This window comes from Chryseobacterium sp. 27AL (assembly GCF_057815395.1).
Window position 1 is genome coordinate 57,672 of the sequence record NZ_JBYRIW010000009.1, and the last position, 57,671, is coordinate 115,342.

At 36.9% G+C, this 57,671-nt stretch carries 53 protein-coding genes (1 of these 53 only partly in view); 27 read left to right on the plus strand and 26 right to left on the minus strand.

Features of this window, described 5'->3' with window-relative positions; genetic code table 11:
• From mnmE to AC3WV0_RS13180, 3 genes are all read right to left on the minus strand, one after another.
• Nucleotides 1–1,174, minus strand: partial view of a tRNA uridine-5-carboxymethylaminomethyl(34) synthesis GTPase MnmE gene (gene mnmE / locus AC3WV0_RS13170; RefSeq protein WP_488846569.1) — the 5' portion only. The gene continues 212 nt to the left of window position 1, outside the view; the window shows 1,174 of its 1,386 coding nt (coding positions 1–1,174); the start codon lies at nucleotides 1,172–1,174; its stop codon lies beyond the left edge, outside the window.
• 576 nt (nucleotides 1,175–1,750) lie between these two features.
• On the minus strand, nucleotides 1,751–3,520 hold the full coding sequence (locus AC3WV0_RS13175) for an aminopeptidase P family protein (protein WP_488846570.1): 1,770 nt from the start codon (nucleotides 3,518–3,520) through the stop codon (nucleotides 1,751–1,753).
• A gap of 158 nt (nucleotides 3,521–3,678) precedes the next feature.
• Entirely contained in the window at nucleotides 3,679–4,035 is a 357-nt protein-coding gene (locus tag AC3WV0_RS13180; protein ID WP_488846571.1) for a winged helix-turn-helix transcriptional regulator, read from the minus strand.
• Between the two features lie 162 nt (nucleotides 4,036–4,197).
• Between AC3WV0_RS13180 and AC3WV0_RS13185 the strand changes: the two genes are divergently transcribed.
• The 8 genes from AC3WV0_RS13185 to AC3WV0_RS13220 all read left to right on the plus strand — a co-directional run bounded on the left by AC3WV0_RS13185 (nucleotide 4,198) and on the right by AC3WV0_RS13220 (nucleotide 10,923).
• Entirely contained in the window at nucleotides 4,198–4,932 is a 735-nt protein-coding gene (locus tag AC3WV0_RS13185; RefSeq protein ID WP_488846572.1) for an SDR family NAD(P)-dependent oxidoreductase, read from the plus strand.
• 158 nt (nucleotides 4,933–5,090) lie between these two features.
• On the plus strand, nucleotides 5,091–5,528 hold the full coding sequence (locus AC3WV0_RS13190; protein WP_488846573.1) for a DUF6526 family protein: 438 nt from the start codon (nucleotides 5,091–5,093) through the stop codon (nucleotides 5,526–5,528).
• A 28-nt stretch (nucleotides 5,529–5,556) separates the two neighbouring features.
• Nucleotides 5,557–5,724, plus strand: a complete 168-nt coding sequence (locus AC3WV0_RS13195) for a hypothetical protein (RefSeq protein ID WP_029296925.1) — start codon at nucleotides 5,557–5,559, stop codon at nucleotides 5,722–5,724.
• A gap of 9 nt (nucleotides 5,725–5,733) precedes the next feature.
• On the plus strand, nucleotides 5,734–6,837 hold the full coding sequence (locus AC3WV0_RS13200; protein ID WP_488846574.1) for a DNA topoisomerase IB: 1,104 nt from the start codon (nucleotides 5,734–5,736) through the stop codon (nucleotides 6,835–6,837).
• A gap of 369 nt (nucleotides 6,838–7,206) precedes the next feature.
• A complete protein-coding gene (pruA, locus tag AC3WV0_RS13205) occupies nucleotides 7,207–8,832 on the plus strand; it encodes an L-glutamate gamma-semialdehyde dehydrogenase (protein WP_488846575.1) in 1,626 nt (541 codons plus the stop codon).
• 205 nt (nucleotides 8,833–9,037) lie between these two features.
• The gene (locus AC3WV0_RS13210) at nucleotides 9,038–9,238 is read left to right on the plus strand and encodes a cytochrome C551 (RefSeq protein ID WP_488846576.1); all 201 of its coding nucleotides are present in this window, start codon (nucleotides 9,038–9,040) and stop codon (nucleotides 9,236–9,238) included.
• Between the two features lie 137 nt (nucleotides 9,239–9,375).
• Nucleotides 9,376–9,579, plus strand: a complete 204-nt coding sequence (locus AC3WV0_RS13215) for a hypothetical protein (protein WP_488846577.1) — start codon at nucleotides 9,376–9,378, stop codon at nucleotides 9,577–9,579.
• Between the two features lie 183 nt (nucleotides 9,580–9,762).
• Entirely contained in the window at nucleotides 9,763–10,923 is a 1,161-nt protein-coding gene (locus AC3WV0_RS13220; protein ID WP_488846578.1) for a thioredoxin family protein, read from the plus strand.
• Nucleotides 10,924–11,002: 79 nt separating this feature from the next.
• Here the strand turns inward: AC3WV0_RS13220 and AC3WV0_RS13225 are convergent, their stop codons facing one another.
• Complete coding sequence (locus tag AC3WV0_RS13225) at nucleotides 11,003–12,025, minus strand: 3-oxoacyl-ACP synthase III family protein (RefSeq protein WP_488846579.1); 1,023 nt, start codon at nucleotides 12,023–12,025, stop codon at nucleotides 11,003–11,005.
• Nucleotides 12,026–12,098: 73 nt separating this feature from the next.
• Between AC3WV0_RS13225 and AC3WV0_RS13230 the strand changes: the two genes are divergently transcribed.
• The 3 genes from AC3WV0_RS13230 to AC3WV0_RS13240 all read left to right on the plus strand — a co-directional run bounded on the left by AC3WV0_RS13230 (nucleotide 12,099) and on the right by AC3WV0_RS13240 (nucleotide 15,104).
• Nucleotides 12,099–12,998, plus strand: coding sequence for a magnesium transporter CorA family protein (locus AC3WV0_RS13230; protein WP_488846580.1), 900 nt, complete (start codon nucleotides 12,099–12,101; stop codon nucleotides 12,996–12,998).
• 126 nt (nucleotides 12,999–13,124) lie between these two features.
• Nucleotides 13,125–14,711: a patatin-like phospholipase family protein gene (locus AC3WV0_RS13235; RefSeq protein WP_488846581.1), complete on the plus strand. Its 1,587-nt coding sequence runs from the start codon at nucleotides 13,125–13,127 to the stop codon at nucleotides 14,709–14,711.
• Between the two features lie 18 nt (nucleotides 14,712–14,729).
• Complete coding sequence (locus AC3WV0_RS13240) at nucleotides 14,730–15,104, plus strand: glyoxalase (protein WP_488846582.1); 375 nt, start codon at nucleotides 14,730–14,732, stop codon at nucleotides 15,102–15,104.
• A 275-nt stretch (nucleotides 15,105–15,379) separates the two neighbouring features.
• Here AC3WV0_RS13240 and AC3WV0_RS13245 read toward each other — a convergent pair whose 3' ends face one another.
• The 8 genes from AC3WV0_RS13245 to AC3WV0_RS13280 all read right to left on the minus strand — a co-directional run bounded on the left by AC3WV0_RS13245 (nucleotide 15,380) and on the right by AC3WV0_RS13280 (nucleotide 23,318).
• Nucleotides 15,380–15,931, minus strand: a complete 552-nt coding sequence (locus AC3WV0_RS13245) for a DNA-3-methyladenine glycosylase I (protein WP_488846583.1) — start codon at nucleotides 15,929–15,931, stop codon at nucleotides 15,380–15,382.
• 106 nt (nucleotides 15,932–16,037) lie between these two features.
• Nucleotides 16,038–16,247: a nucleoside triphosphate pyrophosphohydrolase family protein gene (locus tag AC3WV0_RS13250; protein ID WP_488846584.1), complete on the minus strand. Its 210-nt coding sequence runs from the start codon at nucleotides 16,245–16,247 to the stop codon at nucleotides 16,038–16,040.
• Between the two features lie 425 nt (nucleotides 16,248–16,672).
• Nucleotides 16,673–18,250, minus strand: coding sequence for a DHA2 family efflux MFS transporter permease subunit (locus AC3WV0_RS13255; protein ID WP_488846585.1), 1,578 nt, complete (start codon nucleotides 18,248–18,250; stop codon nucleotides 16,673–16,675).
• 211 nt (nucleotides 18,251–18,461) lie between these two features.
• Nucleotides 18,462–18,662, minus strand: coding sequence for a hypothetical protein (locus AC3WV0_RS13260; protein ID WP_488846586.1), 201 nt, complete (start codon nucleotides 18,660–18,662; stop codon nucleotides 18,462–18,464).
• 185 nt (nucleotides 18,663–18,847) lie between these two features.
• Nucleotides 18,848–19,951, minus strand: a complete 1,104-nt coding sequence (locus tag AC3WV0_RS13265) for an HlyD family secretion protein (protein ID WP_488846587.1) — start codon at nucleotides 19,949–19,951, stop codon at nucleotides 18,848–18,850.
• Between the two features lie 19 nt (nucleotides 19,952–19,970).
• A complete protein-coding gene (locus tag AC3WV0_RS13270) occupies nucleotides 19,971–21,284 on the minus strand; it encodes a TolC family protein (protein ID WP_488846588.1) in 1,314 nt (437 codons plus the stop codon).
• Nucleotides 21,268–21,894 carry a TetR/AcrR family transcriptional regulator gene (locus AC3WV0_RS13275; RefSeq protein ID WP_488846589.1) on the minus strand — a complete coding sequence of 209 codons (627 nt, stop codon included), beginning with the start codon at nucleotides 21,892–21,894 and terminating at the stop codon, nucleotides 21,268–21,270. The genes AC3WV0_RS13270 and AC3WV0_RS13275 overlap by 17 nt, the downstream gene beginning before the upstream one ends.
• A gap of 305 nt (nucleotides 21,895–22,199) precedes the next feature.
• On the minus strand, nucleotides 22,200–23,318 hold the full coding sequence (locus AC3WV0_RS13280) for a DNA polymerase III subunit (RefSeq protein WP_488846590.1): 1,119 nt from the start codon (nucleotides 23,316–23,318) through the stop codon (nucleotides 22,200–22,202).
• A gap of 247 nt (nucleotides 23,319–23,565) precedes the next feature.
• On the opposite strand from AC3WV0_RS13280, the gene bamG reads away from it, so the two are divergent.
• The 3 genes from bamG to AC3WV0_RS13295 are packed head-to-tail and all read left to right on the plus strand — an operon-like array spanning nucleotide 23,566 to nucleotide 26,496.
• Nucleotides 23,566–24,852 (plus strand): BamG family beta-barrel-assembly machinery protein, encoded by a 1,287-nt coding sequence (bamG, locus tag AC3WV0_RS13285; protein WP_488846591.1) that lies wholly within the window; start codon nucleotides 23,566–23,568, stop codon nucleotides 24,850–24,852.
• 2 nt (nucleotides 24,853–24,854) lie between these two features.
• Complete coding sequence (locus AC3WV0_RS13290; protein WP_488846592.1) at nucleotides 24,855–25,448, plus strand: LPS export ABC transporter periplasmic protein LptC; 594 nt, start codon at nucleotides 24,855–24,857, stop codon at nucleotides 25,446–25,448.
• Between the two features lie 4 nt (nucleotides 25,449–25,452).
• Nucleotides 25,453–26,496: an anhydro-N-acetylmuramic acid kinase gene (locus tag AC3WV0_RS13295; RefSeq protein WP_488846637.1), complete on the plus strand. Its 1,044-nt coding sequence runs from the start codon at nucleotides 25,453–25,455 to the stop codon at nucleotides 26,494–26,496.
• 28 nt (nucleotides 26,497–26,524) lie between these two features.
• Here AC3WV0_RS13295 and AC3WV0_RS13300 read toward each other — a convergent pair whose 3' ends face one another.
• Nucleotides 26,525–26,914: an orotate phosphoribosyltransferase gene (locus tag AC3WV0_RS13300; RefSeq protein WP_089860676.1), complete on the minus strand. Its 390-nt coding sequence runs from the start codon at nucleotides 26,912–26,914 to the stop codon at nucleotides 26,525–26,527.
• Between the two features lie 39 nt (nucleotides 26,915–26,953).
• Here AC3WV0_RS13300 and AC3WV0_RS13305 point away from each other — a divergent pair, with 39 nt between their 5' ends.
• Nucleotides 26,954–27,565, plus strand: a complete 612-nt coding sequence (locus AC3WV0_RS13305; protein WP_488846593.1) for an NUDIX hydrolase — start codon at nucleotides 26,954–26,956, stop codon at nucleotides 27,563–27,565.
• Here the strand turns inward: AC3WV0_RS13305 and AC3WV0_RS13310 are convergent.
• Both AC3WV0_RS13310 and gldJ read right to left on the minus strand, forming a co-directional pair.
• On the minus strand, nucleotides 27,558–28,829 hold the full coding sequence (locus AC3WV0_RS13310) for a UDP-N-acetylmuramoyl-tripeptide--D-alanyl-D-alanine ligase (protein ID WP_488846594.1): 1,272 nt from the start codon (nucleotides 28,827–28,829) through the stop codon (nucleotides 27,558–27,560). The genes AC3WV0_RS13305 and AC3WV0_RS13310 overlap by 8 nt on opposite strands.
• A 63-nt stretch (nucleotides 28,830–28,892) precedes the next feature.
• Nucleotides 28,893–30,488 carry a gliding motility lipoprotein GldJ gene (gldJ, locus tag AC3WV0_RS13315; RefSeq protein ID WP_488846595.1) on the minus strand — a complete coding sequence of 532 codons (1,596 nt, stop codon included), beginning with the start codon at nucleotides 30,486–30,488 and terminating at the stop codon, nucleotides 28,893–28,895.
• A gap of 164 nt (nucleotides 30,489–30,652) precedes the next feature.
• On the opposite strand from gldJ, the gene porU reads away from it, so the two are divergent.
• The 3 genes from porU (at nucleotide 30,653) to AC3WV0_RS13330 (ending at nucleotide 38,446) form a co-directional block, all read left to right on the plus strand.
• Nucleotides 30,653–34,552, plus strand: coding sequence for a type IX secretion system sortase PorU (gene porU / locus AC3WV0_RS13320; RefSeq protein ID WP_488846596.1), 3,900 nt, complete (start codon nucleotides 30,653–30,655; stop codon nucleotides 34,550–34,552).
• A 59-nt stretch (nucleotides 34,553–34,611) separates the two neighbouring features.
• Nucleotides 34,612–35,775: a type IX secretion system outer membrane channel protein PorV gene (gene porV, locus AC3WV0_RS13325; protein WP_488846597.1), complete on the plus strand. Its 1,164-nt coding sequence runs from the start codon at nucleotides 34,612–34,614 to the stop codon at nucleotides 35,773–35,775.
• 388 nt (nucleotides 35,776–36,163) lie between these two features.
• On the plus strand, nucleotides 36,164–38,446 hold the full coding sequence (locus AC3WV0_RS13330; RefSeq protein ID WP_488846598.1) for an FUSC family protein: 2,283 nt from the start codon (nucleotides 36,164–36,166) through the stop codon (nucleotides 38,444–38,446).
• Here AC3WV0_RS13330 and AC3WV0_RS13335 read toward each other — a convergent pair.
• Genes AC3WV0_RS13335 through AC3WV0_RS13350 form a run of 4 tightly spaced genes read right to left on the minus strand, consistent with a single transcriptional unit; the run spans nucleotide 38,427 to nucleotide 41,948 of the window.
• On the minus strand, nucleotides 38,427–39,041 hold the full coding sequence (locus tag AC3WV0_RS13335) for a 4'-phosphopantetheinyl transferase family protein (RefSeq protein WP_488846599.1): 615 nt from the start codon (nucleotides 39,039–39,041) through the stop codon (nucleotides 38,427–38,429). The genes AC3WV0_RS13330 and AC3WV0_RS13335 overlap by 20 nt on opposite strands.
• A gap of 52 nt (nucleotides 39,042–39,093) precedes the next feature.
• Nucleotides 39,094–40,437 carry a HAMP domain-containing sensor histidine kinase gene (locus tag AC3WV0_RS13340; RefSeq protein ID WP_488846600.1) on the minus strand — a complete coding sequence of 448 codons (1,344 nt, stop codon included), beginning with the start codon at nucleotides 40,435–40,437 and terminating at the stop codon, nucleotides 39,094–39,096.
• Between the two features lie 16 nt (nucleotides 40,438–40,453).
• The gene (locus AC3WV0_RS13345; RefSeq protein WP_488846601.1) at nucleotides 40,454–41,128 is read right to left on the minus strand and encodes a response regulator transcription factor; all 675 of its coding nucleotides are present in this window, start codon (nucleotides 41,126–41,128) and stop codon (nucleotides 40,454–40,456) included.
• Entirely contained in the window at nucleotides 41,118–41,948 is an 831-nt protein-coding gene (locus tag AC3WV0_RS13350) for a glycosyltransferase family 2 protein (RefSeq protein WP_488846602.1), read from the minus strand. The genes AC3WV0_RS13345 and AC3WV0_RS13350 overlap by 11 nt, the downstream gene beginning before the upstream one ends.
• A gap of 605 nt (nucleotides 41,949–42,553) precedes the next feature.
• On the opposite strand from AC3WV0_RS13350, the gene ahcY reads away from it, so the two are divergent.
• A complete protein-coding gene (gene ahcY / locus AC3WV0_RS13355) occupies nucleotides 42,554–43,867 on the plus strand; it encodes an adenosylhomocysteinase (protein ID WP_488846603.1) in 1,314 nt (437 codons plus the stop codon).
• A 233-nt stretch (nucleotides 43,868–44,100) separates the two neighbouring features.
• A complete protein-coding gene (locus AC3WV0_RS13360; RefSeq protein WP_488846604.1) occupies nucleotides 44,101–45,858 on the plus strand; it encodes a BspA family leucine-rich repeat surface protein in 1,758 nt (585 codons plus the stop codon).
• Nucleotides 45,859–45,911: 53 nt separating this feature from the next.
• On the opposite strand, the gene purE is transcribed toward AC3WV0_RS13360, so the two are convergent.
• Complete coding sequence (gene purE, locus AC3WV0_RS13365; protein WP_066435084.1) at nucleotides 45,912–46,415, minus strand: 5-(carboxyamino)imidazole ribonucleotide mutase; 504 nt, start codon at nucleotides 46,413–46,415, stop codon at nucleotides 45,912–45,914.
• Nucleotides 46,416–46,558: 143 nt separating this feature from the next.
• Between purE and AC3WV0_RS13370 the strand changes: the two genes are divergently transcribed.
• From AC3WV0_RS13370 to AC3WV0_RS13385, 4 genes are all read left to right on the plus strand, one after another.
• Entirely contained in the window at nucleotides 46,559–47,464 is a 906-nt protein-coding gene (locus tag AC3WV0_RS13370) for a DMT family transporter (RefSeq protein ID WP_488846605.1), read from the plus strand.
• A 31-nt stretch (nucleotides 47,465–47,495) separates the two neighbouring features.
• Nucleotides 47,496–47,642 carry a hypothetical protein gene (locus AC3WV0_RS13375; protein WP_488846606.1) on the plus strand — a complete coding sequence of 49 codons (147 nt, stop codon included), beginning with the start codon at nucleotides 47,496–47,498 and terminating at the stop codon, nucleotides 47,640–47,642.
• Between the two features lie 232 nt (nucleotides 47,643–47,874).
• Nucleotides 47,875–48,441, plus strand: coding sequence for a hypothetical protein (locus AC3WV0_RS13380; RefSeq protein ID WP_488846607.1), 567 nt, complete (start codon nucleotides 47,875–47,877; stop codon nucleotides 48,439–48,441).
• Nucleotides 48,442–48,448: 7 nt separating this feature from the next.
• Nucleotides 48,449–50,572: a cation:proton antiporter gene (locus AC3WV0_RS13385; RefSeq protein ID WP_488846608.1), complete on the plus strand. Its 2,124-nt coding sequence runs from the start codon at nucleotides 48,449–48,451 to the stop codon at nucleotides 50,570–50,572.
• Between the two features lie 44 nt (nucleotides 50,573–50,616).
• Here the strand turns inward: AC3WV0_RS13385 and AC3WV0_RS13390 are convergent, their stop codons facing one another.
• Complete coding sequence (locus tag AC3WV0_RS13390; protein WP_488846609.1) at nucleotides 50,617–51,729, minus strand: 5-(carboxyamino)imidazole ribonucleotide synthase; 1,113 nt, start codon at nucleotides 51,727–51,729, stop codon at nucleotides 50,617–50,619.
• Nucleotides 51,730–51,845: 116 nt separating this feature from the next.
• Nucleotides 51,846–52,397, minus strand: a complete 552-nt coding sequence (locus AC3WV0_RS13395; protein ID WP_488846610.1) for a DUF1543 domain-containing protein — start codon at nucleotides 52,395–52,397, stop codon at nucleotides 51,846–51,848.
• Nucleotides 52,398–52,481: 84 nt separating this feature from the next.
• Here AC3WV0_RS13395 and AC3WV0_RS13400 point away from each other — a divergent pair, with 84 nt between their 5' ends.
• Nucleotides 52,482–53,312 carry a sulfite exporter TauE/SafE family protein gene (locus tag AC3WV0_RS13400; protein WP_488846611.1) on the plus strand — a complete coding sequence of 277 codons (831 nt, stop codon included), beginning with the start codon at nucleotides 52,482–52,484 and terminating at the stop codon, nucleotides 53,310–53,312.
• Nucleotides 53,312–53,695 (plus strand): DUF1634 domain-containing protein, encoded by a 384-nt coding sequence (locus tag AC3WV0_RS13405; protein WP_090001924.1) that lies wholly within the window; start codon nucleotides 53,312–53,314, stop codon nucleotides 53,693–53,695. The genes AC3WV0_RS13400 and AC3WV0_RS13405 overlap by 1 nt, the downstream gene beginning before the upstream one ends.
• A gap of 2 nt (nucleotides 53,696–53,697) precedes the next feature.
• Here the strand turns inward: AC3WV0_RS13405 and bla are convergent, their stop codons facing one another.
• The 4 genes from bla to AC3WV0_RS13425 are packed head-to-tail and all read right to left on the minus strand — an operon-like array spanning nucleotide 53,698 to nucleotide 56,334.
• The gene (gene bla, locus AC3WV0_RS13410; RefSeq protein ID WP_488846612.1) at nucleotides 53,698–54,558 is read right to left on the minus strand and encodes a subclass B3 metallo-beta-lactamase; all 861 of its coding nucleotides are present in this window, start codon (nucleotides 54,556–54,558) and stop codon (nucleotides 53,698–53,700) included.
• 27 nt (nucleotides 54,559–54,585) lie between these two features.
• Nucleotides 54,586–54,963, minus strand: a complete 378-nt coding sequence (gloA2, locus tag AC3WV0_RS13415) for an SMU1112c/YaeR family gloxylase I-like metalloprotein (RefSeq protein ID WP_488846613.1) — start codon at nucleotides 54,961–54,963, stop codon at nucleotides 54,586–54,588.
• 1 nt (nucleotide 54,964) lies between these two features.
• A complete protein-coding gene (locus tag AC3WV0_RS13420; protein ID WP_488846614.1) occupies nucleotides 54,965–55,897 on the minus strand; it encodes a hypothetical protein in 933 nt (310 codons plus the stop codon).
• The gene (locus tag AC3WV0_RS13425) at nucleotides 55,897–56,334 is read right to left on the minus strand and encodes a nuclear transport factor 2 family protein (protein ID WP_488846615.1); all 438 of its coding nucleotides are present in this window, start codon (nucleotides 56,332–56,334) and stop codon (nucleotides 55,897–55,899) included. The genes AC3WV0_RS13420 and AC3WV0_RS13425 overlap by 1 nt, the downstream gene beginning before the upstream one ends.
• 113 nt (nucleotides 56,335–56,447) lie before the next feature.
• Between AC3WV0_RS13425 and AC3WV0_RS13430 the strand changes: the two genes are divergently transcribed.
• Nucleotides 56,448–57,536 carry an endonuclease/exonuclease/phosphatase family protein gene (locus AC3WV0_RS13430; RefSeq protein WP_488846616.1) on the plus strand — a complete coding sequence of 363 codons (1,089 nt, stop codon included), beginning with the start codon at nucleotides 56,448–56,450 and terminating at the stop codon, nucleotides 57,534–57,536.
• Nucleotides 57,537–57,671: the final 135 nt, after the last annotated feature.

Below are 57,671 nucleotides of genomic sequence, written 5' to 3' on the forward strand. Positions count from 1 at the left end.
CATTGTTTTCCGCTGCCTTTAGTTGCTCAACATAAGAAGACAATTCATTCTTTAAATCCTGAATATTTTGGTTTTCAACCGCTGAAATTTTTATAAAATCAAATTCATGGGAAATTTCGTTTCTGAAAATATCTTCCACTTTTTCATATTGAGTAGGAATGACCTCATCAATTTTTGTAGCGCAGATGATCAGCTTCAGGTCGTCTCTTAACAAAGACTTGATCATTTCAATATCCTCGGAAAAATCCTCAGTTCCGGCATCGGTCAAATACACAAGAATATTGGCATTTTTCACTTTTTCTTTGGCTTTTTTAACACCAATGGCCTCAATTTCGTCAACAGTTTCCCGTAGTCCCGCCGTATCAATCAACCGGAAAGCATGTCCCTTAATATGCAAAACTTCTTCAATGGTATCTCTCGTTGTTCCTGCAATATTGCTTACAATCGCTCTCTCTTCCTTTAACAAAGCATTCAATAACGTCGATTTACCCGCATTAGGTTTTCCGATAATTGCCACAGCTGTTCCGTTTTTAATAGCATTTCCGTATTGGAAGCTTTCGATGAGTGAATTCAGCTTTATCTCGATTTTTTTGAGTAATTGGGTAAGCGCAGTTCTGTCTGCAAATTCAACATCTTCTTCCGCAAAATCAAGTTCAAGTTCGATTAAAGATACAAAATTCAGAAGATCAGTTCTCAACAGGGAAATTTCATTGGTGATTCCACCTTTCAGTTGACTGATCGCAACTTTTCGGGACGCCTCATTTTCTGAAGCAATCACATCAGCAATCGCTTCAGCTTGGGAAAGATCAATTCTCCCATTGATGAAGGCACGAAGGGTAAATTCTCCCGCTTTTGCCATTCTCGCCCCGTTTTTGATCAGCGTTTCCAGAATACGTTTTCCAATGTGCGGAGATCCGTGAAAAGCAATTTCCACCGAATTTTCAGTCGTAAAACTTTTAGGAGCCAGAAAAATAGACAACATTACCTCATCAATCGATTCTTCTCCATCCATAAAATACCCGTAATGGATTGTATGAGACTTCTGTTTTGTCAGATTTTTAGCAGGAAAACTTTTCTGAACAACAGGTAAAGCATCATTTCCGGAAACTCGGATGATCCCCAAAGCTCCCACTCCATTGGCCGTAGCCAGCGCACAAATGGTATCATTATTCATGATGCAAATTTACGTTTTTTCACCACAAACAAAAATACCCTTTATCTATTGCAGTCATTAGCAAAACTCAAATAAACAACAATCCAAATCCATCAACTCTAAAATTCTCAAACCCTAAAACTAAACATTACATTAAATTTTTTAGGAGCTTTTTCCGGCTTTCCGCACTCGCTATTTCTTTTCACAGTCGCGACGGCTTCGCCGCCGCGACTGTGAAAAGAAATGAGCTCAGACAATGCTGCAATCCGGGCTATGATGGAACAGTGTTACTTGAATCAGAACAAAATTTAACGAGCCAGCCTTTAAATGATGATCACAAACAAAAAATCACCTCAGAAACTGAAGTGATTACCGCTTTGAATTTACTAAGTTATATGAAGATATGAAATGATGTTTTGTTGTGACAAAGATAAAATCATTCATTCGGTGTCTCTTCAGGATAATCCCTAAAATAATTACCGTGAAATTACGGTTGCATAAGAAATAACTCGGCCCGGCAGTTCCTGCCGGGCCGAGTTATATGATCACCATTGAAGATGATTTTTTTTAACTATATGATAAAAATTTCAAATAAGATTAAAGCGGACTTACCAATTGCGTAAACCATTCTTTTACGTCACCTTCCAGATGAGGTCCTATTTTTTCTTCGCAGGTTTTATGATAGTTATTCAGCCATGCGATCTCTTCTTCAGAAAGGATTTCCTTAACAATCGTATCTTTAAAGAACGGACAGAATGTCAATGTTTCAAAATCGTAGAAAGTTCCCGAATCAGTTGTTTCAGACTCACGTACTGCAATAAGATTTTCATGACGAATTCCATACTGGCCTTCAACATAATATCCCGGTTCGTTGGAACATACCATTCCTGGCAGAAGTTCCTGAGGATTCATATCCTTTCTGATATTCTGGGGACCTTCGTGGACATTCATAAAACTACCAACTCCATGACCGGTTCCGTGGTTAAAATCTTTGCCTTCCATCCATAGCGGAAGCCTGGCAATCGCATCCAGCTGCACGCCTCTTGTTCCTTTTGGAAATTTAACCATAGAAAGTCGGATCATTCCCTGCAAAACCAACGTAGAGTTTCTTTTAAACTCATCAGAAACAGTTCCTAATGCAAAAGTTCTTGTTATATCGGTAGTTCCTTCAAGATACTGACCTCCCGAATCCACCAGAATGCTCGCATCATTAGTTACCTCCTTACTGCCTTCGCTTTTTGCTGAATAGTGCATGATGGCTCCATTATCTTTATATCCGACAATACTTCCAAAGCTTTCTCCTACAAAATTTTCTCCTTCAGCACGGAAACCTCTTAGCTTTTCTCCAATAGAATATTCGGTCATAGGCTCCTTTCCGGCGTTATGAGTCAGCCAATACAGGAATTTCACCATAGCAACACCATCTCTTACCATTACTTTTCTGAATCCTTCCAGTTCTGTCTCATTTTTCTGGGCTTTCATTAAATTACCAGGAACCGGAGCTTTAATCATGTGGTTTTCAGATTTCAAAGCTTCAAAAATAGACTGATTGCTGTTTGGGGAAACCAAAACTTTTTCATTTTTAAATTCCTTAATGCAATTGTAGAATTCCTCGTAAGGCATCATTTTTACCCAAGCTTCATCCAATTGTTTTCTGGCTTCAACTTCAAGTTTTTCAAGATCTGTAAAAAGCTTTGCATCATTTTTCGTAATCACGATATATCCTAAAAATACAGGATTACTCTGCACATCACTTCCCCTGAGGTTGAGCGTCCAGGCAACATCGTCAAGACTTGAAATAACATGAACCGTCGCTTCCATAGATTCCATTTTCTGGCGGATGGCCGCTATTTTTTCTGCAACAGATTTACCCGCTCTCTCTATTGGATGAACAAAAATCGGATTTTTAGAAGGCGTTCCCCTGTCTTTCCATACATTATCCAAAAGTGGAAAATCTATTAACGATATATTTTTAGCATTTAATCTTTCTGTCAGAAGCTCCCAGTTGGCGTGAGAAGTTGCCAAAGCATTTACAGCTACTCTTCCTTCTGCCGGAATTTCAGAGATAATCCAGTCGATATAATTTGGTGTTCCTTCCATTCCCTCTTTAAAGAGATCAATTCCCGATCCTTCCAATTCAATCGCAGCTTGTGTAAAATACCTTCCGTCTGTCCAGAGTCCTGCTTTATCTTTAGTTACCACAACAAAACCTGCGGAACCCAAAAATCCCGAAAGCCAGGCTCTTTCCTGCCATTCTTCAGGTAAATATTCGCTCATATGCGGATCGGCAGAATATACGATAAATGCATCAACATTATTGTTCTGCATTTCTTCGCGAAGTGCAGCTATTTTTTCCTTTGAAGTCATTTTTTGAATAATTTTTAAAGATGTGAAGTTACGAATTTAAAGGTTATGAGACAGAGTTTAATTTATATTCTGGCAATTTTATGATAGCACATTATGCGATATAATATTAGACTTTCAAATAATATCTCCTTTATAATTAGCTGGAATGTTTACCTTTTTCACTTCCCAACAATTACTTTTCGATGTTCAGTTCCCCAATCAGCCAGGGTATCGATGATCTTTTTTAAAGTTAAACCGTATTCCGTCAGTTGGTATTGTACTGTTACAGGCTGTGTGTCAAGAACTATTCGTGTTATCAGTTGGTTCATTTCGAGTTCTTTCAACTCTTTACTGAGCATTTTATTAGAAATGCCTTTCACGTCATTCAAAATATCAGAAAAGCGTCGTTTGTTGTGATAGCAGACTGAAGAAATTATCGAAATTTTCCATTTCCCATTCAGAACGTCCATAGCATCATGAACAGCCATAATTTGTTTTCTTTTTCCGTCGTTGTCCGAGCATTTTATTTTCTCCATAAGTTACCTTGTTACTCAAAAGTTACCGTTACTTTTAGTTACAAAGTTACTAAAATAAATTTATTCATTTTAAATTTGCATTGTTAAAGAAATCGATTTCAAAAACAAAATAAATTCAAGTTTTAGACAAAATTAATTTTCAATCATTTAAAATTTAAAAAAATGAATTTCACAAATAAAAATGTAGTGATTACAGGCGGAAGTGCGGGAATTGGACTAGCAACTGCAAAAACGTTTATTGAAAAAGGAGCAAATGTTTTAATAACAGGACGAAATGCGAATAGTTTGCACACAGCATCGGTGGAAATTAATAGCCCAAATTTGAAAACTTTAGCCTCTGATATTTCTAAACTGGCAGACATTGCAACATTGGAAAAAGAAATTGCAGAAAGCGGAAACAAAGTTGACGTGCTGGTTTTGAACGCAGGAATTGCAAAACAATTTTCAATAGAAGAAACAACAGAAGAAGTGTTTGATGATTTGTTCAATATCAACGTGAAAGGATTGTTCTTTACATTGCAAAAACTCATTCCGCATTTAGCAGAAGGCGCCTCTGTTATTCTTATTTCGTCCGGAGTTTCAGTGAGCGGATATGCACAAATGGGAGCTTACGCCGCGACAAAAAGTGCTGTTGATGCCATCGCACGTACAGCAGCAACGGAATTGGCAGACAGAAAAATTCGGGTAAATACGATAGCCCCAGGACTAACCGACACACCAATGAATCGACAAACACCGGAAGATATTAAAAATGCTATTGCCGCTGCGGTACCTTTGAAACGAATCGGAGCAGCGGAAGAAATAGCAAATGCCATTGTTTTCCTGGCTTCTAGCGAGGCTTCTTATATTTCAGGTTCGTACCTGTCGGTTGATGGTGGTGTAACTATCCGCAGATAATATTTAAATTTATTTCGCTCTTGCATTTAAGCGTTGTCAAGGTTATTAAATGATCTTAACAACGCTTTTTTATTAGTTAATTCCACATTTCTTTAGCTCAAAATTAAGTTAAAAACAGATTTTAAACATTTTGGAAAGATAATTGCAATATACGAGAAATGGAAAGTCAGAATTATAAAAATCACAGGAAGTTTTATGGTCCTCATCATTTCGTTTTTCTTCCATTACTAATCATTTTAGAAGGAATCGGAATTTATAAGGTTTTTAAGGATGAACAAAACCAACTTTCCTGGATTTTGTTTTCGGTAGTTATCTTTCTGATTTTTTATCTGTCAATAATGGTCCGTCAACATTATGCGCTTGGCCTTCAGAATCGTATCGTACGACTTGAGTTTCGTCAGCGGTATTTTGAAATCTTCGGGTTGAGGTCTGATGATGTTGAACATAAACTTACATTCAGTCAGATTGCTGCATTAAGATTTTCTTACGATGATGAATTCAAAATCTTTCTCGAAAAAGCACTGAAAGAAAACATGACAGGAGACCAGATCAAAAGATCCATTACAAAATGGAGAGCAGACCATCACAGAGTTTGAAAATAATAAACACTAAAATAATATTATCATGAAAAAATGGAGCTTTTACAGTATTGCAATATTAACATTACTGACACTTACAAGCTGCGAAGCAGTAGAAACGATCTTCAAGGCAGGAATGTGGTGGGGAATCATATTAGTAGTTGGCGTAATAGCTATTATCTTATGGCTATTTTCAAGGGGTAGGAACTCTTAACCAAATCTTATGGAAAATTCAGACTTAGAAATCATTTCCCATCTGAAACCTTCAAAGATTGTCAAAATTATGAAAGATCCGGTAGCATCTGCAAAGGCGGTACATCTCATTTATACCTCCGATGCAGAGACAGCCGGTATTACCCGTAAAAAGAGAGGAAAAAAATTTTCTTATTATAAAGATGGCGAAAAGATCACAGATAAAGAGGAAATCACCAGAATCAACAAGCTCGTCATACCACCTGCCTGGGAAAACGTATGGATCTGTGCGCTTGATAACGGCCATCTTCAGGCAACCGGTTTTGATGTAAAAAAGAGAAAACAATACCAATATCATCCGCTCTGGAGTGCATTGCGAAATCATACAAAGTTTTACAGAATGCTGCAGTTCGGATATGCTTTACCGGATATACGATTACAGGTTGAAAAAGATTTAGCATTAAGAAATTTCGACAAACGAAAAATTCTGGCCTTAATCGTAAGTCTTATGCAGCGCACCAACATCAGGATCGGAAATAATGCCTACGAAAAATTATACGGCTCTTTTGGCTTAACCACTTTAAAAGATAAACACGTAAAAGTTCAGGGACAGAAAATTTCCTTTCATTTTAAAGGTAAAAAAGGGGTTATGCATGATATAGACCTGAAGAGCAAACGGCTGTCAAAACTGATACAAAAATGTAAAGATATTCCCGGAAAAGAACTTTTCCAGTACATTGACGATGAAGGAAACCGCCATACCATAGATTCAGGAATGGTGAATGATTATATAAAAGAGATCAGTGGTGAAGATTTTACGGCAAAAGATTTCAGGACATGGTCGGGAACGGTGAGTGCTTTGATTGCCTTTAAGGAAATCGGCTATGCAGAAACCCATACGGAATATAAGAAAAAGGTAAAAGAAGCGCTGGAAATAGTCGCTTCACACCTCGGGAATACAAGTACCGTTTGCCGGAAATATTATGTTCATCCCTTAGTTATTAATCTTTATGAAAACAATACCATCAAAAAATATCTTGATGAACTTGAAAAAATAGAAGAAAATGATGGTAAAGCCGGGCTTACACACGAAGAAAAATTAGTTTTGAAAATACTGGAAACCGAAAAGATGTGATTGGTTAGTAGTGAATAGTGAAATGTTAATCTGCTGCGCTGGTCAATTTAATAACATCTAAAAATTCACTATTCACTGGCAAAGCAAAATTGACAATTGGCAGAGAATGATTAATTGTGAATTGTCAATACACCGCTGCTGGTCAATTTACTATTCTCGTAAAATTCACCATTCACTGGCAAAGCAAAATTGACCATTAACACAATAACCAATGGTGAATTGTCAATCCGCTGCGCTTGTCAATTTTAATAGTTTTCTTTAAAAATTGATCATTAACCGCAAAGCAAAATTGACCATTCACATATTATAATCGACCCAAATAATTGTTGTAAATTTGTATCATTAGCAAATAAAAAATATACAACTAATATGTCTAAAGCAATTTCGCAAGTACCATTTGCGGTAAATGAACCGGTAAATTCTTATGCGCCGGAAACTCCGGAAGTAAAAAGCCTTATCGCTCAATATAAAAAAATGTGGGCTGAAAAGATAGAAATCCCAATGATTATCAATGGTAAAGAAGTAAAAACTGACGACAAGGTTCAGCTTCAGTCACCTCAGGATCATGCGCATGACTTCGGATTTTATCACAGAGGGACCATGCAACACGTTGATGACGCAATCAACGCTGCATTAGCCGCAAAAAAACAATGGAATGAACTTGGTTGGGAGCAACGTGCAGCAATTTTCTTAAAAGCTGCTGATCTTTTAGCGGGACCTTACAGAGATGTGATCAACGCGGCAACAATGATCGGACAATCTAAGAACGTTCATCAGGCTGAAATTGATTCTGCCTGTGAGTTTATTGATTTCTTAAGATTCAATGTAGAATTTATGACAGAAATGTATTCTGAGCAGCCAGTTTCCGATTCAGGAATCTGGAACCGTGTAGAATACAGACCGCTGGAAGGATTTTGTTTTGCTGTGACGCCATTCAACTTTACAGCCATTTCAGGAAATTTACCAACGTGTATGGCCATGCTTGGAAACGTAGTCGTTTGGAAACCGTCTGACAAGCAAATCTATTCTGCAAAAGTTATCATGGATGTTTTAATAGAAGCTGGACTTCCTGCCGGAGTAATCAACATGATTTTCACAGACGGAAAAGAAACTGCTGAAAAAGTATTGGCACACAGAGATTTTGCCGGACTTCACTTTACAGGTTCCACTAAAGTTTTCCAGGGAATGTGGAAAATGATCGGTGACAACATCCATAACTACAGAACTTACCCAAGAATCGTAGGGGAAACCGGAGGAAAAGATTTCGTTATTGCCCATCCTTCAGCCAATGTTGAAGCTGTGGCAACGGCTTTGGTAAGAGGAGCTTTCGAATATCAGGGACAGAAATGTTCTGCAGCATCCAGAGCTTATATTCCTCAGTCGCTTTGGGCTGACGTGAAAAAAGTAATGGAAAACCAGATCAATTCAATCAAAATCGGTTCTCCAGAAGATCCTTCCAACTTTATAAATGCAGTAATTGATAAAAATTCATTTGAAAAATGTAAAGGTTATATCGACAGAGCCAATTCTTCAAACGAAGCAAACGTAGTAATCGGAGGAAAAACTGATGATTCTAAAGGATGGTTTGTACACCCGACAGTAATCGAAACGACAAATCCTCAGTATGAAAGCATGGTTGAGGAAATCTTCGGACCAATCTTATCAGTGTTTGTGTATGAAGATGCAAAATGGGCTGAAACATTGGAGCTGGTAGATTCATCTTCTCCTTATTCACTGACAGGTTCAGTCTTTGCACAGGACCGTTATGCAATCAATGAAGCTTTCAAAGCGTTGGAAAATGCTTCAGGAAACTTCTATATCAATGACAAACCTACAGGCGCAGTTGTTGGGCAGCAGCCTTTCGGTGGAGGTAGAGCTTCCGGAACCAATGATAAAGCGGGATCTAAAATGAACTTATTAAGATGGACTTCAGTAAGATCAATTAAAGAAACTTTTGTGTCACCTAAAGACTACAAATATCCATATCTTGGTTAATAAATAATAAATCACGGGCAATGAGTAATCGTTGTTTGTTAACAGATATAGCCTCGAAACATTGGTTTTGAGGCTTTTTTATTTAGATAACTTAACCATATTTAAATTATTTTAATAGAAATTTAATAGTTGCTATCCAAATTCGGAATAATTATTGATGGGTGTAATTTCTCACACTAACAAATAAAATATTATGAAAAAGTTAATGTTAATCGCAGCACTAGGAATCATAGCAGTAAGTTGCGGAACGAAGGAATCGTCAATGTCAAATAGCAGTACAGATTCAACAGCAGTAGACAATACATCAACCAATGCAGCGCCTGCTACCACTGATACAGCGACGACTATGACAGCTACTCCTGATAGCATCAAGATGAATGCTGATTCAGCGACTACTGTTAAATAATAATAGTTTAACTTACATGAAATGTCCTCAGATCAATTCTCTGGGGATTTTTTTGTAACATCTGCTTAAAATTTAATCATCATTATCTTCTTAATAACTATATTTGATTATACGTAAAACATTAAAAAAATATTTCTATGACAAAATTATTCACAGCAGCAGTATTAGCCTTAGTATTTTTAGGAAGCTGCGCACAAAAAAAAGAAGACAGGGAAGAATTCAAAGACGAAAGAAATAAGGATTATATGAGAAATAAAATGGGCGATACCGCAGCCTCTCATTCCGAATCTGCCACTGCAGACAGCTTAAAAATGAAATCAGATTCAGTAGCTACAAAATAACACAGACCGCAGAATTTTCTGTGGTTTTTTATGTAAATCGGTATCGAAAATTATTAAAATATTAGTTATTAAAACTTTAACCTGAAAACAAAAAATTAATCCAAACAATGCTGTAACAATTTTTGTTTCATAAAGACTGATTTGTTAACATAATTATTACATTTGCAATCAATAATAAATATCATGAAAAAATTATCAATATTCTCCGCTCTTTTTATCGGAGCCTTTGCATTGGCACAGGGAATCAAATTTGAAGAAACCAACTTCAATACTATTCTTGCAAAAGCGAAAAAAGAAAATAAACTCGTATTTATCGACGCGTATACTACTTGGTGCGGACCCTGTAAGCTGATGGCAAAAAATGTATTTCCACAAAAAGCCGTAGGAGATTACTACAATGCCAATTTCATCAATGCTAAAATCGACATGGAAAAAGGAGAAGGTATTGATATCGCAAAAAAATATAATGTAAAAGCTTTTCCTACTTATCTTTTTGTCGACGGAAACGGCGAGCTGGTACACAGAACGTTGGGATATGTTGAAGAAAAAGATTTTATTCAATTTGCTAAAGATGCCGGGGATCCGAACAAAAGATTAGGTGCTTTAAAGAAAAAATTCGAAGACGGGGAAAAAGATCCTGCGTTCCTGAAAAACCTTGCAAGCCTTACGATGTACAGCGACTCAGACTTTGCTGCAAAAGTGATGGAGCGTTATTTCAGCGGAAAAGCAGAATTTGACAGAGAAGATATTCAGATGCTTCTTTCTGCAACGCAGAGTACAGACAGTCCGCTCTATAAAACGTTCTTAGCTAAAAAAGCTGAAATTACAAAAGTTCTTCCTGCCGAGAGATATGATGCTTTTGACAAAAACATTAAGCTTAATACGATCGTTAAAAAATCTTACAACGCCGATACGAAAAAATGGAATGACAGCTATTTCATGACCGAGACACAAAAGTTTTTAGCAAAAGATGAAGCAGAAAAAATCTTAACAAGAGCCAAAGCAAACAGAGCCTTAAAAGATAAAGACATCGCCACTTACGAAAAGCTGACCATGGAGCTATATAAAGATTCTTCAGCTTTAGGTTCAGAAGAGCTCAATTCTATTGCATGGAATTTCTTTGAAAATGTAACCAGTAAACCTGCACTGGAAAAAGCACTGAGCTGGGCACAGGAATCGGTAAAGAAAGATGAGAACTCTGCCAATACGGATACACTGGCTAATCTTTACAATAAAATCGGCGATAAGAAAAACGCAAAACTCTGGGCTGAAAAGTCAATCGAGCTTGCCAAAAAAACTGGCGAAGATTACGCTGATACTGAAAAATTACTAAAGAGTTTATAATAAAACTAAAATAAGAAAGAGAAATCCGCAACTAATCAAAGTCTGCGGATTTTTTATGTATGTTGTTTATTTAATATCATTAATATTCAAACAGCACACTTCCCCACGTAAAACCACTTCCGAACGCAGAAAGCAGAACCAGATCACCTCTCTTGATTTTTCCTTCTTCAATCGCTTCACTCAACGCAATAGGAATAGAGGCAGCCGTAGTATTTCCGTATTTCTGAATATTATTATGGATCTTCTCATCCGGAAGTCCGAATTTTTGCTGAACAAACTGGGCAATTCTCAGATTCGCCTGATGCGGAATGAACATATCAAGATCTTCAATAGTCTTTCCTGCTTTATCTAAAGCCTCCTGCATCGTCTCCGGAAATCTTGTCACCGCATGTTTGAAAACGAAATTTCCGTTCATGATCGGATATACTTCTTTGTTGGTCACATGTTCAGGCTCTTTTCTCATCCTGTCGCTCCATCCGAATTTAGACCCCGGGAACTGCGTGCACAATTCATCCGCAAATTTCCCTTCAGAATGCATGTTTACGGCCAGGATATCCCCCGCATTTTCATCTTCAGTTGCCGAAAGAACAATCGCCCCGGCACCATCACCGAAAATTACGGATACTCCCCTTCCTTCATCCGTAAAATCAAGACCGAAAGAGTGAATTTCAGCACCGACAACCAGGATATTTTTATAGTTTCCTGCTTTGATGAAAGCGTTGGCAACACTCATTGCATATACAAATCCTGAACACTGGTTTCTCACATCCAAAGCCCCGATGGTATCACATCCAAGCATTTCCTGCAACAGCACACCACAACCCGGAAAATAATAATCCGGAGAAAGCGTTGCAAAAATTATATAATCGATATCTTTTGAAGTAAGCCCTGCATTGGCAATGGCCTTTTCCGAAGCTTTGAAACCAAGATAAGCAGTGGTTTCCTGAGAGTCATTCCTGTTTTTCCTGTGTCTTCTTTCTTTTATCCCCGTTCTTTCGGTAATCCATTCGTCATTGGTGGTCATTAATTTTGCTAAATCATCATTCGTAACAATGTTATCCGGAACATGGAATCCGATGCCTTTTATTGTACTTTTAATCATATAGTTTTTTAATTTTGACAAAGATAGAACTTATTTAATACATAGTTTTTCAAATTATTACTATTTTTACTATATGCCAATTGAGACAATTTACAGAGACTCCCAGTGCGAATGGGTAGATGTGGAAGCTCCGTCCGCGGAAGACCTTAAATTCTTACATGAAAGATACGAAATCAACAACCTTCTTCTCGAAGACACCCTGGATCCGAACCACCTTCCAAAGTACGAACAGGACGGCGATGTAAAGTTTTTTTTATTGCGCGAAAGCACCGAACTGGAACGTAAAAATCTCAATACCATCAGTGACATCAGTACCAAAATCGGTATTTTCCTGCTGGGCAGAACGATTATTACCGTTCACCGCATGAAAACAAAAAGCCTTTCTGAAACAAGAAAACAGCTTTCCCTGCTTACCACCGAAACGACAGCCGATCATATCGCACTGAGAATCGCCCTGCTGATCATGAAAAGCTTTGATGATGAGTCCATAAGTCTGTTTGAAACCATGGATAATATCGAAAACGAAATCTTCCTTAAAAATACCAATCATACCAACCAGATCAAAAGATTGTATAAGCTCAAACGGAAATCTGGGTTGAACTCAAGGGTACTTACCATTTCTACTGATGCCATCGACAAGTTTAAACTTTTAGATTTGCAGGATTCTGAAACTTTTGATTTAAAAGACAAGCATAAAGATGTAGTGGCAGATTTTGAACATCTGAACATCCAGATTACCAACCTCATCTCCATGTTCCTGGCATTGTCGGATCAGAAGGCCAACCAGGTCATGAAAGTGCTTGCTATCTATTCTGTTTATTTTTTACCGATCACTTTCATTGCCGGCGTTTACGGAATGAACTTCGACAATATGCCTGAACTGCATCATAAATACGGATATTATTTCACCCTCGGGCTAATGGCTCTGGTGGTCATCTGTACTTTTATTTATGCCAGACGAAAACAGTGGTAATTTTCAAATAATCTCTTTACCTAATTATGAAAACAGTTGCAAAGACTGAAAAAACTTCCGCTGGAAGGTTTTAGTAAAAAGGAATTAAATATCTTCGTTAAACCAAAATAACATAACCAAATCACCATGAAACCGGAAACCTTAAAGAAAATTCTGGAAGAAGATACTCTTTCCAAAGAATCCAAAGAAAAGCTTTCTGCTTTGCACGACCGTATTTCGGCAAAAGAATTTTCTGATCTTCTGGATGCCGGAGGAAATCAATATGTCGAGTTTGTACAGGAAGGTGGCGGGGTATGGGGAAGCGCGCTGGTAGGCTACCTGTACGGACTGGAAATCTTTGGGATCCGTTTTCTGAAAGTAGCCGGAACCAGTGCCGGTGCCATCAATACCATGCTGATCGCTGCCTGCAAAACCAAAGAGGAACCCAAAAGCGAAATCATCAAAGAAATACTTTTCAACTGGAATTTCGCCGATTTTATGGACGGAAAACCTTACGTAAAAACAACCATCCATGCGATGCTGAACAATAAGAATTTTCTTAAGATCAATTCATATATTGCGATCGGCATTCTCGCTTTTTTTGGAATTTTAGCGTTTGTATATCCTACACAAGAAACCTGGCATACAAAAATTCTTTTTTCAATCCCTTTACTGTTGGTGATCATTGGGGTTATGTGCCTGACAAAAATTTACACAGACCTTAAAAAGAGAAATTCAGGATTAAACCCCGGAAATACTTTTTCAGCAGCCATGAAAAATGCCTTAGACAGTTTTGGGATAAAGACGGTGGCCCATCTCAATGAAAAGTTTGTGAAAACCGGTAAAGATCTCAACCTCAACTACCGCTATGGGAACGAGATGCAGTATTATCAAATGGCACTGGAAAGCATAGAAGAAATCAGAGTTGATTATACAGAACATATTGATGAGATCAGATATAAAATTTTCTACGACAGTACTGTCAATAATGAGTATTACAAGAAAGATCCGTTCTATCTCCTGAAATCAGAATACATTGTGGTGACCACAGATATCAATGCTAAAATAAAAGTTGAACTGCCTACGATGGCTAATCTTTACTGGTCAGAAGAAGAACTGAAACACGCCAGTCCTGCAGAATTTGTGCGTGCATCCATGTCGGTTCCGTTCTTTTTTGAGCCTATGCAAAAGGTCATTAACAAAGATGATGATTCCGTAAAATATGCCTGGAAATTCTGGATGAATATTCCAGCTGAAGAGATCTATCCTTCCGGAGTTTTCATTGATGGAGGGAGCATTTCAAACTTTCCTATTGATCTTTTCCATGCCACTGATATTTTTTATCCGAGGATGCCCTTGTTCGGCGTACAGCTTACCAGTGATTCCGACCTGCTTTCCGGCAAAGGGAAAACGAGTGAAGAGATCCTTGCTTCTCCCCTCACCTACGCCGGAAATATTATCAATACCTTAAAAGGATTTAACGATAAAACATTCCTTACCAAACATACTTTTTACCACCTGTTCAGTATCCAGACCGTGAATTGTGGAAGCAGCAGCTGGCTGAATTTCTTCATGAAAAGAGAAGAAAAAGAAGAGCTCTTCAACCGCGGATTTCAGGCTGCCCTCGACTTCCTCAGTAATTTCGACTGGGAAAAATATAAATACGAACGGATGATGCTTTCCATGAAAGAGAAAAAAATCCTTAAGGAAGAGGATACAAAGACGGTGGGGTAAAACTTAAGACAATAAATCATGCCAGACAAAAAGGACCTTCGGGAGAACCTCTCCCTTCCAGTATACGATAATAGCAGTGATGTCGAAATTTTTCAAAACCAGGTATTGCGCCCAATTTTAAAATTACAGAACGAGATCTATCTAATGCTGTTCAGGGATTATGCATTACGCAAAATTTCAGATTTTAATGCTTTACAAACAGAAAAGAAACTAATTTTTATTGATCAAAGCCTGCAAAAAGACAATGCATTAAGAAATACATTCATAGGGATGACCGTCGGAATGCTGACTTCCGATGAGATGGTTATATATCTTTCCGACACGAAAGCTTATAACAAAAGAATTATTGCCATGCTTTCAGAAAGATTAAAAAGTCAAGTAGAATTAACATAACGTCAGCTCGAGTGTTTTTCGCAGCGAAGCGGAGAAAAATGTATCGAGAGCCCGTGAGTACTGCGATTCATAAATTTCTCGATATGCTTTTCTTCAAAAAGCTACTCGAAATGACGTTAATGTAAATATTTAACCATTAAGATTTTGTGAAGGAGTTAAGGTTAATTAAGATAATATCTGAAGATATTTTTAAAGCAAAACTTTATTGATAGGCATACTTATTACTTAACTCAGCTTAACTTCTTAAATCAGGCTTAATGGTTTAATTTTAATGGTTAAGATTCCAGCCACTTTGGGTTTTGCTGGATCACTTTTTCGTAAATCGGACAGTTTTCAGAATGAGATCCTTTGAGGTAGCCGATGCTCATCAGGAATTCGTTGACGATTTCTCCGCCGGTAAATTTGAAGGTCTTCTTAAACAGCTTCATCCATTCCGGTAATGTTTTAGGATGATGATGCTCCAGCCATTTTTCGAATGATCCGAATTCTTCCTGAAGCGAAATGATGGTTTTTGCATTTTCGATGGCAGCGTTCACCTTTAATTTATTCCTGATAATTCCAGGATCGCCAAGCAGTCTTTCGCGGTCAGCTTCTGTATAAGCGGCCACTTTTTTAATATTAAAATTATCATACGCTTTTCTGAAACCTTCTTCTTTTTTCAGGATCGTTTCCCAGCTCAGTCCGGCCTGATTGATCTCCATGATCAGTCTTCCGAACAGTTCATTATCATCATGGATTGGAAATCCGTAATGATGATCGTGGTATTTTTGATGAAGTGCCTTGCGGTCTTCGGGGGTCATTCTCTCTATTGCTGAACAGTAACTCATTTATAAAATATTTTCGGTTTTGGTTAAAAATTTTTCCAGGGCCTGCATGATATCAACGCCAGTGCGGTCTGCTAAGATAATCAACCACCACATATTTTCCCCTAATTTATGTTCCAATTCTTCTGCAGAATTTATCTTCGGCCAGCTTTCCTGATGCGACATGACATTTCTCCCGACAATTGCTGCATCGGTGATATGCAAGAGCGTCCTGTTCGGGAGTCCATTCTTTACCATTTTGTCTGATTTCCAGGGTATGGTATTTTTTTCTGATTTCGAGAGCTCGTTTTATCATTTCCCCGATGTAGTATTCGTCCATTGTTTAAATTTTATTCTGTAAAAATACGGTCTGTTTGTGACAAATGTATGTCAGGAGGCGTTATTCAATTGTCCAGACAGGTGAATCAATGGTCATTATACGTTTAAGATATATCGCTATACGTCTTAGACCTATCGTTATACGTTTTAGTAGTGTTTTTATATGTTTTAAATATATACATATACGTTTAATATAAATATAGATATATGTTATATATATTATTTCACGTTTAAGACGTATAGCGATATATATAAGACATATAAATACCTATCCGCAAGACCTCCGGACGAGTGATGTACGGCTCCATGTAGGTAAATTATGGGTAGTAATGCTTTAAAAACCCAGCTGTATGGCTATCGTATCAGAATTTTCACGATAAATATGAAGACAGATAAAAAAACCTCCGCAAAACGGAGGTTATTCTTTTAGTGCATGGCTTCACTGAGATCAATTTTCTGTTTACTTTTCCGCTCTTTAATAAAAAGAATAAACGGAATACAGATGAGGAATATGACTCCCAGGTAGAGGAACACATCCATGTAAGAAAGTACAGTGGCCTGTTTGGTTACGGAGAGATCAAGCATTTTGTAGGCGGCATTCATTGCGGCATCGGGTGTCATTCCTTTAGCCATAAAGCTTCCTTTTAAAGCCTGCAGCCTCTGCTGAACCGCAAAGTCGGTTTCGTCAAGGTGCGTGATGAGGTTGACCCTGTATTTCTGGCTGGCATTGGCAATGAATGTCGTAATGGCTGCGATCCCAAAAGAACCTCCCAGCTGTCTCATCATCCCGGTAAAGGCTGCACCCTGACCGATCTCCTGCCCTTTCAAGGTACTTAAGGATAATGAGGTAATCGGGATGAATAAAAGTCCCAGGCCTGCTCCCCTTACGATCAGCATCCAGAAAAAGGCATCTTTGCTGGTATCCGGTGTAAGGATTTTATATCCCCAGAAACTGTAGATGAAGAAAATGAATAATCCCAGGGAGACAAGAATCTGCTGCTTGGCACCGGCTGATAATAGCCGGCCGATAATCGGCATCATGAATGCTGTTGTAAGTGCCGCAGGAATCATCAGTGCACCCGACTGCAAGGCTGTCCACCCAAGAATACTTTGTGTATATAATGGAACAATAAAGGTAGAACCATACAACCCGAATCCGAGTACAAATGACATGATGGTCCCGACTCTTAAGTTACCATTTTTCAGTACCCGCAATTCCACAATGGGATATTTGAAGGTAAGTTCCCTCCAGAGGAAGAGAATAAATCCTAACACCGCCGCTATGGTAAATGCGACGATCATTCCGCTGGCAAACCAGTCTTCTTCATGCCCTCTTTCCAGGATAAACTGCAATGACCCTACGGTAACAGCCAATAGCGCAATACCAATCCAGTCGACATCTGAGGCTTTCCGCTTTTCTGCATATTTTGGACTTCGCACAAACTGAAGGGTCATCAGCGTCGCCGCAATTCCAATCGGAATATTAATATAGAAAATATATGGCCAGCTGAAATTATCAACGATATACCCTCCGAGCGGCGGACCTAATGTAGGCCCGATAATCACTCCAAGTCCGTAGATGGCCTGGGCCATACTTCTTTTTTCTATAGGGTAAGATTCGGTAATGATGGTCTGCGAAGTTACCAGCAATGCGCCTCCGCCGATTCCCTGCATCAGCCTGAAAAATACCAGTTCCCAGATATTGGTGGCATTTCCACAGAGAAATGAGAATACGGTGAATATAATGATGGATGCTGCAAAGTAATTTCTACGCCCAAACTGTTGAGACAGCCAGCTCGTCATGGGTACAATGATCACATTCCCGATCGCATAGGCGGTAATGACCCAGCCGACTTCTGAAAGTGTGGCTCCAAGGTTCCCCTTCATTTCATTGAGGGCAACATTTACAATCGTGGAATCTACAATTTCAAGCAAAGCACAAAGAATTGCTGTAATCGTGATAATTACTCTCCGCGCTCCATATTCTACTAATGAATCTTGCATGTTTGTTTAGGTATTAAAAAAATTAAGAGATTAGGAGATTCAGACATGAGAAATGTGAACAAGCATTTTTACGAACTAACTTTATTCCTAATCATTTCTGTATTCATAAAGGTTTTAAAATGTAAAACAATTCAATATTGCTTTAAACTTTATGGTACAGTAATTCCTGAATCTCTAAAAATCTTAATTTAAAAAAGTGAATTGTCAATGGTCAATCTTCATTGTCGTCAGTTTTACTACTTCCATTTCGGACATCCTGGTATTGATCTTCCTCTGCATAACGGCTCTTCTTCATATCATCCGGCTTCTCTTCATTTCCACATTGCACCGGCTTTCTTCTGCCTCCTTTATCATCTTCATGCTCAACAGCCCCTGCATTTTTCTGCTGCATGGCTGGCGGCCTCTGCATCATTGACAATTCTCTTATATTATTTTTTGAAAAGTGAATCGTCAGTCTTCAATCTTCATCGTCATTTTTACTTTCATTTTCACCAGCATTTTTGATCTCATCTTCATCATTCCATCATGTGATCAAGGCTTCTTCATTTCTTCTTCATTAATGACTGCTTCTGCACGACTGACCATTCACTTTATAATTTATTTCAATGTAACTTCCGCTTTCACGTTCATTCCTGTTCGTAATCTTTTGGCGATATCCTTATCAAGATTTACAAAATCGATCTTTACAGGAAGTCTCTGCACTACTTTTACGAAGTTACCACTGGCGTTATCCGGAGGAAGAATAGAGAAGGTAGCACCGGTAGCGGGTGAGAAAGAGCTTACAACACCATCAAATTCTCTGTCCGGGAAGGCATCAATTTCAATTTTCACCTTTTGTCCTTCTACCATTTTATCAACCTGTGTTTCTTTGAAGTTGGCCACTACCCATTTCTGGTCATTCTTTACCAACGCAAATAACTGGGATCCTGCCTGCAGATATTGTCCTGCCTGAATCGGAACTTTTCCTACATATCCGTCTTCAGGAGCGACAATTACAGTATAAGAAAGGTTAAGTTTTGCATTTTCCACATCCACTTCTCTCTGCTTGGCAACAGAACCTGCCACGCTGATTTGCTGAGAGCTTGCTGCCGTCTGAGAAGATGCGATATTGGTTTGCTGAGCGATCTGATTTCTTTGGTCAATTAAAACCTGCAACTGCTTATCAGCTGTTTGCTTTGCGGCTAAAGCCTGCTCATACTGCTGTTCTGTAATAGAATGGTCTTTTACCAGGTTGGCATATCTTTTCAGATCCTGAGTGGTTTTCCATACGTTTACTTTTGCAGCTTCGATCTGTGCGTTGGCTGTTGTCACTGCTGCCTGTGATGATCCTATATTTTTGGAAGTAGCTGTTGTGCTTGCCTGCGCATTGGAAATATTGCTTTTTGCAGTTGCTAAAGCTGCTTCTGCCTGCTCAAGAGCCATTTTCTGATCTTTGCTGTCAAGGATAACTAAGGTATCTCCTTTTTTTACGAACTGGTTATCTTTTACTTTTACCTCGGTTACATATCCTGAAATTTTGGAAATTACGGGAGCCATATTGGAAGCAATCTGTGCATCGTCTGTCTCTTCATGGGACTGCCCGTACGTGTAAGCGTTGTATCCGTAGATTCCTCCACCGATAACAACAACCGCTAAAATGATAGGGAAAACTAAGCTTCTTTTCTTTTTAGGCTGAGTTTCTTTTGTAGTATTATTTTCCATTGTGGGTATCGTTCTTAATTTATTTTGTTGTTAAAGTTCCTGTAGTTTGTAATAGTTTTCTGTAGGCAAGTGCTGCATCTGCTTTTGCATTGATCACGCCTACGTTGGCTGCGATCTGTGCTGCATCTGCATCCAGAAGTTCCGTCATTGTGGCCAGACCGTTATCATATTTGTTTTTTGTAATTCTGTAGTTTTCATTAGCCTGCTCCGCAGATTTTTCGAAAACCGCAATTCTCTTCTTAGAGTAATCGGTATTCTGATATTCTCTGTTGACGTCTAATTTGATATTGTCATTCAACAATTCATTGGTAGCAGACAGCTGCATTTCTCTTGCTTTTGACTGTTTCAACGAAGAATTTTCTTTCCAGAGGTTGGATAAGTTATAGGAAATCCCGACTCCTACGTTCACCGCATTATAAATCGTAAGGAATTTAGGAATATCAGCTGCAACATACCCACCGGTAAATGCTATAGAAGGAAGATTTTCAGCTTTCGCTGCTTTTGTTCCCAACGCTGCAGCCTGTCTCTGCATACTTAAAGCCTGAAGATCTTTACGGTTTTCTCTTGCAGTATTGATGTAATAGTCTACAGTTTTTACATCATTTCCTTCGTCGATATAATTCTGGTCTACATCGATTTCAGTGGTTTCTGGTAATCCCAGCAACAGATCCATATTGATATTGGCAATATTGTAGTTGTTTTTGGCTTCCAATAATTGCAATTCGATATTTGATGTCTGAAGGTTTGCTTTTAATCTGTCGTTTCTTGCAATGAGACCATTATTTTCCATTTTAAGGAAAGTTTCGTCTCTTTTTTGGGAAGTACTAAGGTTTTCCTCTAATACTTTGATCGACTGATTGGCTTTAAACAAATTGTTATAAGCCTGTGCAACGTTGTATGCGATGGCTACTTTATCGTTTTCAGTGCTTAATTTTGATGCTTCCACCAGATATTTTGCAGATTCGATTCCGTATTTTATTCTTCCTCCGCTGTAGATGGGAACGCTGAGGTTTGCGGATCCGTAAGCAACCTGATGAACTACAGGACCACTGTCTCCTGAAACTCCGGGAAGTTTGATATTGATATTTGGTTTTAGCGGAAGATACATGTAGCTCCCGGAAACTTTCAGTTCCGGCAGTTGTCTGTTCTTCGCTTCGAGAAGATCTGCTGTAGCTTCTTCGATTTTTGCGGCATCAATCTTCAGATTTTTGCTGTTCTGGATGCCCAGCTGCACAGCCTCATCAAGAGTAAGTGTTCTTTTCTCCTGTGCATTTGCATTTGCAATTCCTACGAATAGTGCCAGCGCAAGGACTGAGTTATTTATTTTCTTCATAACCTAGAAGGTCTTTTAATAAGTATTTTATATGTGTATTAAGTTCTGTGTAATACTTTTCGTCGAAAGCATCTTCATCATCCGTATTGTTGAGGAATTCTTTGTACATCTCTTTGGCGTTGGATGCGTAAAATAAAGTTCCGCTCACCGTGGAATGCAGAAGATAAATGGGTGGATTTTTGGTAAAAACACCTTTCTTCAAACCGCTTTCCAATATTTTTGAATACATGGAGATGAAGCCCATTTTTGTCTGCTTCAGAAAGTCTACAATATGAGGATTCTGCGTATGAAGCTGCTCTCTCTGCATGATTCTGTAAAAACATTTGTGATGTCTTACTCTGCCTGCAAACTTATCTACGATCTTTTCTATTTTTTCCCAATCATTAATATCTGTCCTTTCCAGAATGTCTTTCGAGAAAAACTGTCCTTCTTCCATTCTGTATTCTACCAGCTTTTCGTATAATTTTTCTTTCGAACCGAAATAGTAAGAGATCATAGAAATATTCACGTTGGCTGCTTTGGCAATTTCCCGTGTGGAAGTTCCTTCGAATCCCTTTTCAGCAAAAAGCTTTTCCGCAGCAAACAGTATATTTTCTTCTTTTGAAATCATTTCTTATTCTCATTTTTTGAGGATGCAAATTTACATCCATTTTTGAATAAATCAAACGATTGATTGATTTTAATCTGAAATTTAATTTTTTTTTAATATTCTTTTAATTTAATTCTCTGAAAGTGTTATAGATTGTGAAAAGAAATATTCTACTGCGCAGAACACAGTAAAAACAAAAGACTCTAAAGCTAAGAAAGCTAAGAAAACAGCTTAACAAAATGCTTTTACAAGTTCTGTATTAAACTATAACAACTTAAGCAAATTGACTTGATTACAAATAAAACTCCGACATCAGTCGGAGTTTTTTATGCATTTTTATGAATATATCTTGACAATTTTATTCCCAGATCAGTCCATACAATTTTCGGATTTCCATTTCGGGTCAAATGGAGATCGGCCGTGCTGATTTCTTCAAGAATACTTTCTATATTGGCGCCACTGATGAATTTTGAAAATCCGAGCCAATTGAATCCATTTGCATCAATTTTCTTATAGACAAGATTTTCCGACTGATAGTTCTGCAGAAGCGCAAGCCTGAAAATTTCTGAACAGTAATTGAGAAAGTTTTTCTGCTTTTCACGGTTCCAGCCTGCTATTTCCCGAGCCCAGAAAATAATACTTTTGAGAAATTCAGGTTTTTTCTTTACCATAAATGCATCACGAACCCATTGAATAAAAAGCTTTTCAAATTCGTCATGCTTGTTTCCGGACTGCATCAGCTTTATGGCATCATTCAGATCTCCCTGTGCCTGGTGAATGATCTCTCCTATTTTATCATCCGAAATAGTAAAGTTAGTTTTCAGGTACTGTTCCAGATCTTCATCGGTGATTCTCGGAACTTCTACAATCTGGGTTCTTGAAAGAATCGTTGGCAGGATGTCATTTGTTGTTTCTGCTGTGAGGATAATAATGGTTTTGGCCGGTGGTTCTTCAAGAAATTTCAGGAACTTGTTGGCCGCAGCCACATTCATTTTATCAGCGCGCCATACAATCAGAATTTTGGTACCTCCTTCGAAGCTTTTTAATGAAAACTTCTGATTCTGGTCATCAATCTCATCTGCTGAAATGAACAGCTGCTTATTTTCCGATTCCAGAAAAGCCGTCCAGTCATCGTAGCTAGCGTAGGGAGAATTGAGAATCATTTCCCTGAACTCTTCAAATTTATTTTTACTTAAAGAATTCCTGTTGTCCGTAAAAACCGGAAAGCTGAAATGGAGGTCCAGATGGTTAAGATGTTCTACTTTTGAGGCGGCATGTTCATTTTCACCACTTAAGATTTCTTTTGCATATGCCAAAGCCATCGGTAATGTTCCATATCCTTCTTTTCCTACGAAAAGCTGGGCGTGGCTCACTCTGTTTTCGACAATACTTTCTTTCAGAAGTTTTTTCAGGTTTTCCTGTCCGGCAATGTTCTCCCAATTCATGGCTCAAAGATAAAAAATTTTTAGAACGGATGATTTGTGAAATGTGAATTTTGGTTTACAAGTGAATGGTGAACTTTAAGGAAAAAAAACATAAATATTTCATAAAAAATTCACAAGCAAAGCGTATTCGCAATTGACAATTCATCATAATTATCTCTATTCATCACCCTTAACAAACTTTAACCTCATATAATTTTTACAATTCATTAATATTTAAGATATTTGCGCATTGTTTTAAAAATAAAGAATGAAAAAAATCTTTGTACTATCATTCATATCAGTTGGATACTTCCTTAACGCGCAGAATCTGAGTAACTCACCCTATGCGACGTACGGAATCGGGGATGTAAAATATGATAATACGATCGAAACTTCCTCAATGGGAGGTATATCAACAGCTTTTATAAGCGATTTTACGAGTAATTTCAATTTTGCAAACCCAGCAAACAATGCTAATTTCGAGCTAACAAGTATCAAGCTGGAAGCGACCAACGAAAACAATTACTTTAAAACAGATTACAACAATACGAAGTCTACCAAGCATTCTACGTATTTATCTAATATTTCACTGGCTTTTCCTTTATCTCCAAGATTGAAAATGGGGCTTTCTTATCAACCGTACAGCTCTAAAAGCTACGAAATCATTCATACGGATTACAATGAGGGCAGCGGAATAACGACAGGAAACAGATTTAAAGGAAGCGGAACTTTAAATACCGCACAGATTGCATTGGGGTACAAAATCAATGATCAATTTGCTGTAGGGGCGAGAGCCAACTATTATTTTGGAAACCTATATGACCTAAACGAGCTTGCTGTTTCTAATGCTGAACTCATCAATGGTTATGAAACGAAAAACAGCATCCGAAATTTCAACTTTACGTTAGGAACAAGTTATCAAAAACTTAATACAAGTACAGACAGAAAACTGACGATCGGTGCAACTGCTACTTTCGGTAATACCAGTAATATGACTACCGATTACAGAAATAGTACCTACTATTATTCTGACGCTGCAAGAACCGAAAAGGCCAATGAAACTGTCATTGAAGAAAAAACAACAAACTCAAAAAATCTTTTACCACTACAGGCATCAGTCGGTGTAGGTTATGGTGAGGAGAATAAATGGTTTTTATCTGTTCAGGGAGATTATAAAAAGGGAGAAAGCATCGCCTATTTCGGGCAGTCTCTGGATCTCCAGGACTCTTACAGAATTTCTGCAGGAGGATGGTATTTGCCGAATTACAATAACTTCAGAAGCTATTTTTCAAGAATCGTGTACCGCTACGGAGCTTTTTATGAGAAAGGAAGCTTACAGATAGCGGGACAGAACATCAATAAATTCGGGGTTTCTGCGGGAGTGCTTCTTCCATTCAAAAACAGCAGTATAACGAGAATGAGTGGTCTTGAGCTCGGTCTTGAAGTCGGAAAAAGAGGAACTCTTAAGAATAATCTCATCAACCAGAATTTTATCAATTTGAAGGTTGGTTTCAATTTTGCAGATAAATGGTTCAGAAAAGCTCTGTACAACTAAAAATGAAGTTCTTCAGAAACATATCATATAAAAAAAATATAGCATACCTTTTTAGTTGTGCTATATTTTTTATCATAACATCCTGTGAAGAAGATCTTACACAAAACACGGGTAAGAATAATAAAAATTTTGCTTCACAGATCATCAACAATGCCAATATCATCCAGAGGGATTCAGGATTTGTAACAATGCGTGCCAAAGCTCCGATTATTGAAAAATATGAACTTATCGACAGCCCCTACACTGTTGCAAGAAAAGGAATCAATATTTTGTTTTTTGATAAAAAGAAACCAAAAGTTCCGGGAACGATCAAAGCAAAGTATGCTAAATTTTATGATTATAAGCAATTCTATGAAGCCAGAGGTGATGTAAGAATTACCACCAATGAGAATGAAAGATTTGCGATGCAGTCTGTATTCTGGGATCAGAGAAAAAAGAGGATTTATACCCGTGATACAGTTTATGTGACGATGAAAGACGGCTCTACCCTTATCGGAGCCCACGGAATGACCGCTAAAGATGATTTTTCCGAATATGTCTTTTATCAGAATTCCGGAGACTTCACCACCGACAAACTATCTGAAAACAAGAGATAATATTATGATCTTCCACGCTATAGGATTGATGTCCGGAACCAGTCTGGATGGCCTGGATATCTGTTTTGCAAGATTTCAGAAAGAAGATTCCTGGAGTTTCAATATCCTACATGCAGAAACTGTTTCTTACGATAAAGCATTGAAAAATCAACTGAAAAATGCAATTCATCTTTCTGCGGAAGAACTACTCGAGCTGAATTCATCATATGGCTTTTATCTGGGAAAATCGGTTAAAAGTTTTATTGAAAATCATCAGCTTACTCATATTGATCTTATCGCATCTCACGGGCACACAATTTTTCATCAGCCTGAAAAGAAATTTACGCTACAAATCGGAGATGGAAGAGCTATAAAACTGGAAGCTAATCTGCCTGTCGTTTATGATTTCAGAAGCCAGGATGTACTGATGGGTGGTAATGGTGCTCCGCTCGTACCTATTGGTGACGAACTGCTTTTTCCGCAGTATGATGCCTGTCTTAATCTGGGCGGTTTTTCCAACATTTCATTAAAAATCAACAATCAGAGGATCGCGTTTGACATTGCTCCGGTGAATATTATTCTTAATCAGCTTGCCAAAAACTTTGATCTGGATTTTGATGAAAATGGAAATCTCGCAAAAAGAGGAACAATTAATGAAAATCTTTTGTTACAACTTAATTCATTAAGTTTCTATCAACAATCACATCCAAAATCGTTAGGAGTTGAATGGTGCAACGAAAACATTTTCCCATTATTTCAAGATATTGAAAAACTTGATGCCTTATCAACTTTTACTGAGCATGCTGCTGTACAGATTTCAAAAGTTTTAGAAGAAAAACGTTTAAAGAATATTCTTGTTACGGGCGGAGGAGCTTATAATCAATATTTAATTGAAAGAATCCGTGGTAAGACAATAACTGATATTATCATTCCCGAAAAGGAAATCACAGAATATAAAGAAGCTTTGATTTTTGCGCTGATGGGAATCCTCCGTATGAATAATGAGATCAACGTTTTGTCTTCGGCTACCGGCAGTTCCTGTAATCACAGTTCTGGAATTATCGCATAAAAAAACCTTCCGGGTGGAAGGTTTGGTCTTATTTGTAAGCTTCAATTTTATCAGTCAGCGTATTGATGAAGTTCTGAAGCGGTTTTTCAACCATCATTTTGATGAACGGATTGAATTTCCCTTCAAAAAGCATCTGTACTTCTGTTTGATTTTCATTAAGAGGTTGTAATGCAGCAGTCAATGAAAAGTCAAGGCTAGAACTTGCAGATTTCAAAACTGCTTTCTGATCATTCACTTCATCAATTTTCAAAGCAATTTCCGGCATTCCCTGCAACCCGAATTTAAATCCGTCTTCTCTCGTTTCAAATTTCTGAAGACCGTCCGGCATAAAATCTTTGTAATTTTCCGGTGATTTCAGTATTTCTACCAGGTCTTTAGATGATTTATTGACAATAATCTTTCGTCCTTCTAAATTCATTTTTTATTTTTGTATTAAATTCTTAATTCTTACAAATATATGTATAAAGTTTTTGTGAACGAAAAAAAATTATTGTTGTCTAAGCAATCTGAAAACTTAGAAAAAACGCTTGGATACGAAAACGTCACAAGCCTGGAGATCGCTCTTGATCTTCTGGAAAATACATCAGTAAAGGAATTAAATGTTTTCGGTGAAAATATTGATGAAATCTGGTCACAGTTTCAAAGCCTTTTCAGAATCATTGAGGCTGCCGGCGGTATTGTGAATAATCCTGAAAGAGACATTCTATTCATCAAAAGACTTGGAAAATGGGATCTTCCGAAAGGGAAAATGGAAAAAGGGGAATCCCGTGAAGAGTCTGCAGTACGGGAAATTGAAGAGGAAACAGGATTGCGGGATGTAGAATTAGTCAGATTCATCAACACGACATATCACATTTATGTAGAAAGGAATGGTGACAAGATATTGAAATGTACCCATTGGTTTGAGATGAATTTTAACGGTGAAGACACATCAAAGCCTCAAATTGAAGAAGGAATCACTGAAGTTGCCTGGAAAAATACCGCTCAAATAGAAGAGGAAGTTTTCCCAAGCACTTTTAAAAATATCAAACTGATCATCAAAGAATTCTGGAATACAAAGCTTAAATAAAATCTATCGCTTTTTCCAAGGCAATACCTCTCGATCCTTTTAAAAGAACATTTTTTGAGGTAATTTTGTTTTGTTTTAAATATTCTGCAAGCTCTTGGGTGTTTTCAAAACTTAATGTTGTATCATTTACGGCTTTAAAATTTTTACCTACGGTGATAATATGATCAAAACCTAAGCTTAAAGCTAAGTTTAAAATACCCCTGTGTTCATTTTCACTCTCGTCACCAAGCTCAAGCATATCACCAATGATGATTGTTTTTGAGCCTTCGAAAGTAACGAAGTTTTGCAAAGAAGCAGTCATTGAGCTGGGATTAGCATTATACGTATCCAAAACCAGTGTCTTGTCTCCTTTCTCGGCAATCTGAGAACGCATATTTGTTGGAGTATAATTTTCGATAGCATGGCTGATTTTATCAAAGTCAATTCCAAAATAAAGTCCTAAGCTTACGGCAGCACAAAGATTGGTAAAGTTGTAGTTTCCGGTAAGTTTTGAAATTACTTTTTCATTTTTGTATACTAAGCCCACAAAATGATCTTCAGAAAACAATTCAAACTGATAATCTGATGCCGCCTTACCAAAAGTAATTTTACGTGAATAATCTGCCGTTTTCTCAACCTGAACAGGATCATTTTCGTTGACCAGAATTGTTTTACCAGCATTTTTCAGATAGTCGTATAATTCTGATTTGCCTTTTATCACTCCTTCATAACCTCCGAATCCTTCTAAATGTGCCTTTCCAAAATTGGTAATATAACCGAAATCAGGCATTGAAATCGAGCAGAGAAGTTCTATTTCTTTTTGATGATTGGCTCCCATTTCGATGACAGCCATTTCATGCTCCGGTCTTATGGAAAGTATAGTTAAAGGAACACCAATGTGGTTGTTTAAATTACCTTTTGTATACTGGACATTAAATTTCTCTGACAGTACTGCATGAATAATCTCCTTAGTAGTCGTTTTTCCGTTGCTGCCCGTGAGACCGATAACAGGAATATGAAGATTATTTCTGTGATATACGGCAAGCTCTTGCAAAAATTCTAAAGTGGAAGGAACATAAAATATATTTTTCTCTTTATTTTCGTAATTCTGCTGTTCTACGATCACAGCCAGAGCTCCCTTCAGAATTGCTTCTTCTGCCAAAGTAGCGGCATTGAAACTGTCTCCCGAAAAAGCAAAGAAAATATCATTCTCCTCAATTTTTCTGCTGTCGATCACAACATTCCGGGATTGTAAAAACAAAGGATAAAATTGTTCTGCATTCATGGCTCAAAAATAAAAAACCTTCCAGAATTCCGGAAGGTTTTTTGAAAATTATTTTGATAAATATTATCTTCTTGTTCTACTCTTGTCGCTTGCTCTTGCATCCTGAGCCACACGGAATCCTATCCATCCGTAAGCTTTGTTTTGATTTTTATATCTTCTTTGTCCCGGATCCAACCAGTAAGCTGTGTCTTGCCAAGAACCACCTTTTACAACTCTGATGTCATTGGAGATTTCTGAAGTTCTTTCTTTTCTGTCTTTCTGCATCACTACTCTACCGTTGGCATCTACAATAAATCTTGATTTAGGAGAATTGTACATATCATAAGTAGCAGCCGAATCTGATGCGTTTCTATAATCTAAAGAAGACATTCTGTCGCCATCTCTGAAGTTTCTGTAGTCAGCAATGGTTTCTCTTTCAAACTGGCCCGGTAAGCTTTTATAAACTAATCTTCCGTCTGCTAAAGTATCATATTTAATGCTGTTTTCATCTACCATTTTGTAAGTTCCGTCACCGTTTCTTACGATAGCCTGAGGCATGTTTCCTCTGTAGTAGTTGAAATCGCTGAAATCTTCATCAATGATTGGTCTGTATACATCTGCAGTCCATTCTGATACGTTTCCGTACATTCCATAGATTCCTAAATCATTTGAAGGGAATTGTCTTACATCAGAAGTTTGTGCTGATCCGTCGTTTTTCCAACCTGCGATACCAGAATAATCACCGGCACCCATTTTGAAGTTTTCAAGGAACATACCTCTTTCTCTTCCTTTGGTACCTCTTAATTTTTCAATCTGAGGTTTTTTACCCATATATTGGTTGTACTCTCTGTTTTTAGCCAATCCTAAAGCTGCGTATTCCCATTCTACTTCGGTAGGAAGTCTGAATTTGGTAACCATTGCAGCGTTTGGAGCTCTGTTAGCAGCCAATAATCTCTGGTTTGTTGTTTTCAAACCTGTTTTTTGCTGCATTCTTTTTTCGTTGATGTATCCTTGCATTTCAGGATCATTCGATTTGAATTTATCCATATTAAAAGCAGTTCCACCTTGATTGTTAGACTCGTTGATATACAAATCTTTAGCAATAATACCAGCCTGCATCAGGGCTTTTTCGTTTGCTCTGTCTGACAACCATTCGCAATATCTGTTTGCCTGAGTCCAAGATACCCCTACTACAGGATAGTAATCGAATTCAGGAGAACGGAAATACGTCTCGTTGTAATCATTTCTAGATAATTTGTTGTCCCACAATAAGGTATCCGGCAAAGCACCGTTGTAGATTTCCTTAAAGCTGGGATCACTTGGAGGGAATACATACTTCAACCATGTCAGGTATTCGCGGTATTCGTAGTTAGTAATTTCAGTTTCCCCGATAAAGAATGAACTTACCTGCATTCTGCGAGGTGAGTTATTCCAGTCGTGCATAACATCATCTTTCACTAATCCCATTGTAAAAGTTCCACCTTCTACATATACCATTCCCGGCCAACCCTTCTGCTTTTGTTGCTTTCCTGCAAAAAACCAACCTTGTTTTTCGTTTGGTTTCCAACCTGTTTTGCTGACAAACTTTTTAGTACCGCCGCCATTATTAGATCCTCCGCAACTGGTTAATGCAAGTGTAGAACTTAATGCTATTAATGAAAACAACTTTAGTTTTTTCATAGTCGATATAAATATTTTCAAAGTACAAAGAAAAAATAAATTATTCAATAAATCAAGTAAAGAGTTGATTTTTTTGAAAAACGTTAACAAATTAATTTTATTGTATCACAATTTAATTATAAAATTTTCATTTATTTTGTAATTCAGAAATTTCAAAAATAAACATGAAACAAAAAATCTCGCTTTTATTTTTATTAAGCTTTGTATCAACCCTCTGGGCTCAGAGAATCTCCATTGAATGGGATGGCTCTAAAATCCGGGATTATGGTGATACCAAACTTAATCTCCCCAATTTTAAAAATCAAGGATTTTCATTCAGCCAAAATAACATTTTTATAACAACCAAACAACAGGTTGGCGAAAAGCAGGTAAAAGTTTCTAATCCGGTATGGGAAAATGTTTCCGGAAAGGATCTGTTTGAACTAAGCAAAGATCTTCTTCCTGATTATGAGATTAAGGATGTTGCTTATTATAACCTGGAAGACGGACGTTATGCGAACATCAATGTTGCTTTATTTAAAAGGGTGAAAGGGCAGGTGCAGAGATTATCATCATTCGAAATTTCAGAAACAAATGCATCAAACAGTTTAGGAAGCACACTAAAGGTAGGAACAACTGTCAATCCTTTATCCACTGGGAATTTTTATAAAATCAAGGTTGATAAATCAGGGATTTTCAAAATAACAAAACAGTTTTTACAGGATAACGGCATTAATCCTTCTTCTGTAAATCCCAAAAACTTCAGAATCTACGGAAACGGAGGAATTATGCTTCCTGAAAACAATCAGGATGCAAGATACAGTGCGCTTCAGGAAAATGCCATTCAGGTTGTAGGGGAAGATGACGGCATATGGAATGACAACGACTATGCTTTATTTTATGCTCAGGGTCCAAACGGATATAATCTTTATAATACTTCAAATGGAAACGGCTTTAAAAGAATTGATACAAGAAATGACAGAAGCGAGAATCTGAAGAATATTTATGAAGATTATTCTTATTATTATATAAATTTTGACAAAGGACCGGGAAAAAGAGTTCAGGCTGTAGATGTTAATCTGCCTTCTACTCCTCTTATTACAAGATTTGATAACTATCAGGTAATAAATAATGATCAGAAAAATCTGATGAAAGTTGGAAGAATCTGGGTGGAAGAAACTCCCTTCACAACTGACAGAGCGGTAAGTTTTACCACGGCATCACCCATTCAGGCCGGCGACGAAATAAAATACAGAGCACAGGTTGTAGGGTATAAATCTCAGCAAAATAGCATTTCGTTCGACATTAATACCTTAAATCCCGTAACCGGAGTTATCCCTCCCATCAGCTCAGGGGGAACGAATGAATTTTATCCGATACGATACACCGGCGCAACAACAGGGCTAAGCGGGAATCAGATAACATTTAATTTAAAACCCAACATAACGATTAATCCTAATGGAAACTTCTATCTGGATTATATTGAAGTGCAATATAAAGATAATCTGAATTTCAACGGGACACAGATGAATTTCAGAGATTTTTCATTAGAAAGCGGAACAAACACAACTTATGGATTTAGCTTAACCAATGCTGCTTCAGCTGAACAGGTCTGGGATGTTACAGATATTACCAATGCCAACAGAAGGGTGAATAAAGCGGCAGGAAACACAACATTCAATTTTGCATATACTGCGGCAGATCAGAATTTCAATAATGAATTTGTAGCTTTCAGAGCTGATGCTGCCTATTCTCCACAATTTGTAGGGCATATCAACAATCAAAATCTTTCTGCGCTTCAAAACGTAGATTATCTGATTATTACAGTTCCGGAAATGATGGGGCAGGCTCAGAGACTGGCCAATTATCATCAGACAAAAAACAATTATAACGTACAGATTGTAGATACCGATAAAATATTCAATGAATTCGGAAGCGGAAGCAGAGACCTTACCGCAATCCGGGATTTTGTCACTAAACTCAACACTCCTGCGGGAACATTAAAATATGTATTCATTTTAGGAGATACTTCTTATGATTTTAAAAACAGAATTTCGAATAATTCCAATGTGGTGACGAGCTATCAGAGTGAAGAGTCTTCTGACGTTGTAAGATCTTTCGTGACAGACGATTATATTGTAATGACAAAGCCGCAGACCACTGAATTCATTACTAACAATTTACCTGATCTCCCGGTAGGAAGACTTCCTGCGGCAAATGTGACGGAAGCAGCCAATATGATTGACAAGACACTGGCTTATTATAATAGTTTATCCGGACAGTCAACACCTTTTGGAGAATGGAAAATGAAGCTTGACTTTGTGGTGGATGATGATAACGACGGAGGAACACCTTTCCACACGGTTATGAATAATTCCCTGGTGACTGTTTTTGAACAGCCTGCTACCACAGGTCTTAAAGAGTATAATGTAAGAAAACTATATCTGGATGCTTTCCAGGCACAAAGTACTGCCGGAGGACAGAGATATCCTCAGGTAAACCAGGCAATTTCAAATGATATCGGAAACAGTTTGTACATCTTTTATTTCGGACACGGAGGGATAAACGGATGGGCTCAGGAAAGAGTATTAACATTATCTGAAATCCAGAATGCGAATAATTTCTCAAATGTATACAGCAGATTTCCTTTTGTATCAACAATAACCTGTGAATTCACTCTTTGGGATGAGCCGGAAACCTCTTCAGCCGGAGAACAGTTCATTAAACTGAAACAGGGTGGTCCTGCAACCATGATTACTTCAAGCCGCGCTATCGATGTTGGATACGGAGTAGACTTTACCAATCTGTTTACCCAGAATATATTTAAGCTTACCAGCGATGATTTTGATACATTGGGCTATGCACATTTAAATGCTAAGAAACAGAAAGGTTCGGCTACAGATCATTTAAAGGTTAATTTCCTTGGAGATCCTGCCATGAAGCTAAGCAGACCAAAACGATTACTCGTTATTGACGATATAGAAACTCCTGTTCCGGGACTTATCAGAGGATTGGATTTTGTAAAAGTAAAGGGACACATCAATAATCCTAACGGAACAGTTAACACCACTTTTAACGGACGCGTGGTAATTAATATTTTTGATAAAAGATTAAATAAAACAACTTTAAATAATGACGGCGGCTTAACACCTGTTCTTAATTATACTGAAGAAGGAAGTGCTATCGTAAAAGCTTCAGGAACTGCCGTAAACGGTGTGTTTACAGTAGAATTCTATGTACCGAAAGATATTAATTATGCAATCGGACAGGGAAGAATTTTGGGATATGCTGACAATAAGGCAAGTGATGTATTCAATAATCAGGCAGTACAGGTAGGTGATATTAATCCTAACGGAATAAATGACAATGAGCCTCCTAAAGTAAAGCTTTATATGAATAACACCAACTTTGCCGAAGGCGGTATTACAGATCAGAATCCGATGTTGCTGGCCTGTATAACAGATGATACAGGAATTAATTCCACAGGATCTGGTATTGGTCACGATATTACTGTATATTTGGACGGCCAAATTATCAATACGATTGTACTGAATGATTTTTATGCTTCAGGAGAAGGAAACGGATGTTTAAGTCCAAGTCTTGCAGACTATCAGAAAGGGAATGTAACATATCCTTTCAGGAACCTTTCCGTGGGACAACATCAGTTAACATTTAAAGTTTGGGATATAAACAATAATTCGACAACTGCAACGTTAAATTTTGAAGTTAAGGATGAAGCAGATCAGCATTTAGTAATCAACAGACCATTGAACTGGCCAAATCCGTTTACCAATAAGACGTATATACAGTTTGAACATAATTGTGATGATATTCTTGATGTGAATGTTCAGATTTATACTATTACCGGCAAACTGGTAAGAACTTTATCTCAACCGGTGGTTGCAGAACCGTTCCTGCAGGGCTTTAGAACGCCACGTCAGGCAATTGAATGGGACGGAAGAGATGATTTTGGTGCAACAGTAGCAAAAGGTACGTATATTTTTAAGATATTTGCAAAAAGTCAAAATCAAGAAAAATGCAAAGGAAGTGCTACAGCTGTAGAAAAAATGGTACTTTTGAAATAATTTTAAAACAATAACATAATAATATCAACAAAAAACTGATAATATATAAAAGACAACATATGAATTTAACTACTAAACTGCTTTTAGGAATTGGGTTAAGTGCTGGCTTTTTAGGCTACTCTCAGGATTTAAGTCTAGTAAGACCCGTATTAACCGGAGCTCCTTTCTTAAGAATCGCGCCAGATGCAAGAGCTGGAGGTATGGGGGATCAGGGTGTCGTGACCTCTCCGGATGCTTTTTCTCAATTCTGGAATGCGGCAAAATATCCTTTCAGCAGAACCAGTTCTTCTGTAGGATTAAACTACACTCCGTACATGGGAAAACTCACCAATGATGTATTTTTATTATATGGAGCGTTCCATAAATTTTTAGGGCAGGAAGAGAGATCTACCATCTCTGCGAGTATTTATTACTTCAATATGGGTGAGGTAGATTTAACTCAGTTAGTAGGAAACGAAGTAACTTCGATGGGTACTTCCAAGCCAAACGAATTCTCTATTGACGTTGCTTATGGTCTTAAACTTTCGGATTCGTATTCCATGGCGGTTACCGGTAGATATATCCGTTCAGACTTAGCCGGAGGATTCAACACCGATACGACCTTAAAACCTGCAAACACCTTTGCAGTAGACGTTTCCGGATACTATACTTCTCCAAGATTTTCAAGTTTTGGGAATATGGACGGAAAAATCAACGCAGGTTTTGCAGTACAGAACCTTGGTCCTAAACTAGACTACACCGGAAACGAAGAATCAAGATCTTATCTTCCTACCATGGCGAGATTAGGGGTTGGTTATGACATGTATCTCGATGATATGAACAGAGTCGGCATCAGCTTTGAAGGTTCTAAAATCTTAGTTCCTGGTTCAGAATACGTAGGAACAGATCCAAATACAAGACAACCGATCTACGAAGTTCCAAACGTGGGAGTAATGGCCGGTATCGGAAAATCCTTTAAAAACCCGAACTCGATCATGATGAGTGGAGCTTTGGAATATTCTTATGACAATGCATTCTCTGTAAGAACAGGTTATTTCCACGAAAGTGAAGAGCAGGGAGCAAGACAGTTTGCTACTGCGGGTATCGGATTAAAGTACCGTTCTTTCGGTCTAGACATCTCCTATCTGATCAATATGTCTAAAATCAATACAGCATTGGACAACACCCTTCGTTTCGGTCTTACCTGGCACATTGGTGAAGAAACATCTAATGTAGATTATTAAGAAATATTACATACTGCTGAAAGAGTCTCATATTTTTATATGGGACTTTTCTTTTTCACAAACTTTTCAATCTTGTTGATGTATTTTTGGGAGCTATTTCCCGCTCTCCGCACTCGCTATTTTTGTTGATTTTGGGCTGCGGCGGCTTCGCCGCCGCAGCCCAAAATCAACAAAATGAGCTCAGACAAATGCTGCGATCGGGGCTAAACTGCAGGATTTGTAACTTCTGAACCTCAGCATCATTAGAAAATTAATCTTTATTACATACTGATAAGTTTATCTTCTTTAGAAATAAAACATTAAGTAAATCAAAATTAATTTTTGAAAAATTAACCATTCATTGACAAAGTAAAACTGACAATTCATATTTTACCCTTATTTTTGTAGCATGAACTATTCTGCGGAGCTTAAAAAATTCGTTACCAGTCAATATGTATATTCTGCGATCAGAATTACACTGGCGACTGTTCTTCCGTGTCTCGTTCTCGCTCATTTCGACATGCTGATAGATTACTTTCTTTTTCCGTTAGGAACGAGTTTCGTAGCGCTTACAGATCAGCCGGGACCTTTTATACGCCGGAGAAATGCTTTGACTTTCGCCATTATCTGCTTCGTATTTGTAGCTTTGATAGCCAGCCTGGTCATGAATATTAAAATTCTTGTCTTTGCTGAAATTATTGTTTTCGGAATGTTCTTTTCATTAATCGGTGTATACGGACAGAGACTTGCTGCAGTGGGCTCATTATCACTGGTTGTTCTTGCCATCTTTATCGACGGACACTTAACCGGTGCCAATATCCTTAAAAGTCTTCTGATTTTCGCATCAGGATGCACCTGGTTTTTACTTATATTTTTAATTGTAACGACCATTCAGCCGTATAAGCTGGCGAGTCAGATGATTGGTGAAAATTATCTGCAGCTCGCAGAATTTTTGAAAATTAAAGCAAATTATTATCAGAAAAACCCTGATTTTGACAAGCTTACAACACAAGTGATTGCCAAACAGATCGAGATAAAAAATCTGCAGGAAGAAACCCGTGAAACTGTTTTCAAAACCAGAACCATTGTAAATGAGTCGACGACCACCAGTCGTCTTTTGATGCTGATGTTCCTGAATTCCATGGATCTTCATGAAAAACTGATGACCTCAGAAAGTGATTATCAGAAACTGCAGCAAAGTTTTGACAATACAACTATTCTCGTTAAAATTCATGATTACCTTAATCTTCTTTCAGAGGAAATCACGAATATCGGAATATCACTTCAGATCGGAACAAGAGCACGACCAATTTCTAATCTTGAAGACGAGCTGAAACATCTCAATCATGATTATTTTGAGTTGAGAAACAAACGTATTTCACCTGAAAACTTCGAAAATTTCATGGTGCTCAGGCAGATATTAATGCGTATCAATGAGATCACCAAAGAAATTAACGAGATTTATAAAGTTTTTTCGCAGAATGTCAAACTGGCCAAAAGTCTTTCCACCGGATTAGACCTGAAAAAATTTATGCCGAATGAAGAGAAACTTAATATTAAAGTATTAAGAAACAACATTTCCTTTTCATCCTCTCATTTCAGGCATGCGTTGAGAATTACCATTGCTCTTCTGGTCGGATATCTTTTTTCCCTGTTCCAGTTTTTGGGAATCGGGCATACGTATTGGATTCTTATCACCATTGTGGCAATCCTGAAACCGGCCTACTCCATCACCAAAAAAAGAAATTTACTGAGATTGTACGGAACAATTGCGGGTGCTGTCATTGCTTATATCATTCTGCATTATATCCACATCAATGAAATTCTTTTCACCATACTTCTGTTAAGTATGATCATGTGCTTCAGTTTTCTGAAGGGGAAATATTTCTGGGCCGTTTTATTCATGACGATTTACGTCTTTTTAAGCTTTAATTTTCTAAGTCCCGGCCATGTAAATATTATTTTCAGGGACAGAATTGTTGATACGATTATCGCTGCCGTCATCACATCACTTGTAGCTTACGTAGTATTACCGGTTTGGGAACATACACAGAATCTGGATTTAATGAAAAAATCTGCAGAATGCAATCTCATTTATTTTCAGAGCGTGATTTCTAAATTTCTTGAAGATCACTTTGATATTGAAGATTATAAAGTTAAACGTAAAAATGCCATTATTTCATTGGCCAACCTATCCGACAATTTTCAGAGAATGATTTCGGAGCCTAAGAATCAGCAGAAAAAACTGGAGGTTGTGCATCAGTTTGTTGCTACATCACATCTTATTACAGCGTACACTGCTTCTCTATCGCAATATGTAAAAGATAATGAAAAATATCCTGAAATAGACGCAGAAGGCTGGAGCCGCAAAATAGAAGCAGAAATGCAGAAAGTATACAATCTCCTGAACGGTGATACAATAACCGAAACCCTTAATATGGAAAGCCGTATCGAGCCGGAAGATTCTTCTCTGGATGATCTTATTCTAAAAAGAAAAACCGAATTGACAGAAAATGAAACCTATGACCTTAGGGATCCTAATAAAGTTTCTCATCTTACGGAGCTTAAAAACATTCACGATATTCTGGAGCTGATCTACGACGTGGCCAAAGAACAGAGAAAGGTAATCGAAAAATATCAGAGCGAAACTGAAGAAAAGGAAACTTTAAAAACTATTCCTCAACAATCGTAAAGCAGTATTCGTCGAAGAACTCTACCCTCGCCTTAAATTCATCAGACATCGTATCGTCGTGCACTCGACATTTAATATTATGGAGATGTTTCAGCTCAAACGGTCTTACTTCATAATGTTTTTTCAGCGACCAGTGTTTTGAATGGTGAATTTTATACATGCTTTCCTTTACACTCCAGATAATGGTATAGAAAGTAACTTCGTTATCGAAAGGAATAAATCCTCTTTCGTTTTCGTAGGTGAACTTATCAATTAATCTTAAAATTTTAGGATTAAATTTTTCGATATCAATCCCTATTTTATTTTTAGAAATAGCAATCGCAGCAAAAGGAAAGGAATGAGTAATTGAAATTTCTGCATCTTTAGGCGATAAAAAAGGTTCTCTTTCTTTATATAATATCTTTGAATTGGGTTTTAAACCCTTAAGAAGCTTACGGACCATCAGCACTTCCAATAGCTTTTTAGGATGATAATCTTTCACTTTTTCTGCATTCTCAGGCTCCAGAAGCTTATGAATATCCAGATCTTCCGTCTCATCGTATTTCCATACAAGAATCGTGGCGTTGTCATCAGAAAAATCTCTGTAAAGTGGCATGGAAAGTTTATTGTTTTATAATTTGCTAAAATATCACTAATATTTTATATAATTAAGAATTTGGAAGAATTACAGTAAAAGACGTCTCCCCTTCTGTACTTCTTACGGATATTTCTCCTTTATGAAATTCTGCAATGCTCTTGCATAGAGATAAACCAATCCCGAATCCCTTATAGCCATGAACATTATCGGATCTGAAAAAAGGATTGAAAATCCTGGTAATATCATCTTTCGATATCCCTATTCCTTTGTCTGTTACTTCTATGACACATTCATTTTTATTGTATTCTATGTTTACATTAACATCTGTTTCACTGTATTTCATAGCATTATCTAAAAGATTGAACAGAAGATTCTTGAGTAATATTTTATTGCCTTTTATCTTTTGTTTTACTGGTTTGCTTGTTTTTATTTTTATTCTTGAGCTTTGTAATCTGTATTCTTTCTGAATTTCGTTAATAATATCTTCGATATTTATTTCATTACTTTCTATAGAATAAATAGAATCGTAAGGCTTTCCCAAAAGTAATATTGCACTTGAAAGATCTATTAATCTGTCAGTATCAATCAATAGGTTCTGCAATATATTTTTGTATTCATCACAGGTATGATCTTCCCATAATCCTAATTGTATTTCTGTTTTCATTGAGGATAATGGTGTTCTGAGCTCATGAGATGCATGCGAAATAAAATCTTTCTGTTGATAAAAGCTGTATTCCAGCCTTTCCAGCATCAGATTGAAATTGACGGCCAGTTCATTTATTTCATCTTTATTTTTAGAAACCGGTAATCTTTTGTGCTCATTATAAGTTGTTATTTTTTTTACTTTATTATTAATATTTTTAATCGGATTCAGCATTCTTGAAGCGAAAAAATATCCTGCTACAACCGTTAGCAATACTCCGAGACAATTTGCCAATATTAATGTTTCCAGAAGGTTTCGATTATCCCCCTTACTGATAAGATCTAATGCAGAAGTAACTATCAGAAGACGATGATGCCTGTCGTTGTAAATATATCCCGAAGTGGCATAATAATCTTTGTAAGAATGTACTTTGCCTTTTTCCTTAACCAAAGAAAGAAATTCAGCATCAATTTTTGAGACGAATATTTTTGAATTAGTAAAAATCAGTTTTCCGTTATTATCATAAACAGCTATATCTTCCTGAGGCAGCCGGCTAAGCGAGTTTTTATAGATATTTAATAATGAAGAAGCATCAGTGAATCTGTAATTTACAAATAAAGTTGCTACTATAGCAGATCTCTTTTCAATTCTTGATAAAAAATTAGTTTCCTTTTCAGATTTGGAAAAATAATAAATTACGAATGAGAAAATAATTAATATAGATGATATAAGGCTCGTAAACTGTATTAAAATTCTATATTTTATTTTCATCGTTTGTGTTGTTTTTTTAACTAAAAATATATCCTTGCCCCGGCTTTGTATGAATCAGTTTAGGAGAAAAATTTTTGTCTATTTTATTTCTGAGATAGTTGATATAAACTTCAACTATATTGGTTCCCGTGTCAAAATTAAGTTCCCAGACATTTTCCAGGAGTTCGGTTTTAGATAAAATCCTTCCCTTATTTTTTACGAGATATTCAAGCAGAAAAAACTCTCTCACGGTAAGATTTATAATCTGCGAAGCTCTTTTAACAACCTTGTTTTTAAGATCTATTTCCAGATCATAGATTACAAGAATATTACCAGATGCTTTTCCCTGAGTTCTTTTTATTAAATTTTCTATTCTTGCAACAAGTTCCCGAAAGTCAAATGGCTTGCAAATATAATCATCTGCTCCTCTTTCGAAAGCTTCCAGTTTATTTTCAATATCTCCCAATGCCGAAATAAAAATAATGGGTATTTCGATATTATCCTCTCTTAGTAAAACAGTAAGCTGGTGTCCGTTAATATAGGGGATATTAATATCAAGCAAAATGAGGTCATAATTATTCTGTCTACCAGCTTCAAGCCCTTTCTGTCCATCAAAAGCGCTGTCAACTTCGAGCCCGATTTTTTGAAGTCCCCGCGAAATTACATCAGACAAACGTTTATCATCTTCAATCAAAAGTATTTTATAAGCCATCTAACAAACCAGAAACTTTTTTAATTATTCTTCTAAAAAAATTATTTTGCTTTTGCCATATAAAATTAGGAAGATTTGGAATGTCTTTTACATTTTTTTTGTAGATAAATTCAATATTTCTACGTTCTAGAGTTTGGCTGAGTACAAAATGCCAGTTCTCATACAGTTTCTTCTTCTTGTTTTTATTCTGGGAAATACCGCCGGTGTGAAGCCTGTAGTTATAGAGAGGTTCTTTTATAAATTTAAACCTTCCAACTTCGTATAATTTCAGATATAAATCCTGATCTACTGTAGAAAGCAGAGAAGCATCAATTCCTGAAGTTTTTAGGTAGGAAAGTTTTCTAAAACAGAAAAAATGAGCAACTTCAAAATTTATGTTAAAAAACAGCATTTTCTGATAAGGAATCTCCGAAGCTGTTTTGCATATACCAATTTTCTCCATTTCTTTGTTACAAACATAGTACTGGGTATATACAGCGTCAATGTTTTCTTTTGTCGACACAAAACCGGCAACTACTTTTTTGAGACATTCCGGTTCCAGGGTGTCATCAGCATCCACAAAACCGCAAATTTCTCCAGTAGCAAACTCGATAGCTTGTCTTTTAGAAAAGCCTATTCCCTTATTGGAAGAATTTACAAAATATCTGATATTAGAATATTTCTCACTATATTCTTTAATAATATCCAAACTTTGATCGATAGATGCATCATCAAGAATAATAATTTCAAAATGGGGATAATCCTGGGACAAAATACTTTCTATACAGTCTCTAATATACTTTTCTCCATTGTAACAAACAATTAATAAAGATATTTTCATCAAATAAAGTTTAGCAGTAAAATTATAGATGTCTTTTATTTTTTACTCAAAAAAAAGATTAGAAAAAAATTAGAAATTACTTCTATACATTAAATTTGTTTAAACCTATTTACCCTGTTTTCAGATATTCTGTATAGAAATCCGTTTTTATGGAGGAAAAATCAATGATTTTTTGCTTTAAGAATAAAATTAAGACATGCTTTTATATACCTTAGGTTCATTTCAATATACTTTAAGCATACTTTAATATACTTTAAGGTTATTTTTCTACGCATTAAGATTAGTTTTCTATGCATTAAGATTAGTTTTATATATTTTATGCTTATCAATATATACATTAAATATATTTTTTCTATAAGCTTGTTTAAACGAATTGCACAATTAACCGCAAAAGGTACTGTGTTAATATGCAAATTAATTTTTAAATCTGTATCAATTTCAACTCTTTTATAAGCGTTTTAGATTTAAACCAGGCAGTAGTTCTGATATGACCATTTCATAACTTCTATTATCAGTTCTGCGAAGAATGTCATTTTTATATCTTAATTATTAGTTGTAATTTTGTAATCTTATTTATCGGTGAATTTAAACTTATTCATTTACATATGAGTACTACAACACAATACATTCCTTACAAAGTGAAGGATATCTCCCTTGCAGAATGGGGACGAAAAGAAATTACTCTTGCAGAAGCCGAAATGCCTGGTTTGATGTCAATTCGTGAAGAGTACGGACCATCTCAACCATTAAAAGGTGCAAGAATCGCAGGATGTCTTCACATGACGATCCAAACAGCTGTGCTTATCGAGACGCTGGTAGCTTTAGGTGCTGAAGTTACCTGGTCTTCTTGTAATATTTTCTCTACTCAAGATCATGCTGCGGCTGCCATTGCTGCTGCCGGGATTCCTGTTTACGCATGGAAAGGACTTAATGAAGAAGAATTTGACTGGTGTATCGAGCAGACTTTATTCTTTGGAGAAGACAGAAAACCATTAAACATGATTCTTGATGACGGAGGTGATCTTACCAACATGGTTTTCGATAAATATCCTGAACTAACAAAAGACATCAAAGGACTTTCTGAAGAAACAACAACCGGTGTTCACAGATTGTACGAGAGAATGAAGAACGGAACTTTGGTAATGCCTGCCATCAACGTTAATGATTCGGTAACTAAATCCAAATTCGACAACAAATACGGTTGTAAAGAATCTGCTGTAGATGCGGTAAGAAGAGCTACCGATGTAATGCTTGCCGGAAAAAGAGTGGTTGTTTGCGGATACGGAGACGTTGGTAAAGGGACTGCTGCATCTTTCAGAGGAGCAGGATCTATCGTAACAGTAACGGAAATTGACCCGATCTGTGCACTTCAGGCTGCCATGGACGGATATGAAGTAAAAAGACTGGATACCGTAGTTGATAACGCAGATATCATTATCACAACAACCGGTAACTTCAACATCGTAAGAGGTGAGCATTTCCTTAAAATGAAAGATAAAGCGATCGTTTGTAACATCGGTCACTTCGATAACGAGATTGATATGGCCTGGTTGAACCAAAACTACGGTCACACAAAATCTGAAGTAAAACCTCAGGTGGACATCTACACTGTTGAGGGTAAAGAAGTTATCATTCTTGCTGAAGGTAGATTGGTAAACTTAGGCTGTGCAACAGGTCATCCAAGTTTTGTAATGTCAAACTCTTTCTCTAATCAGACTTTGGCTCAGATCGAACTTTGGAACAACTCTGCAGCATACAAAAACGAAGTATATACATTGCCTAAGCATCTTGATGAAAAAGTAGCAGCTCTTCACCTTAAGAAACTAAGCGTTGAATTGGAAACTCTTTCTCAGGAACAAGCCGATTATATCGGAGTAAATGTAGAAGGACCTTTCAAGCCGGAATATTACAGATACTAATTTAATGCTGATAATAAATGAAAATCCCGCTATTTATAGTGGGATTTTTTATGTCATAAGACCCGTTTTTATTAAATAATACTATCTAAAATCATATTTTTATTTTAAAATCTCAAATTTTATACCTGTAAATTACAGTTATTTTCAATATTTTATTATTTTTGTTAATTCACAATTTGTTGAATTGTTTATCTTTTATTTATTTAAAATAACCTAACCCTTAAAATAAAAACATGATAAAAAAATTATCACTAATTATCTTTCTGATTTTTCTGAGTCAGATTTTTAAGGCACAAAATGAATTTATCACGATCTGGAAACCGAATATTCCACATCCTCATCCAACCCTTCCCTACGCAGGAATTCCAATAAATTCTACAGATACTCAGATTTGGGTTCCTGTCGTTGGAACAGATTTTACCATCTATTGGGAAGAAGTTGGATATCCATCACACAATGCTACAATGACTGGCGTGAATTCCACTTATCAGGTCTTTATAGATTTTGGAACACCTTCCAATCCTATTGCGGCAAATGCTACTTATCGTGTAAAAATCAGTAACGGAAGCGGGAATTTTCACAGATTTCGGGCTTCCAATTGGGATCTGTTTATCAATGGTGATGGCATTGTGGGAGACGTTCATAAAATCATTGATATTGAACAATGGGGAAATATCCACTGGTCTTCCATGGAGCAGGCGTTTCAGGGTTGCAGAAACATGAATATTTCGGCAACAGACATTCCTGATCTATCGAATGTTACAGGTATGCAGTATATGTTCACTGGGTGCAGTTCTTTTGTGGGAAATCCTTCGATTAATGATTGGAACACTTCTCATGTTACTGACATGCGGTTTGCATTTGGCGCCTGTTCTGTCTTCAATCAGCCTATTGGCGACTGGGATACTTCCAATGTGACGGTGATGGCAGGAATGTTCAGCAGTGCTGTAAAATTTAACCAGCCTATCGGAAATTGGAATACTTCGAAAGTAATATATATGACCGCCATGTTCAGTACAGCGAGGGAGTTTAATCAACCTATCGGAAACTGGGACCTATCCAGCAATCTGGAGTGTGAATTGATGTTTTCCGGCGCCTGGAATTTTAATCAGCCAATCGGGAACTGGAATACATCCAATGTACTGGAAATGAATAGAATGTTTCTGGGTGCAAAAGCCTTTGATCAGGACATCAGCAATTGGGATACCGGAAAAGTCTATGATATGTACTTGATGTTTTCCGGTGCAGAAAACTTTAATCAAGATATCGGAAGCTGGGATGTGAGTAAGGTAGAAAGTATGTATGACATGTTTAACGGTGCCGTAAAATTTAACAAGGATATTTCGGGCTGGAACGTAGGCAGAGTAATGTTTATGCAAAATATGTTTAAAAACGCTCAATCCTTCAATCAAAATATAGGAAATTGGAATGTTAGTATGGTTAAAAATATGAGCAGTATGTTTGAAGGTGCCACGGCATTCAACCAGGATCTTGGTCAATGGCAATTAAATGCATTGATCTCCGCCAGCGGAATGTTTTCAAATTCAGGATTAAATTGCCAGAATTACGACAGTATACTTTTTGGATGGAGCACAAATCCTTCTACACCCAATAACATTAATCTTGCACCCGTATCATCACTCACCTACTCTAATCCTGCAGCTGTTGCCGCCAGAAATCAATTGATAACAGTAAAAAACTGGAATATTTCAGGAGATATTTATAATGATGAATGTCATTCTGTACTGGGAACATCTGATCCGGTGGTAAAAAATGAAATTTATATTTATCCGAATCCTGCTTCTGATTTTATTCATGCTAAGAATTCCGATGCGGAAGATTTCATCATTTATGATGCCGGGGGAAGGGTTATTTTAAAAGGAAAATTAAGCCATGAAAAAATCAATATTCAGACTTTACTTTCAGGAAATTATATTTTGCAACTGATTTCAAAAAGGGAAAGTAAAAATTTCAAGTTCATAAAGCAATAAAACATCCGCGGCTCACGAAAATCGTGAGCCGCGGCTTTATAAATTAATTAAGATTACTTATCAAAATGATTAGGATGCTGTGCTTTAATGTCATCTACCGTTCCCAATACCTTATCTTTTAAGGAATCCTGATATTTCTGTAGATTTTCCGCTACCATTTCATCTGAACTGCCAATAATCTTTGCTGCTAAAATCCCAGCGTTCAATGCACCATTTAAAGCAACGGTAGCCACAGGGATTCCTCCCGGCATCTGAAGAATAGATAAAACAGAATCCCACCCGTCGATAGAATTGCTTGACAAAATAGGAACCCCGATCACGGGTAATGTTGTACAGCTTGCCACCATTCCCGGAAGATGTGCTGCTCCTCCTGCTCCGGCCACTATGACTTTCAGGCCTCTTTCTTTGGCTGTTTTGGCATAATCAAACATTCTTTCCGGTGTTCTGTGTGCGGAAACCACCGTCAGTTCATACGGAATATCCAACGATTTTAAAAAGTTTGCAGCCTGTTCCATAATCGGCAAGTCACTCTGACTTCCCATAATAATTCCTACCATTCTTCTGTATTATTAGATGTTCAAAGATAAAAAATTAATAATCTTCATGCAAAAAGGCGCAAAAGTTGTTCTCATCAATGACAAAGCGGCTGGTCTTATCGAGATCAGCTGGTAATATGTATTTATATAAATAAACCACCATTTTGAAAGATTATAAACTAACGCTTGCCGTTCTCACCGTTGCCATTGTCTGGGGAACTACATTTTTGTCCATACGCATTGCGGTAGAAACTATTCCTGCATGGTTTGTAGCAGGAATACGTCAGTTTCTGGCTGCTCTCATTATGCTTATGATTCTTTTATACAGACGCCAGTTTCATTGGATCGGATGGAAAAACCTTGGCTATCAGCTTGTTTTCTCTTCTTTAATGCTGATTATTGCCAATGGATTAACGACGGTAGCGGAAGAAACGCTCACCAGTAGTCTCACATCTTTGATCAGTGCAACATCACCCATCATCGTTTTCCTGGGTAGTGTTTCGCTGGGATTACAGAAATTTACCATAAAGGCACTCATCGGTGTACTGATGTGCTTTGGAGGGATAACTTTTATTTTTTGGGATGGTATACACGATTTGGCCAATCCAGAGTACAGGTTCGGAATATTCCTTTTATTCTGTGGAATTTTAGGTTGGGCTTCCGGAACGATTTTCACTAAAAAAATGAACATTCAAAGCCGGAATATTTCCCTGAATCTTTTTTATCAGTTTGCTTTTGCAGGGATTATCCAGATCATCTTTGCTTTTCTGTTCACTGAAAATTATAATGTTGAAAACTGGTCTCTCAAAAGTGTTTCAGCGATGCTGTATTTATCATTGTTTGGCTCTGTAGCTGCATTTTTTGCGTATCATTATGCCTTAACAAAGGTTTCGCCAGTACAGGTGTCCATTCTGGCTTACGTAAATACGATCATTTCCATATTTTTAAGCTGGCTGATTCTTGATGAGAAGATTTCAGCAAAATTTATTATTGCTGCTCTTCTTATTATTCTTGGTGTTTTCGTAATCAACTATAACCGTGAAATGTTCAAGAAACACAGAATTGAATAATCTTATTATTTGATAACAATCTTAAATACAAATGGACTTAATCAACCGTTCCGTTGAACCCGTCAGGCATTCCGAAGAGAAAATCAACCACTCCGAAGAAGCAATCAACTGCTCCGAAGAGGCGATCAAGTACAGTTTGCTATTTTACAATACTTTACAGCCTTTTTTAAGGAATTAAACTTATTCAACAATCCATATACATTAGATTTTCAATTATATTTTTAAACAAAAAATAGTACTATTATGAAAAAAGATCAGATAATACGTGACTTTAATCTGACAGATTCTGTATTAAAACAAAAAGCAAATGAATTGATCTCTTTAATCGACAGAGACATCTCCTATTTCGTAGGGTTTAAATTTCATAATTTATTTATTTTTCATTATATTGTTTAATCCAAAATTACAATATGCTTAAAAATTCACTATTTATTCTCATCTGTATTTCATTTTTTTTCGTTGCCTGTAATGACAAAAAGAAGGAAAAAGATCTTGAGGCAAGAGAAAAGCAGTTGCTTGAAAAAGAAAAATTATTTGCGCAAAAAGAATCTGAATATCAGTCGCTTCTTAAAATGAGAGACAGTATTTTTTCAAAAAAAAATGATTCCGTAAAAATTGTTGCTTGGCCCGAAGACATTGCAGGTGTATGGACAGGAAAAGTCATCTGCACAGAGTCTACCTGCAGTGATTATGTCGTAGGTGACCAACGTACCGATACCTGGGAATTCGATAGTGATTCTACACAGCTTGTGACAAAAATTATCAATAACAATAATCTTGTAAGGATCTATTCCGGGAAATTTGAAAATAATGAAATAAAACTGAATTATAAAACCGATTCTACCTCAAAAAAACAGGTAGAAATGAATGTCCTGCTGAATGAGATTTCTCCCAATAAAATCAGAGGAACAAGGACCATTGCGATCGATAAATGTCTCGCAAAATTCTCTGTAGAACTTGTACGTTCAACCAAATAAAACACTTATGAATTTATTGAGTATACACAACCTGAGTTTTCCTATCGAAGACCCCGTGCTGAAGTTTCTGCTGGTATTAATGATTATTCTGGCTGCCCCTCTTTTATTAAACAAAATAAAAGTTCCGCATTTATTAGGACTTATTATTGCCGGAGCCGTAATCGGACCAAATGGATTTAATGTACTTGCCAGAGACAGCAGCATTGTCGTCACGGGAACTACCGGACTTCTTTACATTATGTTTCTTGCCGGGCTGGAAATTGACATGGGAGATTTTAAAAAGAATAAATGGAAAAGCCTGGGATATGGTGCCTATGCCTTTATATTTCCATTTATTTTAGGGTATTTAGGGTCATACTATTTACTTCATTTCTCCGTGCTTACCTCTGTGCTTTTTGCAAGTCTTTTTTCATCACAGACACTTATTACTTATCCTCTTATCAGTAAATTAGGAATCGCAAAAAATCAGGCAGTAAATATTACGGTAGGCGGTACCATGATCACCGATGTGGCAACGTTACTGGTTCTCGCTATAGTTATAGGAATGGTTCAGGGGGATGTAGGAGCTTCTTTTTGGATAAAACTTTCTGTGTCTGTTCTTATTTTCGGACTTATTGTACTGATGATCTTTCCATTAATAGGTAGATGGTTTTTCAAAAAAGTAAACGATAAAATCTCACAATATATTTTCGTTCTTGTAATGATCTATTTTGCTGCAGTTCTTGCAGAGTTAGCCGGTGTAGAAGCCATTATCGGCGCATTCTTTGCCGGGCTGGCTTTAAACAGGCTCATTCCGCATACATCTTCATTGATGAATAGAGTAGAATTTGTCGGAAATGCCATCTTTATTCCCTTCTTTTTGATCAGTGTCGGAATGCTTATCGATTTTAAAGTATTTTTCAACAGTTTTGAAACATTGAAGGTAGCTTCCATTATGCTTATTGCATCGATCGGCGGAAAATATATTTCATCTGTTGTTGCCCAAAAGACATTCAGATTTACGAAAGAGGAAGGAAAACTGATTTTCGGACTGAGTTCTGCTTCCGCTGCCGCAACTCTTGCAACAGTAATGGTTGGCTATAATATTATTCTCTCTGAAACCGAATCGGGGGAACCAATCCGTTTATTAAATGAGCACGTTCTCAACGGAAGTATATTACTGATCCTCATTTCATGTACGATTTCATCTTTTGTTTCAATGTCCAGTGCTCAGAAGATTGCCGAACAGGACAATGAAGATACTGTTTCCGGAAATAACCATGAAGAAGAAACTATTCTTTTAGCATTAAATTATGAAGTAACCGTTGAACCGATGGTAAACCTCGGGATTCTGATCAAGGCCCACTCCAATACAGAAGATTTGTTTGCCTTAAATGTCATTAACGAAGATAAAAATGAATCTTCCGTGAAAAATGCTGAGAAAATTCTCCATCTTGCAACGGATACCGCCGCCGCCGCAGATGTGAAAATGCAGTCATTAAAAAGATATGATAATGATGTGGTTAACGGAATTAATAACGTTATCAAAGAACAGAACATCACCGACCTTATCATAGGATTGGAAGATGAGAAAGGTTTCTCGCCTGCTTTTGTGTATAATCTGTATAATGGCTATCTTCAGAATGACAATGTTAATGTACTCGTTTATCATGCGGCGCAACCGTTATCTACGATAAAAAAATATGCGGTAATGATTCCTGAAAATGCACATAAGGAAGCCGGATTCTTTCACGCCCTCCTTAGAGTATGGAATATCGCAAGAAATTCCGGGGCAACTATGGTTTTTTATGCTGCTGAAAATATTCTGGATATTCTTCAGAGGATTATCAAAAAAGCGAATATTGAAGCAGAATTTATCATCATGAAAACCTGGAAAGATGGTGAAGAAACCGCTTCCCAATTAAAGGATGATGAAGCACTCATCCTTTTCATGGCAAAACGGGGAATGCACTCTTATATTCCCAGAATGAGGCTGATCCCTGAATTGCTCAACAGAAGTCTAGCTGATAAAAATTACCTCCTGATTTTTCCATATTCAGAATATGATGAAAACAGTTCCGAAAAAAGGTCTGTCGGAAATCACGATGATTTCATGGAAATTGGGAATATAATTAAGCGGATATTTAAGTAGATGCCGGGCATCCCTAACAGAGTTTGAAACTCTGTTAGGGATCATTATTCCGCGATCACCCTCACCATTCCTTTCACCATGACCAGCTTTTCCATCAGCTCTTCTCTGGATTCTGCCAAAACATTAATATGTCCCATTTTTCTTCCGGGTTTGGTTTCAGTTTTTCCGTATAAGTGAATATATGTTTCCGGTAATTTTAAAACCTCTTCCATCCCTTCATATACTACTTTTCCAGAGTAGCCTTCTGCACCCACGAGATTCAGCATTCCGCTGTAAATAATAGCATCCGTATCGGCTAAAGGTAAATTCTTAACCACACGATACATTTGCTCAAACTGCGAATTGGCATTCCCTTCCTGACTCTGATGCCCTGAATTGTGAAGTCTCGGTGCTGTTTCATTAACCCAGACTTTTCCTTCTTTATCTAAAAATAATTCAATAGCAAAAAGTCCCGGCGACTGGATTGCGTTTAAGAATTTTTCTGTGATGGAATTAATCTGTTCTTCGATATCTTCAGACAATAAAACCGGACAGATATTAAAATCCAGCAGGTTCAGTTTTGGATCTGCAACCATTTCCGTTACAGGGAAAGTTTGGGTTTCACCATTTTCGTTTCTTGCAACAATAACAGAAAGCTCTTTGTCGATATCCACAAGTTTTTCGATTACAGAATCTGCAATCCAGAGATTTTTCATGTCTTCCGGCGTACGGATGACCTGAACTCCTTTTCCGTCATATCCTCCCGTATTCATTTTCTGCACAAAAGGTAACGGCATTTTGATTTCATCGGAACTTCCATCCATTATTTCAAATTCCGGACTTGGAATGTCGTGAGCTTTATAAAATTGCTTCTGAAGAATTTTCTGTTGAATGGTTTTAATAATATTGGAATTCGGAACCACTTTTACTCCCTGTTTTTCCAGCTCAGCCAATGCATCGGCGTTTACATGCTCGATCTCAATGGTTACTACATCTTTATCTTTACCGAAATTCAGAACGGTCTCATAATCATTAAAACTTCCTTGTGTAAAATATGAAATATTGTGACATGGTGCATCAGAAGCCGGATCCAGCGTATAAAATTCATCGTCGTACTTCAACGCCTCCTGAATCAGCATTCTTCCTAACTGTCCGCCTCCTAAAATTCCTATTTTCATTTATTTTTATTTTCTATTTAGATTTAATTTAACTTAAACGGATTATTTTTTAGTGCAAAGTCCTTCATATTCAATATACAAACGCTCTCTACATTAATCAACAAAACTTTTAATACTTATTGAATTTTGTCAATTTTCAAATAACCAAGACTCACAAAATTTTCCTGATTTTCTGCTTCCGATTTCACAAGTGATATGGCATATCTTTTTTTCATGTCGGTAGGAAGAATTTCCTTCACCGGAAAAATATCATCAATATCAACGCCTAATTTTTCATCAATATGGCTGGTAGCACCTTTAAAGCCCATTGTTTTGTAAAATTCCGTAGCCTTTGCTTTTTTTACGGCATCTCCCATAGAATTGGCGACCACCAGATGCTGCTCATGAAATTCCTCAAAGAAACCTCTTTTATAACCTCCGAGATTAATGAAATAGAGCTGTTCTTCAGAAGTTTCGCTACCTTTTTCGACGATTTTCACTTCATAGCCATCCACAAATTTTACTTCCTGATAACAGTCGATATGAATTTTTCCTTTTGCCTCCTTCCAAAAGTCTTTCATATCCTCCACAAGGTTTTTCAGGTTTTCTGCAATCCCAAAGAATACGTCGTGTTGCTCAATATTTCTGCCGGGCGGTGTGGCTCCCAGAATGATATAAAATAATTTCATTAAAATTTTGTTTATGCAAAAATACGTCAAATTTATCTTTTTTAAACGCTTGGCAGACTAACGCAATAGTTTTATATTTGTAGCATGTCAGAAATCATTATTCTCTTCCTTGGAGCAATTTCGGCAGGTCTTCTGGGTTCACTGACCGGATTGGGAGGGGGAGTTATCATTATTCCTTTATTAACGCTGGGTTTCGGCGTTCCTATGCATTACGCCATTGGCGCTTCTCTTATTTCTGTGATCGGAACTTCTTCCGGCGCGGCAGTTGCTTTTGTAAAAGAAGGATTTACCAATATGAGAATCGGAATGTTTCTGGAGATCGCTACGACAGCAGGAGCAATCGTCGGTGCTTTGGTTTCCGGAATGCTGAATCCGAATACAATCGGAATTATTTTCGCAAGTATTCTTCTTTTAACGGTTATTTTAAATTTAAAAGGGAAGCCTGATCATCAGGAATCTGTGATTAAAGGAAGTCTGGAAGAAAAATTAAAGCTTTATGGAACCTTTCCTGATAAAGGCGTTTTAAAAAACTATTCTGCAAGAAATACCGTTCCCGGATTTCTGATGATGATGTTTGCCGGTGCCATGTCTGGTCTGTTGGGAATCGGATCCGGAGCATTGAAAGTTTTGGCAATGGATAACATGATGAAACTGCCTTTTAAAGTTTCAACGACCACCAGTAACTTTATGATTGGTGTAACTGCTGTTGCGAGTGCATTGATTTATTTCCAGAGAGGTGAAATCGTTCCGGTAATCGTGGCTCCCGTATTGATCGGCGTGGTAGTAGGCAGCTTCATCGGATCAAAAACACTCATGGTTTCAAAGACAAAAAAACTGAAAGTATTCTTTGCGATAGTCATCACGATTCTTTCGGTGTACATGATGTATAACGGTATCAATAAAAGCTTCAGATAATGAAAAAGAATTTTACGGATGTAGACCTGAACCGTTCTGTGGGGAATTTATTGAGACTGGGCGTTATCCTTTCTGTGATTACTTCACTGATAGGTTTTGTAAAACTTTTCACAGAAGGCTTTAAAATGCCTAAAAAATATACAGCATTGGATATGGGAAGTTCTTCAGAAAAAGTATGGGGACTCTTCTGGAATTCACTCTGCAAAGGTGAAGGAATGGCAATTATTCAACTTGGAATTCTACTTTTGATCTTCACGCCGCTAATGAGAATTATTTTTGCGCTGATAGGATATTTAAAAGAAAAAGACTACGTGTATGTAGTCATTTCTTCGATCGTTCTAGCCATTATGGCGATAAGCTTTTTTACAGGATACGCACATTAATATTACTCTTCAGATTTTTTTTCTATATAATCTTTTTCAAGGGAATCCAATTCATCCAGATATTCTTTTTTGTTCATAAAAGCGTTTGGATTATACGGATCATTTGGCTTATGTTTTTCGTGAAGGCTAAACTGATTGGCGTGTGAAGCTACCCAGATGTCAAAATCAAGTTTTTTCATTGCATTTAAAGTATATTCATAATCCTTTGCAATCGTCGGATACGTTGTGACTTCAGAAAATTTCTTATCAACAATAATTGTCGGCATATTGGCTATTAAAACCTTATAATTCCTTTTATCATCTTTTGTTTCAAATATATAGCTGCATGATCCTTTTGTATGCCCAGGATGGTGAAGCATCATCAGCTTTGTATTTCCGAGTGTTACTAAATCTTTATTTTTTAAAATAAAATCAGGATTTACAGGCTTAAAGGTAACTCCATACTTCCCCATCTCATAATCTGATTTTCCTCCGCTCTTTAAAACATCAGCATCTCCCTGATCAATATATAGTTTAGCACCGGTTTCTTTTTTAAGATCAGCCATCGCACCTAAATGATCATAATGTGCTTGTGTAAGCAACAATATTTTAATATCCTGATATTTAAATCCAAGCTTTTTGATATTATTTTTAATAACTGGGAGCGAGTCGGCAAGCCCTGTATTGATGAGAATATTTCCTTTATTGGTCACAATGAGATACGAAGCGAGATCATACGTCCCTACATAGTACAAGTTTCCGGCAATTCTGAAAGGCTCATAAGCCTGCGACCACTCTTTCGGATGATTTTTTGGTTCATTAACCGTCTGCGCATTCATTTGGTTTGTCAGGGCCAATGCAAACGGAATGATAAATTTTTTCATTATTAAATTAATCTTATTTGTAATTATTTATATTTCATAAAATTCCAGTGGCAATTGATCAGGATCCTGGATAAAGAAAAACTCTTTGCCGGTAAATTCATCTATTCTGAGCTCTTCACAATTTAATCCTTTGTGGATTAATTCTTCCCGCTTTTCATTAACATTTTCAACAGCAAAAGCCAAATGTCTTAAACCACAAGCTTCTGGTCTTGAAGGCCTTTCCGGAGGATCAGGAAACGAAAATAATTCGATAACATAGTGATCTCCGATAGCAAGATCCAGTTTGAAAGATTGTCTTTCTTCCCGATGCACTTCGCGGATGATATTTAAACCTAAAACTTCAGTATAGAAATTCTTTGAAACTTCATAATCTGAACAAATGATGGCAATGTGATGGATTTTCATTTTAAAAATTTTTAAACCTGCTCATTATGACACTCTGATAAATTTCCCTAAGCCTGGCCGCAACTTTATCGTCGTCCAGGCGTTTGTCAATCTCTAATTCATGAAGTTTAATGGCAACAAACTTTTTAGCATTAATTTTATTATAAGCTGGCTCTATTGAAAATCTTATATTTTTAACGGTTCGCTCTCCTATTTTAAGTTCCTTAATTTTATAATCTGAACTATAATAAATTCTCTCCTCAATACGTTTTCTTAATTCTGCATTATCTACTTTAAAAATATCACCTCCTTTTGCAATAGCATCCTGATCAAATTTACCCATATCTGAAATCTCATATCGCAAAGATTGCAGAATCTGAACAGTATCTTTTACTACTTTAATATTTTGCTCTTCAAGCTTCTTCAACAGATCACTTTCCGTTTTTTTGATTTCAAAATTAAAATCTCGAAAAGCCAGTTTACCGGTTTCAGGAGAATATGTATAAGCATTAGATTGCGAAGTTGACATGAGAACAAAAACTGTAGGAAATAAAACTACAGCAGTATGGATTTTCTTTATGATGAAATTTTCAAAAATATGATCGTTTTTAATCAAAAAATAAGGAATCGGTAACAGCAATAAGACTATTAAATCTGAATAATCAATTACTCGATGAATGTCAATCGGCGAAATTGCATTGTATATTTTGATAAAACTTTCTGAAAAAGGAGATTTCCAGAAAACAAAAAATAGTCCGGAAACAAAAACAGAATTTTCTTTCAGTTTCGGAAATGCAAATGTCACGAGCATTGGCAAAAGTATGATCCCGACAGCATCAGACAATTTCCCTGTAAACCAGCTGGTATATTGAAATTTAAAAAAATGATCATTTATAAACAAAACAATCACACAGCTCAAAAAGACATAGTTCAGTATCAGATTTTTATTTCTCATTATTTTATTTCTTTGCAGTTATCTTTTCTTCTTGTGTCAATTAAATATTGAATTTTCCATTCTCCGCTCTGTTTTACCAACTGAAAGCTATTTGCTCCGCAATGTGAGAATTTCCCTTTGTAATAGAATGAATAAGGAGTAAAAACGCTTGCCAGATTCCCATCGATATGAACAGCTTCAATGGTGATTCTTTCATCCAGATCATTCTTAGAAGCCTTTGAAACTGAATCCAGAAAACCTTTGAGCTCTTCATTTTTAACACCATCTTTCGTGATGGTCTGCAGAATGGCAGATTCAGAAAAAACCGATCTCAAAAGTACCGGATCAGCATTTTTCATAGCGGCAAATAAATTCCTCAAAGGAAGTTCAATTTCCTCCTGACTCTGTCCGAAGCAAAAACTGCCAAAAAGAAAAACGAACGGAAAAAATTTATTCATAATAAACAGCTTTATTTGGAACGGTTTTAATTGTTATTAATAATAAGCTTTAAAGATAATTTGATTTGAGCAATAATAAAAAATAATTTAAATTTATAGAATTATTTTAACATATGTGGACAGCCTATCTGATTCTGACTGTATTGTTGTTGATTCTAACCATACTGCCAAAAATTCAACATTCTCACTGGATATTCCGTGTTCCGGAATTTGGTAAAATACAGATTACTGTTTTCATACTTTTAACCTTACTTCTTGGTTTCATTACTCCGGATAAGTCGCCATATTTCTGGTACTTTCAGGCCTTGTTGTTTATTATGCTCATTCATCACAGCGTAATTCTGGTAAAATATACTCCACTGTATCCCGTTAAAAAATATACTCAAAAATATCAGTCTTCAGAAAAACTGCATTTTATTTCCGCCAATGTTTATCAATTCAATACAGAATATGACCGTTTTATAAAGTTGGTAGAAAAACACCGTCCAGAAATGTTTCTTACCATGGAAAGCAACGGAGATTGGGAAAAAGCATTGCGACCACTGGAAAAAGACTATCCTTATCAGCATAAAGTCACCCTGGAAAATACTTACGGAATGCATTTCTATTCAAAAATTGAAATTACAGATTCTAAAACTCACTATTTCGTAGCAGATGATATTCCGAGTATTGAAGCCCATTTAAAAACAAAAGACGGATTTTCGTTTGTCTTTTTTGGAGTTCATCCTCCGCCACCAAGTCCAACCGAAGAGGAAACCTCAAAGGAAAGAGATGGCGATCTGCTGAGCACGGCAAAAAGAGTAAGAGAAATAAAAAAACCGGTTATTGTTGTTGGAGATTTTAATAATGTTGCATGGTCGAAGTCTTCTATCCTGTTCAGAAAAACCAGCCATCTTATCGATCCGAGAATTGGGCGTTCTTTTGTGTCTACATTTCATGCCAGATACCGTTTGCTCAGATTTCCTATCGATTTGATGTTTCACAGTGAAGAAATTTTTATTGAAGACCTCAAAACCCTTGAAAACTTCGGCTCAGACCATTTACCGGTGTATTGCGAATTTTTTATTGACCATAAACAGGAGGAAAAACAGGAAGAACGTATCGATCATGCTACAAAAAATGAAAAAGCTGAAGCCGAAGAAATGATCCAAGAAGGAAAGAGAGAAAACGGAGAACGGGATGCTGTGGTTACGGAAGATTAACAGTTTTACCAAAATAAAAACGAACTCAAAAGCCCGCATTATGTTATTTCCAACTAATTATTCTATTCTTGCCCCACATTCCGGTAGAAATTACTTTTTCGTGTTTTAAATATAAGCAAGCCAGTGCAAAAAAGA

Excerpts from the sequence above, each read along its gene's own strand:
- gloA2 (WP_488846613.1), bottom strand. The coding sequence starts at position 54,963 with ATGAAAATCCATCACATTGCCATCATTTGTTCAGATTATGAAGTTTCA.
- AC3WV0_RS13175 (WP_488846570.1), bottom strand. The coding sequence starts at position 3,520 with ATGACTTCAAAGGAAAAAATAGCTGCACTTCGCGAAGAAATGCAGAAC.
- AC3WV0_RS13295 (WP_488846637.1), top strand. The coding sequence starts at position 25,453 with ATGATCTTCCACGCTATAGGATTGATGTCCGGAACCAGTCTGGATGGC.
- AC3WV0_RS13400 (WP_488846611.1), top strand. The coding sequence starts at position 52,482 with ATGTCAGAAATCATTATTCTCTTCCTTGGAGCAATTTCGGCAGGTCTT.
- AC3WV0_RS13380 (WP_488846607.1), top strand. The coding sequence starts at position 47,875 with ATGCTTAAAAATTCACTATTTATTCTCATCTGTATTTCATTTTTTTTC.
- AC3WV0_RS13265 (WP_488846587.1), bottom strand. The coding sequence starts at position 19,951 with ATGGAAAATAATACTACAAAAGAAACTCAGCCTAAAAAGAAAAGAAGC.
- AC3WV0_RS13430 (WP_488846616.1), top strand. The coding sequence starts at position 56,448 with ATGTGGACAGCCTATCTGATTCTGACTGTATTGTTGTTGATTCTAACC.
- AC3WV0_RS13230 (WP_488846580.1), top strand. The coding sequence starts at position 12,099 with ATGCCAATTGAGACAATTTACAGAGACTCCCAGTGCGAATGGGTAGAT.
- AC3WV0_RS13220 (WP_488846578.1), top strand. The coding sequence starts at position 9,763 with ATGAAAAAATTATCAATATTCTCCGCTCTTTTTATCGGAGCCTTTGCA.
- AC3WV0_RS13330 (WP_488846598.1), top strand. The coding sequence starts at position 36,164 with ATGAACTATTCTGCGGAGCTTAAAAAATTCGTTACCAGTCAATATGTA.
- porV (WP_488846597.1), top strand. The coding sequence starts at position 34,612 with ATGAATTTAACTACTAAACTGCTTTTAGGAATTGGGTTAAGTGCTGGC.
- AC3WV0_RS13200 (WP_488846574.1), top strand. The coding sequence starts at position 5,734 with ATGGAAAATTCAGACTTAGAAATCATTTCCCATCTGAAACCTTCAAAG.
- AC3WV0_RS13350 (WP_488846602.1), bottom strand. The coding sequence starts at position 41,948 with ATGAAAATATCTTTATTAATTGTTTGTTACAATGGAGAAAAGTATATT.
- AC3WV0_RS13395 (WP_488846610.1), bottom strand. The coding sequence starts at position 52,397 with ATGAAATTATTTTATATCATTCTGGGAGCCACACCGCCCGGCAGAAAT.
- AC3WV0_RS13225 (WP_488846579.1), bottom strand. The coding sequence starts at position 12,025 with ATGATTAAAAGTACAATAAAAGGCATCGGATTCCATGTTCCGGATAAC.
- AC3WV0_RS13260 (WP_488846586.1), bottom strand. The coding sequence starts at position 18,662 with ATGATGCAGAGGCCGCCAGCCATGCAGCAGAAAAATGCAGGGGCTGTT.
- AC3WV0_RS13340 (WP_488846600.1), bottom strand. The coding sequence starts at position 40,437 with ATGAAAATAAAATATAGAATTTTAATACAGTTTACGAGCCTTATATCA.
- AC3WV0_RS13405 (WP_090001924.1), top strand. The coding sequence starts at position 53,312 with ATGAAAAAGAATTTTACGGATGTAGACCTGAACCGTTCTGTGGGGAAT.
- AC3WV0_RS13245 (WP_488846583.1), bottom strand. The coding sequence starts at position 15,931 with ATGAGTTACTGTTCAGCAATAGAGAGAATGACCCCCGAAGACCGCAAG.
- AC3WV0_RS13335 (WP_488846599.1), bottom strand. The coding sequence starts at position 39,041 with ATGCCACTTTACAGAGATTTTTCTGATGACAACGCCACGATTCTTGTA.
- AC3WV0_RS13180 (WP_488846571.1), bottom strand. The coding sequence starts at position 4,035 with ATGGAGAAAATAAAATGCTCGGACAACGACGGAAAAAGAAAACAAATT.
- AC3WV0_RS13345 (WP_488846601.1), bottom strand. The coding sequence starts at position 41,128 with ATGGCTTATAAAATACTTTTGATTGAAGATGATAAACGTTTGTCTGAT.
- AC3WV0_RS13390 (WP_488846609.1), bottom strand. The coding sequence starts at position 51,729 with ATGAAAATAGGAATTTTAGGAGGCGGACAGTTAGGAAGAATGCTGATT.
- AC3WV0_RS13235 (WP_488846581.1), top strand. The coding sequence starts at position 13,125 with ATGAAACCGGAAACCTTAAAGAAAATTCTGGAAGAAGATACTCTTTCC.
- AC3WV0_RS13195 (WP_029296925.1), top strand. The coding sequence starts at position 5,557 with ATGAAAAAATGGAGCTTTTACAGTATTGCAATATTAACATTACTGACA.
- AC3WV0_RS13310 (WP_488846594.1), bottom strand. The coding sequence starts at position 28,829 with ATGAATGCAGAACAATTTTATCCTTTGTTTTTACAATCCCGGAATGTT.
- AC3WV0_RS13215 (WP_488846577.1), top strand. The coding sequence starts at position 9,376 with ATGACAAAATTATTCACAGCAGCAGTATTAGCCTTAGTATTTTTAGGA.
- AC3WV0_RS13185 (WP_488846572.1), top strand. The coding sequence starts at position 4,198 with ATGAATTTCACAAATAAAAATGTAGTGATTACAGGCGGAAGTGCGGGA.
- bamG (WP_488846591.1), top strand. The coding sequence starts at position 23,566 with ATGAAAAAAATCTTTGTACTATCATTCATATCAGTTGGATACTTCCTT.
- AC3WV0_RS13300 (WP_089860676.1), bottom strand. The coding sequence starts at position 26,914 with ATGAATTTAGAAGGACGAAAGATTATTGTCAATAAATCATCTAAAGAC.
- AC3WV0_RS13280 (WP_488846590.1), bottom strand. The coding sequence starts at position 23,318 with ATGAATTGGGAGAACATTGCCGGACAGGAAAACCTGAAAAAACTTCTG.
- AC3WV0_RS13270 (WP_488846588.1), bottom strand. The coding sequence starts at position 21,284 with ATGAAGAAAATAAATAACTCAGTCCTTGCGCTGGCACTATTCGTAGGA.
- AC3WV0_RS13385 (WP_488846608.1), top strand. The coding sequence starts at position 48,449 with ATGAATTTATTGAGTATACACAACCTGAGTTTTCCTATCGAAGACCCC.
- AC3WV0_RS13275 (WP_488846589.1), bottom strand. The coding sequence starts at position 21,894 with ATGATTTCAAAAGAAGAAAATATACTGTTTGCTGCGGAAAAGCTTTTT.
- AC3WV0_RS13360 (WP_488846604.1), top strand. The coding sequence starts at position 44,101 with ATGATAAAAAAATTATCACTAATTATCTTTCTGATTTTTCTGAGTCAG.
- bla (WP_488846612.1), bottom strand. The coding sequence starts at position 54,558 with ATGAAAAAATTTATCATTCCGTTTGCATTGGCCCTGACAAACCAAATG.
- AC3WV0_RS13240 (WP_488846582.1), top strand. The coding sequence starts at position 14,730 with ATGCCAGACAAAAAGGACCTTCGGGAGAACCTCTCCCTTCCAGTATAC.
- AC3WV0_RS13425 (WP_488846615.1), bottom strand. The coding sequence starts at position 56,334 with ATGAATAAATTTTTTCCGTTCGTTTTTCTTTTTGGCAGTTTTTGCTTC.
- AC3WV0_RS13255 (WP_488846585.1), bottom strand. The coding sequence starts at position 18,250 with ATGCAAGATTCATTAGTAGAATATGGAGCGCGGAGAGTAATTATCACG.
- ahcY (WP_488846603.1), top strand. The coding sequence starts at position 42,554 with ATGAGTACTACAACACAATACATTCCTTACAAAGTGAAGGATATCTCC.
- AC3WV0_RS13290 (WP_488846592.1), top strand. The coding sequence starts at position 24,855 with ATGAAGTTCTTCAGAAACATATCATATAAAAAAAATATAGCATACCTT.
- pruA (WP_488846575.1), top strand. The coding sequence starts at position 7,207 with ATGTCTAAAGCAATTTCGCAAGTACCATTTGCGGTAAATGAACCGGTA.
- AC3WV0_RS13210 (WP_488846576.1), top strand. The coding sequence starts at position 9,038 with ATGTTAATCGCAGCACTAGGAATCATAGCAGTAAGTTGCGGAACGAAG.
- porU (WP_488846596.1), top strand. The coding sequence starts at position 30,653 with ATGAAACAAAAAATCTCGCTTTTATTTTTATTAAGCTTTGTATCAACC.
- AC3WV0_RS13420 (WP_488846614.1), bottom strand. The coding sequence starts at position 55,897 with ATGAGAAATAAAAATCTGATACTGAACTATGTCTTTTTGAGCTGTGTG.
- AC3WV0_RS13305 (WP_488846593.1), top strand. The coding sequence starts at position 26,954 with ATGTATAAAGTTTTTGTGAACGAAAAAAAATTATTGTTGTCTAAGCAA.
- gldJ (WP_488846595.1), bottom strand. The coding sequence starts at position 30,488 with ATGAAAAAACTAAAGTTGTTTTCATTAATAGCATTAAGTTCTACACTT.
- AC3WV0_RS13375 (WP_488846606.1), top strand. The coding sequence starts at position 47,496 with ATGGACTTAATCAACCGTTCCGTTGAACCCGTCAGGCATTCCGAAGAG.
- purE (WP_066435084.1), bottom strand. The coding sequence starts at position 46,415 with ATGGTAGGAATTATTATGGGAAGTCAGAGTGACTTGCCGATTATGGAA.
- AC3WV0_RS13190 (WP_488846573.1), top strand. The coding sequence starts at position 5,091 with ATGGAAAGTCAGAATTATAAAAATCACAGGAAGTTTTATGGTCCTCAT.
- AC3WV0_RS13250 (WP_488846584.1), bottom strand. The coding sequence starts at position 16,247 with ATGGACGAATACTACATCGGGGAAATGATAAAACGAGCTCTCGAAATC.